This is a genomic window from Jiangella mangrovi (genome assembly GCF_014204975.1).
In the GTDB taxonomy this organism is placed as follows: Bacteria; Actinomycetota; Actinomycetes; order Jiangellales; family Jiangellaceae; genus Jiangella; species Jiangella mangrovi.
The window spans coordinates 6,728,192-6,785,402 of sequence record NZ_JACHMM010000001.1 but is presented as its reverse complement, the minus strand read 5'-3'; the positions used below and the strand labels follow the sequence as shown (position 1 = coordinate 6,785,402).

The 57,211-nt window shown below is 72.2% G+C and carries 51 protein-coding genes (2 of these 51 cut by a window edge); 36 read left to right on the top strand and 15 right to left on the bottom strand.

What is annotated here, in order from left to right; translation table 11 throughout:
- Both HD601_RS31335 and HD601_RS31330 read right to left on the bottom strand, forming a co-directional pair.
- On the bottom strand, positions 1-620 hold the 5' portion of the coding sequence (locus HD601_RS31335; protein ID WP_184828710.1) for a hypothetical protein. 40 nt of this gene lie to the left of the window's left edge; only the first 620 of its 660 coding nucleotides appear in the window; the start codon lies at positions 618-620; its stop codon lies beyond the left edge, outside the window.
- Complete coding sequence (locus tag HD601_RS31330) at positions 617-1,825, bottom strand: hypothetical protein (protein ID WP_184828708.1); 1,209 nt, start codon at positions 1,823-1,825, stop codon at positions 617-619. Before HD601_RS31330 ends, HD601_RS31335 begins: the two co-directional genes overlap by 4 nt.
- A gap of 149 nt (positions 1,826-1,974) precedes the next feature.
- On the opposite strand from HD601_RS31330, the gene HD601_RS31325 reads away from it, so the two are divergent.
- Together HD601_RS31325 and HD601_RS31320 are read left to right on the top strand one after the other, a co-directional pair.
- Positions 1,975-2,970 (top strand): ATP-binding cassette domain-containing protein, encoded by a 996-nt coding sequence (locus tag HD601_RS31325; protein WP_184828706.1) that lies wholly within the window; start codon positions 1,975-1,977, stop codon positions 2,968-2,970.
- The gene (locus tag HD601_RS31320; RefSeq protein ID WP_184828704.1) at positions 2,967-3,758 is read left to right on the top strand and encodes an ABC transporter permease; all 792 of its coding nucleotides are present in this window, start codon (positions 2,967-2,969) and stop codon (positions 3,756-3,758) included. The genes HD601_RS31325 and HD601_RS31320 overlap by 4 nt, the downstream gene beginning before the upstream one ends.
- Here HD601_RS31320 and HD601_RS31315 read toward each other — a convergent pair.
- Genes HD601_RS31315 through HD601_RS31295 form a run of 5 tightly spaced genes read right to left on the bottom strand, consistent with a single transcriptional unit; the run spans position 3,709 to position 11,739 of the window.
- Positions 3,709-6,978 carry a BTAD domain-containing putative transcriptional regulator gene (locus HD601_RS31315; RefSeq protein ID WP_184828702.1) on the bottom strand — a complete coding sequence of 1,090 codons (3,270 nt, stop codon included), beginning with the start codon at positions 6,976-6,978 and terminating at the stop codon, positions 3,709-3,711. The genes HD601_RS31320 and HD601_RS31315 overlap by 50 nt on opposite strands.
- Positions 6,979-7,016: 38 nt before the next feature.
- Positions 7,017-7,832 (bottom strand): serine hydrolase domain-containing protein, encoded by an 816-nt coding sequence (locus tag HD601_RS31310; protein ID WP_184828700.1) that lies wholly within the window; start codon positions 7,830-7,832, stop codon positions 7,017-7,019.
- 29 nt (positions 7,833-7,861) lie between these two features.
- Entirely contained in the window at positions 7,862-9,913 is a 2,052-nt protein-coding gene (locus tag HD601_RS31305) for a M3 family metallopeptidase (RefSeq protein ID WP_184828697.1), read from the bottom strand.
- A 9-nt stretch (positions 9,914-9,922) separates the two neighbouring features.
- Positions 9,923-11,059: a Gfo/Idh/MocA family protein gene (locus HD601_RS31300; protein ID WP_184828695.1), complete on the bottom strand. Its 1,137-nt coding sequence runs from the start codon at positions 11,057-11,059 to the stop codon at positions 9,923-9,925.
- Positions 11,044-11,739, bottom strand: a complete 696-nt coding sequence (locus HD601_RS31295; protein ID WP_184828693.1) for a ThuA domain-containing protein — start codon at positions 11,737-11,739, stop codon at positions 11,044-11,046. Before HD601_RS31295 ends, HD601_RS31300 begins: the two co-directional genes overlap by 16 nt.
- 135 nt (positions 11,740-11,874) lie before the next feature.
- Here HD601_RS31295 and HD601_RS31290 point away from each other — a divergent pair, with 135 nt between their 5' ends.
- The 13 genes from HD601_RS31290 (at position 11,875) to HD601_RS31230 (ending at position 28,825) form a co-directional block, all read left to right on the top strand.
- On the top strand, positions 11,875-13,095 hold the full coding sequence (locus HD601_RS31290) for a CoA transferase (RefSeq protein ID WP_184828691.1): 1,221 nt from the start codon (positions 11,875-11,877) through the stop codon (positions 13,093-13,095).
- The gene (locus HD601_RS31285; protein WP_184828689.1) at positions 13,092-14,204 is read left to right on the top strand and encodes an extracellular solute-binding protein; all 1,113 of its coding nucleotides are present in this window, start codon (positions 13,092-13,094) and stop codon (positions 14,202-14,204) included. Before HD601_RS31290 ends, HD601_RS31285 begins: the two co-directional genes overlap by 4 nt.
- The gene (locus HD601_RS31280) at positions 14,201-14,689 is read left to right on the top strand and encodes a MaoC/PaaZ C-terminal domain-containing protein (RefSeq protein ID WP_221441468.1); all 489 of its coding nucleotides are present in this window, start codon (positions 14,201-14,203) and stop codon (positions 14,687-14,689) included. Before HD601_RS31285 ends, HD601_RS31280 begins: the two co-directional genes overlap by 4 nt.
- 17 nt (positions 14,690-14,706) lie before the next feature.
- Positions 14,707-16,395: an ABC transporter substrate-binding protein gene (locus HD601_RS31275; protein WP_184828686.1), complete on the top strand. Its 1,689-nt coding sequence runs from the start codon at positions 14,707-14,709 to the stop codon at positions 16,393-16,395.
- 4 nt (positions 16,396-16,399) lie between these two features.
- A complete protein-coding gene (locus HD601_RS31270) occupies positions 16,400-17,443 on the top strand; it encodes a carbohydrate ABC transporter permease (protein ID WP_184828685.1) in 1,044 nt (347 codons plus the stop codon).
- Between the two features lie 69 nt (positions 17,444-17,512).
- Entirely contained in the window at positions 17,513-18,397 is an 885-nt protein-coding gene (locus HD601_RS31265) for a carbohydrate ABC transporter permease (protein WP_184828683.1), read from the top strand.
- A 17-nt stretch (positions 18,398-18,414) separates the two neighbouring features.
- Positions 18,415-20,703 carry a heparinase II/III domain-containing protein gene (locus HD601_RS31260; protein WP_184828681.1) on the top strand — a complete coding sequence of 763 codons (2,289 nt, stop codon included), beginning with the start codon at positions 18,415-18,417 and terminating at the stop codon, positions 20,701-20,703.
- Positions 20,703-21,275, top strand: a complete 573-nt coding sequence (locus HD601_RS31255; RefSeq protein WP_425503497.1) for a HEAT repeat domain-containing protein — start codon at positions 20,703-20,705, stop codon at positions 21,273-21,275. The genes HD601_RS31260 and HD601_RS31255 overlap by 1 nt, the downstream gene beginning before the upstream one ends.
- Positions 21,268-22,140 carry a carbon-nitrogen hydrolase family protein gene (locus HD601_RS31250; RefSeq protein ID WP_184828677.1) on the top strand — a complete coding sequence of 291 codons (873 nt, stop codon included), beginning with the start codon at positions 21,268-21,270 and terminating at the stop codon, positions 22,138-22,140. The genes HD601_RS31255 and HD601_RS31250 overlap by 8 nt, the downstream gene beginning before the upstream one ends.
- Positions 22,137-24,557, top strand: a complete 2,421-nt coding sequence (locus HD601_RS31245) for a GH116 family glycosyl-hydrolase (protein WP_184828675.1) — start codon at positions 22,137-22,139, stop codon at positions 24,555-24,557. The genes HD601_RS31250 and HD601_RS31245 overlap by 4 nt, the downstream gene beginning before the upstream one ends.
- A complete protein-coding gene (locus tag HD601_RS31240; RefSeq protein WP_184828673.1) occupies positions 24,550-25,551 on the top strand; it encodes a Gfo/Idh/MocA family oxidoreductase in 1,002 nt (333 codons plus the stop codon). Before HD601_RS31245 ends, HD601_RS31240 begins: the two co-directional genes overlap by 8 nt.
- A complete protein-coding gene (locus tag HD601_RS36150; RefSeq protein WP_221441467.1) occupies positions 25,548-26,492 on the top strand; it encodes a Gfo/Idh/MocA family protein in 945 nt (314 codons plus the stop codon). Before HD601_RS31240 ends, HD601_RS36150 begins: the two co-directional genes overlap by 4 nt.
- A complete protein-coding gene (locus tag HD601_RS31230; protein WP_184828668.1) occupies positions 26,489-28,825 on the top strand; it encodes a DUF5703 domain-containing protein in 2,337 nt (778 codons plus the stop codon). The genes HD601_RS36150 and HD601_RS31230 overlap by 4 nt, the downstream gene beginning before the upstream one ends.
- Before the next feature lie 305 nt (positions 28,826-29,130).
- On the opposite strand, the gene HD601_RS31225 is transcribed toward HD601_RS31230, so the two are convergent.
- Positions 29,131-30,216, bottom strand: a complete 1,086-nt coding sequence (locus tag HD601_RS31225) for a Gfo/Idh/MocA family oxidoreductase (protein ID WP_184828666.1) — start codon at positions 30,214-30,216, stop codon at positions 29,131-29,133.
- A complete protein-coding gene (locus tag HD601_RS31220; protein ID WP_184828664.1) occupies positions 30,213-31,034 on the bottom strand; it encodes an amidohydrolase family protein in 822 nt (273 codons plus the stop codon). The genes HD601_RS31225 and HD601_RS31220 overlap by 4 nt, the downstream gene beginning before the upstream one ends.
- Before the next feature lie 68 nt (positions 31,035-31,102).
- On the opposite strand from HD601_RS31220, the gene HD601_RS31215 reads away from it, so the two are divergent.
- The gene (locus HD601_RS31215; protein WP_184828662.1) at positions 31,103-32,125 is read left to right on the top strand and encodes a LacI family DNA-binding transcriptional regulator; all 1,023 of its coding nucleotides are present in this window, start codon (positions 31,103-31,105) and stop codon (positions 32,123-32,125) included.
- Positions 32,126-32,141: 16 nt separating this feature from the next.
- Here the strand turns inward: HD601_RS31215 and HD601_RS31210 are convergent, their stop codons facing one another.
- Positions 32,142-33,326, bottom strand: coding sequence for an enolase C-terminal domain-like protein (locus HD601_RS31210; RefSeq protein WP_184828660.1), 1,185 nt, complete (start codon positions 33,324-33,326; stop codon positions 32,142-32,144).
- Positions 33,327-33,484: 158 nt separating this feature from the next.
- Here HD601_RS31210 and HD601_RS31205 point away from each other — a divergent pair, with 158 nt between their 5' ends.
- The 5 genes from HD601_RS31205 to HD601_RS31185 all read left to right on the top strand — a co-directional run bounded on the left by HD601_RS31205 (position 33,485) and on the right by HD601_RS31185 (position 37,166).
- Positions 33,485-34,129 carry an RraA family protein gene (locus HD601_RS31205; RefSeq protein WP_184828658.1) on the top strand — a complete coding sequence of 215 codons (645 nt, stop codon included), beginning with the start codon at positions 33,485-33,487 and terminating at the stop codon, positions 34,127-34,129.
- On the top strand, positions 34,126-34,908 hold the full coding sequence (locus HD601_RS31200; protein WP_184828656.1) for an SDR family oxidoreductase: 783 nt from the start codon (positions 34,126-34,128) through the stop codon (positions 34,906-34,908). Before HD601_RS31205 ends, HD601_RS31200 begins: the two co-directional genes overlap by 4 nt.
- A 37-nt stretch (positions 34,909-34,945) precedes the next feature.
- A complete protein-coding gene (locus HD601_RS31195; RefSeq protein ID WP_184828654.1) occupies positions 34,946-35,872 on the top strand; it encodes an aldose epimerase family protein in 927 nt (308 codons plus the stop codon).
- Between the two features lie 10 nt (positions 35,873-35,882).
- The gene (locus tag HD601_RS31190; RefSeq protein WP_184828652.1) at positions 35,883-36,830 is read left to right on the top strand and encodes a DNA polymerase domain-containing protein; all 948 of its coding nucleotides are present in this window, start codon (positions 35,883-35,885) and stop codon (positions 36,828-36,830) included.
- Between the two features lie 132 nt (positions 36,831-36,962).
- On the top strand, positions 36,963-37,166 hold the full coding sequence (locus tag HD601_RS31185; RefSeq protein ID WP_184828650.1) for a cold-shock protein: 204 nt from the start codon (positions 36,963-36,965) through the stop codon (positions 37,164-37,166).
- Between the two features lie 27 nt (positions 37,167-37,193).
- Here HD601_RS31185 and tsrT read toward each other — a convergent pair whose 3' ends face one another.
- Entirely contained in the window at positions 37,194-38,852 is a 1,659-nt protein-coding gene (gene tsrT, locus HD601_RS31180) for a tryptophan 2-C-methyltransferase (RefSeq protein WP_184828648.1), read from the bottom strand.
- Positions 38,853-39,031: 179 nt separating this feature from the next.
- Here tsrT and HD601_RS31175 point away from each other — a divergent pair, with 179 nt between their 5' ends.
- Positions 39,032-39,340, top strand: coding sequence for a helix-turn-helix domain-containing protein (locus HD601_RS31175; protein ID WP_221441466.1), 309 nt, complete (start codon positions 39,032-39,034; stop codon positions 39,338-39,340).
- On the opposite strand, the gene HD601_RS31170 is transcribed toward HD601_RS31175, so the two are convergent.
- Complete coding sequence (locus HD601_RS31170; RefSeq protein WP_221441465.1) at positions 39,243-40,676, bottom strand: tryptophanase; 1,434 nt, start codon at positions 40,674-40,676, stop codon at positions 39,243-39,245. The two genes, HD601_RS31175 and HD601_RS31170, sit on opposite strands and share 98 nt — an antisense overlap.
- Positions 40,677-40,970: 294 nt before the next feature.
- On the opposite strand from HD601_RS31170, the gene HD601_RS31165 reads away from it, so the two are divergent.
- Both HD601_RS31165 and HD601_RS31160 read left to right on the top strand, forming a co-directional pair.
- On the top strand, positions 40,971-41,951 hold the full coding sequence (locus HD601_RS31165) for an AraC family transcriptional regulator (RefSeq protein ID WP_184828646.1): 981 nt from the start codon (positions 40,971-40,973) through the stop codon (positions 41,949-41,951).
- 31 nt (positions 41,952-41,982) lie between these two features.
- The gene (locus HD601_RS31160) at positions 41,983-42,621 is read left to right on the top strand and encodes a cupin domain-containing protein (protein WP_184828644.1); all 639 of its coding nucleotides are present in this window, start codon (positions 41,983-41,985) and stop codon (positions 42,619-42,621) included.
- Between the two features lie 21 nt (positions 42,622-42,642).
- On the opposite strand, the gene HD601_RS31155 is transcribed toward HD601_RS31160, so the two are convergent.
- Positions 42,643-44,097 (bottom strand): helix-turn-helix domain-containing protein, encoded by a 1,455-nt coding sequence (locus HD601_RS31155; RefSeq protein ID WP_184828642.1) that lies wholly within the window; start codon positions 44,095-44,097, stop codon positions 42,643-42,645.
- Between the two features lie 330 nt (positions 44,098-44,427).
- On the opposite strand from HD601_RS31155, the gene HD601_RS31150 reads away from it, so the two are divergent.
- Positions 44,428-45,489, top strand: coding sequence for a sugar phosphate nucleotidyltransferase (locus HD601_RS31150; protein ID WP_184828640.1), 1,062 nt, complete (start codon positions 44,428-44,430; stop codon positions 45,487-45,489).
- Between the two features lie 107 nt (positions 45,490-45,596).
- On the top strand, positions 45,597-45,851 hold the full coding sequence (locus HD601_RS35245) for a helix-turn-helix domain-containing protein (protein ID WP_184828638.1): 255 nt from the start codon (positions 45,597-45,599) through the stop codon (positions 45,849-45,851).
- On the opposite strand, the gene HD601_RS31140 is transcribed toward HD601_RS35245, so the two are convergent.
- Entirely contained in the window at positions 45,846-46,208 is a 363-nt protein-coding gene (locus HD601_RS31140; protein ID WP_184828636.1) for a helix-turn-helix domain-containing protein, read from the bottom strand. The two genes, HD601_RS35245 and HD601_RS31140, sit on opposite strands and share 6 nt — an antisense overlap.
- A 178-nt stretch (positions 46,209-46,386) precedes the next feature.
- On the opposite strand from HD601_RS31140, the gene HD601_RS31135 reads away from it, so the two are divergent.
- The 5 genes from HD601_RS31135 to HD601_RS31115 all read left to right on the top strand — a co-directional run bounded on the left by HD601_RS31135 (position 46,387) and on the right by HD601_RS31115 (position 49,874).
- On the top strand, positions 46,387-47,391 hold the full coding sequence (locus tag HD601_RS31135) for an ABC transporter ATP-binding protein (RefSeq protein ID WP_184828634.1): 1,005 nt from the start codon (positions 46,387-46,389) through the stop codon (positions 47,389-47,391).
- Complete coding sequence (locus HD601_RS31130; protein ID WP_184828632.1) at positions 47,388-48,203, top strand: ABC transporter ATP-binding protein; 816 nt, start codon at positions 47,388-47,390, stop codon at positions 48,201-48,203. The genes HD601_RS31135 and HD601_RS31130 overlap by 4 nt, the downstream gene beginning before the upstream one ends.
- 82 nt (positions 48,204-48,285) lie before the next feature.
- Positions 48,286-48,510 (top strand): DUF5988 family protein, encoded by a 225-nt coding sequence (locus HD601_RS31125; protein ID WP_184828630.1) that lies wholly within the window; start codon positions 48,286-48,288, stop codon positions 48,508-48,510.
- Complete coding sequence (locus HD601_RS31120) at positions 48,507-49,349, top strand: HpcH/HpaI aldolase/citrate lyase family protein (protein WP_184828628.1); 843 nt, start codon at positions 48,507-48,509, stop codon at positions 49,347-49,349. Before HD601_RS31125 ends, HD601_RS31120 begins: the two co-directional genes overlap by 4 nt.
- 9 nt (positions 49,350-49,358) lie before the next feature.
- Positions 49,359-49,874: a MaoC family dehydratase gene (locus HD601_RS31115; protein WP_184828626.1), complete on the top strand. Its 516-nt coding sequence runs from the start codon at positions 49,359-49,361 to the stop codon at positions 49,872-49,874.
- Here the strand turns inward: HD601_RS31115 and HD601_RS31110 are convergent.
- The gene (locus HD601_RS31110) at positions 49,864-50,775 is read right to left on the bottom strand and encodes a hydroxymethylglutaryl-CoA lyase (protein ID WP_184828624.1); all 912 of its coding nucleotides are present in this window, start codon (positions 50,773-50,775) and stop codon (positions 49,864-49,866) included. The two genes, HD601_RS31115 and HD601_RS31110, sit on opposite strands and share 11 nt — an antisense overlap.
- Before the next feature lie 199 nt (positions 50,776-50,974).
- Here HD601_RS31110 and HD601_RS31105 point away from each other — a divergent pair, with 199 nt between their 5' ends.
- The 5 genes in view from HD601_RS31105 to HD601_RS31085 are tightly spaced (at most 57 nt apart) and all read left to right on the top strand, a layout consistent with a single transcriptional unit that may run on beyond the window.
- Positions 50,975-52,381, top strand: a complete 1,407-nt coding sequence (locus HD601_RS31105; protein WP_184828622.1) for an MFS transporter — start codon at positions 50,975-50,977, stop codon at positions 52,379-52,381.
- Between the two features lie 57 nt (positions 52,382-52,438).
- On the top strand, positions 52,439-53,437 hold the full coding sequence (locus tag HD601_RS31100) for a beta-ketoacyl-ACP synthase 3 (protein WP_184828620.1): 999 nt from the start codon (positions 52,439-52,441) through the stop codon (positions 53,435-53,437).
- Positions 53,434-54,339 (top strand): 3-hydroxybutyryl-CoA dehydrogenase, encoded by a 906-nt coding sequence (locus HD601_RS31095; protein ID WP_184828618.1) that lies wholly within the window; start codon positions 53,434-53,436, stop codon positions 54,337-54,339. Before HD601_RS31100 ends, HD601_RS31095 begins: the two co-directional genes overlap by 4 nt.
- A complete protein-coding gene (locus tag HD601_RS31090; RefSeq protein ID WP_184828616.1) occupies positions 54,336-56,723 on the top strand; it encodes a hypothetical protein in 2,388 nt (795 codons plus the stop codon). The genes HD601_RS31095 and HD601_RS31090 overlap by 4 nt, the downstream gene beginning before the upstream one ends.
- Positions 56,723-57,211 carry the start of an acyl-CoA dehydrogenase family protein gene (locus tag HD601_RS31085; protein ID WP_184828614.1) on the top strand. 657 nt of this gene lie beyond the right edge of the window, so the window shows 489 of its 1,146 coding nt (coding positions 1-489); its start codon is at positions 56,723-56,725; its stop codon lies off the right edge, out of view. Before HD601_RS31090 ends, HD601_RS31085 begins: the two co-directional genes overlap by 1 nt.

Here is a 57,211-nt window from a genome sequence, read left to right as displayed (position 1 = left end):
GCCAGGCCGACCAGCCCGGCGCCGATGCCGCTCAACCCGCCGATGACCAGGCCGGCCGTGATCATGCCGCCCGTCCCGCCCCAGTAGTGGCTGCCGGTGTCCTCGCCCACGGTGTACTCCCGCCCGTCGTTCTCGTCGATCGCGGCGAGCAGCCGGTCCGTCTCGGCCGCGCTCGTCCACTCCGTCTCGTCGTCCAGCGCGCCGTAGAGGGAGAAGTACTCGCCCTCGATGCCGATGTCGGCGCTGTCGACGTCGACCCCCGGATCGACCTCGACGTACACGCCGGGGCGCTCGGTCTCGCCGCCGATCTGGCGCAGCACGTCGGAGGTCGAGCCGTAGCCCGCCTGATCGCTGGCGGGCCAGACCACGACGAACACCTGCGGGTCCGACGTGGCCGCGGCCTCGCCCAGCCGGTCCAGCTCCTCGGCCGAGAACACACCGGATGCGGCCGGGTCCACGTAGACGTGGCCGTCCGCGCCCAGGCCGGCCGCAGCGGCCGCGGCCCGCTCGGTGAGCGGCGGGTCCGGCGTGACGGCGGGGGAGGCCAGCCACCAGGCGAGGGCGCCGCCCGCCGCCGCGAGGACCAGCGTGATCAGCAGTCCCACCACTCGTGCCCTCATCGGCGTGCGCTCCGATCCTCGAGGACCTGCTCGGCGAGGTCGCTCACCAGGGCGCCGTATCCGGTCCGCGCCCAGACGGTGGACGTGTCGGCGTACGGCACCGGGCCGCGCACCCGCCGCCGGACGGCGAGCATCGGCCCGACCGAGCGGGCGCAGTCGCGGCAGGCCGGCGCGTCGATGGACGAGCCGTCGAGGCGGACGGTGTCGCGGGCCTCGCCGTGCAGCGGGTTCACGAAGCAGGGGTGGTACGGGGGCCGCTTCGGCGAGCCGGCCCGGTCCAGCTCACGCCCCGCGATCTCGGCCAGCACCACCGCGCCGACGGCGTCGAGCGGATCACCGGTCGCGAGCACGCGGTCGCCGGCCTCGATCGCCGTCGCCGCCGCCTCACCGAACGGGCCACTGACCTGCGCGGCCGGCAGCTCGGCGAGCCTCCGCCGGGCGTCGTCGAGCCGCCGCTGCGCCCTGGCGGCGATGTCGTCCGGCACCGCCGCGAACGCCGTCCGGCGCCGCTTCACGCCGCCCCGGCCGAGCGGCTTCGCCCGCGCGACCACCAGCGTGATGATCGTGCCCGCGACCAGGACGCCGAACACCGTCGCCAGCAGCGCCACCCAGCGCCCGGCCGTCGCGTCGGCGCGATCGTACCCGGAGTCCGGCAGGAACGCCCACGGCTGCGCGGCGTACTCGTCGACCACGTCGTCCGGCAGCTCGTCCAGGGGCGCTTCCGCCCAGCGCAGCGTCAGCACCGCCTCGAACAGCGCCGACACCCGCGGGTAGTCGCCGTGCGCGTTCGACTCGGCACGGTCCATGGCATAGGTGACCGGAGCCGTCCCGGCATCGGCCAGGTCCTCGTCGCCCCAGGCCTGGGTGTAGGAGATCTCGCCGCGGAACTCGACGTGGTAGAGCCCGTCGCCCAGCGCCGCCCGCATCAGCGCGGCCGCCGCCTCACTCGGGTACTCGGCGCCGGTGAGGTCGTCGGGCACGTCGGCCAGGACGACGTAGGCCGGCAGGTCGAGGTCCGCGGCGGCCGAGGTCAGCGCGTCGTGCGCGATGCCGGAGTCGCCCATGCCCATCGACGGCTGCACCAGGATCGGGTCGTCGCGCAGCTGCTCGATCAGCTGGTCGACGGTGTCCGCGGGCGGGTCAGCGGCGGGAGCCGGTGCCCCCAGCAGCAGCGCGGTCACGGCCAATGCGGGGAGGACGGGCACCGGGACAGCCTACTGACCTCGGCACACGCGCCTGTCAGCGGCCATGTCAGCCCATGTCAGCGCCGTGTCAGCGCGGCCTCACGGCGGTGTCAGGGCCGGGGCGGAGTGTTGTCGCATCAGCACCGGGACACACCGAAACGAGGCCCCCCATGACACTCGACCGACCGACGGCCATCGCCGCGACCGGCCTGCGCAAGTCGTACGGCGAGCAGACCGTTCTCGACGGCATCGACATCACCGTCCCCGAGGGCACGGTCTTCTCGCTGCTCGGCCCGAACGGCGCGGGCAAGACCACCACCGTCCAGATCCTCTCCACCCTCATCGAGGCCGACGGCGGCAGCATCCGGGTGGCGGGCCACGACCTGGCGACCGACGCCGACGGCGTCCGCGGTGCGATCGGCGTCACCGGCCAGTTCTCCGCCGTCGACAACCTGCTGACCGGCGAGGAGAACCTGCTCCTCATGGCCGACCTCAACCACCTGGACAAGGCGGAGGGCCGGCGGCGGACGGCGGAGCTGCTGGAGCGGTTCGACCTGGTCGAGGCCGCGAAGAAGAACCCGGCGACCTACTCCGGCGGCATGCGGCGCAAGCTCGACCTCGCGATGACGCTGGTCGGCGACCCCAAGGTGATCTTCCTCGACGAGCCGACGACGGGCCTGGACCCGCGCACCCGGCGGATCATGTGGGACGCCATCCGCGGACTCGTCGCCGAGGGTGTCACGATCTTCCTCACCACGCAGTACCTGGACGAGGCCGACGAGCTGGCCGACCGGATCGCGCTGCTCGACCACGGCAAGATCGTCGCCGAGGGCACGTCCGACGAGCTCAAGCGGCTCATCCCGGGCGGGCACATCCGGCTGCAGTTCACCGACCCCTCCGAGCTCGACCAGGCCGCCCGCACCTTCGCCGGCTCCAGCCGCGACGACGCCGCGCTGGCCCTGCAGATCCCCAGCGACGGCGACGTCCGCTCGCTGCGCGCCGTCCTCGACCACCTCGACGTCGCCTCCATCGAGGTCGCGTCGCTCACCGTCCACACGCCCGACCTCGACGACGTGTTCCTCGCGCTGACCGGCCGCCCGGCCGAGACCGCAGCTGACGCCGTCGACCCCACTGACGACTCGATGACCAAGGAGACCGTCCGATGAGCACCCTCGCCCTCGCCGCCCGCGACTCGCGCACCATGCTCCGCCGGAACATGCGCCGGTGGGCCCGCTATCCCGCGATGACCGTGCAGCTGATCGCCCTGCCCGTGATCATGCTGCTGCTGTTCTCCTACGTCTTCGGCGGGACGCTCGGCGCCGGGCTCGGCGGCGCGGCAGGCAGCCGGGCCGACTACATCGAGTACCTGGTCCCCGGTGTGCTGCTGATGACGGTGGCCGCCGCGATCCAGGGCACGGCGATCTCCGTGGCCATGGACATGCAGGAGGGCGTCATCGCCCGCTTCCGCACCATGGCGATCTCGCGCGGCGCGGTGCTGACCGGGCACGTGATCGGCAGCTTCCTGCAGACGCTGGTGGGCCTGGCCATCGTGCTCGGGGTGTCGCTGGCGATCGGGTTCCGCCCCGACGCCAACGCGATGGAGTGGCTCGCCGCCGTCGGCCTGATCGCGCTCTTCGCCGTCGCGCTGACCTGGCTCGCCGTCGCCCTCGGGCTGTCGGCCAAGAGCGTCGAGACCGCCAGCAACACGCCGACGCTGCTCGTGCTGCTGCCGTTCCTGGGCAGCGGGTTCGTACCGGCGGACTCGATGCCGGCCGGACTGAGCTGGTTCGCCGAGTACCAGCCGTTCAGCCCGGTGATCGAGACGGTTCGCGGGCTGCTGCTGGGCACCGGGATCGGCAACAACGCCGTCCTCGCGCTCGGCTGGACCGCGGTGATCGGCGTCCTCAGCTACCTCTGGGCGATGAAGCTCTTCCGCCGCCCGCCGGTGCGCTGATCGGGTGTCCCAGGACCGACGCGGCCAGCTCGTTCACCCACGAGCGGGCCGCGTCGCCGTCCAGGCCGCTGAGCTCGCGCCTCGTCGCCGCCAGCAACTCCGAGGCCGCCTCGTCGCCCAGTGCGGCGCGGGCGGCCTCTTCGGCGTGCCGGACCTCGGGAACGGACCGGTCCGGTCCGCCGGCGAGCGCCTCGACGGCGGCCAGCAGCCGGACGGCGTCGGCCGCGCGGTCCTCGTGCAGGGCGTGCTCGGCGATCCCGGACAACACCCGCGCGACCGACTCCTCGTCGGCGTCGTTGGTCTGCACGGCCCCGAGCGCCTCCGCCCGGGCTTCGGCCGCGACGTCCCACCGGCCCTCCGTGACGTCCAGGTGGGCCTGCGTGTCCAGCACCTGCGCCCGGAACACGGGATGCACGGGGACCCCGCGCAGCAGGTCCTGCGCGCGGGCCAGCTGCTGCCGCGCGGTCACGGTGTCGCCGGCCCAGGCGGCGAGGTTGGCGCGATTGAGCGCCATGATCGCCAGGCCGTCGGGCCAGGCGACCTGCTCGGCCTCGCGCTCGACCTGGTCGATGGCCGCCGCACTGCCGGCGTGGTCACCGACCAGCCAGCGCAGCTGGGCCAGCCGGCTGCGCATGATGACGATGTCGTCGACGGTGCCGATCTCGGTGAGGACGACGATGGCGTGCTCGTAGTGCTCGATCGCGCGGTCCAGCTCGCCACGCCGGGCGTACAGGTCCGCCAGCATGGTGAGCGCGTACGAGATGCCCCACCGCTCGCCGACATCGCTGAACTCCGCGAGGGCCTGGGCGACATCGGCCTCCCGCTCCGCCGATCCGAGCATCTGCGCCCGCGTCAGCCGCGCCTGCGCCCGGAACCACGGGTCGGGGTCGTTCAGCAGCGGCGTCAAGGCCTCACCGAGGGCCGTACGGGGATCGCCGCCGGGATCGAGGATCACGGCCAGCGGAGCCATGAACCGCAGGAACGGGCCGGGCTGCGCCACTCCGGCGGACAGCTCGCGGGCCTGCTGGATCCAGACGAGTGCGTCCTGGAGGTCGCCCACCCCGCTGGTGATCAGGAAGGCGACGGCGGCGCAGGCGGTCGCCCTCGCCTCGTCGTCGGTGTGGCCCGGCACGGCCAGCGCCTGGATCGCCAGCTCGATCCCCTCGGCCTTGTGCCCGCTGAGCCACCAGTACCAGCCGCAGGCCACCACGAGCCGGATCGCGCCGTCGGCGTCTTCGGCCGCGATCGCTCCGCGCAGCGCCGCCGTGATGTCGTCGTGCGCCGCGCGCAGCCGCCGCAGCCACACCAGCTGCTCCGCCCGGTGCAGGAACGGCTCGGCGGTCTCGGTCAGCTCGATGAGCCAGCGCAGATGCGCACCACGGACAGCCTCGAGCTCGTCCGCCTCGACCAGCCGCTCCAGGGCGTAGGCCTTGATGGTCTCGAGCATGCGGTACCGGGGCGCGTCGCCGTCGTCGTCGACCACGAGCAGCGACTTGTCGCTCAGCGAGATCAGCTCGTCCAGTACGTCGGACCCGTCGCCGCACACCTCGGCCGCAGCCTCCGCCGTCGCCCCGTGCGCGAACACCGCGAGGCGGCGCAGTACGACCCGCTCGGGCTCGGCCAGCAGTCCCCAGCTCCAGTCGACGACGGCGCGCAGTGTGTGGTGGCGGGGGAGCGCGGTGCGGCTGCCGCCGGTGAGCAGCCGGAACCGGTCGTCCAGCCGGGCGGCCAGCTGCTCCACCGTCATGGTGCGCAGGCGGGCGGCCGCCAGCTCGATGGCCAGCGGCATCCCGTCGAGGGCGCGGCAGATGCGGACGACGGCGGGCGCGTCGGCCTCGGTCAGGACGAAGCCGGGGCGGACGGCGCGGGCGCGGTCGACCAGCAGCCTGACGGCGCCGACCTCCAGCAGGGCCGCGACGTCGCCGTCGTGCTCGAAGGGCAGGGCCAGCGGCTCGACCGGCCAGACCGCCTCGCCCGTGATGCCGAGCGGCTCACGGCTGGTCGCGAGGATGCGCAGGTCGGGGCAGTCGCCGAGCAGCCGGTCCGCCAGCGTCGCCGCGGCGTCGATGACGTGCTCGCAGTTGTCCAGCACCAGCAGCGCGGTCCGGGTGCGCAGCGCCGCGACCAGCCGGGTGGTGGGGTCGTCGGCGCTGCCGCCGAAGGTCTGGTCGCGCAGGTCCAGCGCGCCGAGCACCGCCGCGGGCACGTCGGCCCCGGCGGAGACGGACGCCAGCTCGACCAGCCAGACCCCGTCGGGCATGCCCTCCACCAGCGCGCGCGACGCCTCGCCGGCCAGCCGGGTCTTGCCCGACCCGCCCGGCCCGGTCAGCGTCGTCAGCCGGTACTCGCCGACGAGGTCGCGGACCCGGGCGACGTCGGACTCGCGGCCGATGAAGCTGGTCAGGCCGGTGCGCAGGTTGGTCCGCGTGGGCCTCGTGTTCGCGACCGGCGGTTCGGGCGCCGGCGGTTCGGGTGCCGGCGGTCGGGCCGTCGGGGCCTGTTCGCCGCGCAGGATGCTGGTGTGCAGGTCGGAGAGCTCCGCCGACGGATCGGTGCCCAGCTCGTCGGCGAGCGCCTCGCGGGTGCGCTCGTAGGCCGCCAGCGCGTCGGCCGGGCGGCCGGCCGCGACCAGTGCCCGCATCAATTGCCCGACCAGGCGCTCACGCAGCGGGTGCTCGGCGACCAGAGTGGTCAGCTCGGTGGTGAGGCCGGCGCCGCGGCCCAGCCGCAGCGCGGCGTCGACCCGTTCCTCCGTCGCCGCCAGCCGCAGCTCCTCGAGTCTGGCCCGCGGCGCCTCGAAGAACTCCGACTCCGCGACGTCGAGCAGGGCCGGGCCGCGCCACAGGTCGAGCGCCTCGCGCAGCCGCTCCGCCGTCGTGGCGTCGTCCGGCGCGGACCGGGCGGCCGCGACCAGCCGCTCGAACCGCGCGACGTCGACGGTGTCGGGATCCAGGGCCAGCCGGTACCCGGCCGGGTGCAGCTCGACCGCGAGCCCCGGCAGCGCCCGGCGCAGCCGCGACACCAGCGCCTGCAGCGCGTTGACGGCTCCCGCCGGCGGATCGTCGCCCCAGATGCCGTCGACCAGCTGGCCCGCCGGGACCAGCCGGCCGGGTGAGAGGGCCAGGATGATCAGCAGCGTGCGCAACCGCGCGCCGGCGACGAAGACCGGAGCGCCGTCGTCGTCGAGGACCTCGAGCGGGCCCAGCATCCGGATGCGCACCGGAGGCATTCTGCCTCAGCGGCTCCCGTGCTCCTCGACTAGCCGCGCAGCTCGGCGACGACCGCGTCGCTGAACGGCGGCCAGGCCTCCGCCGCCCACGGGCCGAAGTCGCGGTCGGCGAGCGCCACGCACGCCGCTCCGAGGTCGGGGTCGGCCCAGAGGAACGTGCCGGCCTGGCCGAAGTGGCCGAACGTGCGTGGCGAGTTCGTGGTGCCGGTCCAGTGCGGCGACTTGCCGTCGCGCAGCTCGAAGCCGAGGCCCCAGTCGTTGGGGTCGCGCATGCCCCACCCCGGCAGCACGCCGGCCAGCCCCGGGAACTGCACCGTCGTGGCCTGCTCGAGGGTGGAGGGGTCGAGCAGGGTGGGCGCGAGCAGCTCCGCGGCGAACCGGGCGAGGTCGGCGACGGTGGACCGTGCCCCGGACGCCGGCGACCCCTCGAACACCGTCGCGGTCATGCCGAGCGGGCCCAGGACGCCGTCGCGCACGTAGTCGGCGAACGGGATGCCCGAGCGCTTCGCGACGTGGTCGGCGAGCTGCTCGAACCCGGCGTTGGAGTACAGCCGGCGCTTGCCCGGCGCCCACGCGACCTTGTGCTCGTCGAACGCCAGCCCGGACGTGTGCGCGAGCAAGTGCCGGACGGTGGACCCCTCGGGCCCGGCGGGCTCGTCGAGGCCGACCGCCCCCTCCTCGACGGCGAGGAGGGCTGCGTAGGCCGTGATCGGCTTGGTCACCGAGGCCAGCCGGAACACCCGGTCCTGGTCGCCGTGCGCGCCGGCCGTGCCGCCGTCCGCCCGCACGACCACCGCCGCCGCGTTGTCGACCGGCCACTGCTCGATGATCCGCACGCTCTGCATGTCCCCGACCCTATGCGCGGCGGGCCGCCCTACTGGGCGAGGCCGCGGCGGACGAGGAGCGGCTCGATCTGCGGGTCGCGGCCGCGGAAGTTGCGGAACGCCTCCATGGAGTCGATGCTGCCGCCACGCGACAGCAGCTCGCGGCGGAAGTGGTCGCCGTTGGCCCGCAGCAGGCCGCCGTTCTCCTTGAACCACTCCACCGTGTCGGCGTCGAGGACCTCGCTCCAGATGTAGGAGTAGTAGCCCGCGCTGTAGCCACCGGAGAAGATGTGCGCGAAGTACGAGGTCCGGTACCGGGGCGGCACGGCCTCCAGCGCCACCCCGGCCTGCGCCAGCGCAGCAGCCTCGAACGCCAGCGGGTCGTCCACCACCGTCCCGGGAGCGATCTCGTGCCAGGCGAGGTCCAGCAGCGTCGCGGCCAGGTACTCCGTCGTCGCGAAGCCCTCGCCCCAGATCTGCGAGTCGAGCAGCCGCTGCACGACCCCCGGGTCCAGGGGCTCGCCGGTCGAGTGGTGCACCGCATAGTTCTCGAGGACCGACGGCCAGACCGCCCACATCTCGTTGACCTGCGACGGGAACTCGACGAAGTCGCGGTAGACGCTGGTGCCGGAGAAGGTCGGGTGGGCGACGTTCGAGAACAGCCCGTGCAGGGCGTGCCCGAACTCGTGGAACATGGTGTTGACCTCGTCGAACGTCAGCAGCGCGGGCTCGCCGGCCGGCGGCTTGACGATGTTGAGGTTGTTGATGACGACGGGCTTGGTGCCCATGAGGAACGACTGCTCGACGAAGGAGTTCATCCAGGCGCCGCCGCGCTTGGAGTCGCGGGTGAAGAAGTCGCCGATGAACAGGCCGAGCCCGCTGCCGTCGTGGTCGAACACCTCGAAGACGCGGGCGTCGGGGTGGTACGCGACCAGATCCTCCCGCTCGGTGAACGAGAGCCCGTACAACTGCGAAGCCGCGTAGAAGACGCCGTCGCGCAGGACCCGCTCGAGCTCGAAGTACGGGCGCAGCTCGGCGGCGTCGATGGAGTACGTCGCGCGCCGCACCTTGTCGGAGTAGTGCGCCCAGTCCCACGCCTGCAGCTCGAACTCGTCGCCGATGGCCTCCTGCAGCCGGGCCGCCTCGGCGTGCGCGTTGGCGACGGCGGCCGGCGTCAGCTTGCCGAGCATGTCGTGGACGGCCGCCGGGGTCTTCGCGGTGCGGTCCTCGAGGACGTAGGTCGCGTGGTCGGGGTGGCCGAACAGCGCCGCCCGCTCGGCCCGCAGCGTCGCGATGCGTGCGGCCGTCTGCAGGGTGTCGTTGTCGTCGCAGTGGGCGCCGCGGCTGACCGACGCCCGGTGGATGCGCTCGCGCAGCCCGCGGTTGGTCAGCGACGTCAGCACGGGCTGGCCGCTCGGCAGCCCCAAGGTCAGCACATAGGAACCGTCGAGGCCGCGCTCGCGGGCGGTCGCGGCGGCGGCGGTGACGGCGTCAGCGGCCAGCCCGTCGAGCTCGGCGACGTCGTCGACCACGACGGCGGTCGCGTTGGTGTCGGTGAGCAGCTTGTTCTGGAACGCCGTCTGCAGCGCCGACAGCTCCTCGTTGACGGCACGCAGCCGGTCCTGCTGCTCGTCGGTCAGGCCGGCGCCGGCGCGGACGAAGTCGAGGTGATAGCGCTCGAGCAGCCGCCGCGACTCCGCGTCCAGCGAGTCGGCCTCGCCGCCCTCGACCAGCGCCGAGATGCGGGCGAACAGCCGCTTGTCCAGGTGGATGGCGTCGGAGTGCGCCGCCAGCTTCGGCGACACCTCACCCTGGATCTCCTGGACCTCCGCGTCGGCGTCGGACGAGGCCTGGTTGAAGAACACCGCGGACACCCGCTGCAGGATCTGCCCGGACCGCTCCAGCGCCGCGACGGTGTTCTCGAAGGTCGCGGGCTCCGCGTTGGTGGCGATGGCCTCGACCTCGGCCAGCTGGTCGGCCATGCCGCGCTCGAACGCCGGCAGGTAGTGCGCCGTCTCGATGAGCGCGAACGGCGGCAGCTGGTAGGGCAGGTCGCTGACGGCGAAGAACGGGTTCTGGGCTTCCGCACCGGGTGTCTGCATGAGGGCACGCTACCCGAGCAGCGGCGACGGTTCCCGGCCCGGCTCGTCGGCCAGCGGGACGGCTGCGGGCCGTGGTGTTTGTGCCTCGACGGCGACCGCTCCGCCGCCGTCGGCTGCTGATCGCAGCACCGACTCCATGACGTCGAGGACGTGCAGCGCCAGCGTCCCGCTGGCCCGCGCGTCGGCCGCCGTCGGCGCCGTCATCTGCTCCGCGACCCCGAGCCCGCGGCCGCCGATCCGGTAGCCCGCCGCCACCGGCAGCGTCTCCCAGTCGTCGCCGCCGAGCCGGCGCAGCAGGACGTCGCCGTCGAACCGGTTCGGGTCGGGCACGACGAGTGACCCTGCGGGCCCGTGCACCTCGATGGGCTCGGCCCTGGTCGCGACGGCGTCGAAGCTCATCGTGATGGTCGACAGTGCGCCGGACGCGTGCCTGAGCACGCCGGTGACGTGCGTGAGCACCTCGACCGGGATCTCCTCGCCGGCCCGGGGACCGCTGCCGATGGTCCGCGACGGCCGGGCCGTGCTGCCGGCGCCGAGCACCGCCACCACCGGCCCGAGGAGCGTGACCAGTGCCGTTACGTAGTACGGGCCCATGTCGAGCAGCGGTCCGCCGCCGGGGGTGTAGTAGAAGTCGGGGTTGGGGTGCCAGCGTTCGTGGCCGGGGCAGAGGAACGTCGCGGTGGCGGCGGTCGGGGTGCCGATCAGGCCGGTGTCGATGGCGTGGCGCGCCGTCTGCACGCCGGTGCCCAGGACGGTGTCGGGTGCGCCGCCGACCCGCACCCCGGCCGCGGCGGCCGCGGTCAGCACCCGCCGTGCGTCGGCCACCGTCGAGGCGAGCGGCTTCTCGTTGTAGACGGCCTTGCCCGCCTCGATCGCGGCGAGCGCGACCGGTGCGTGCCCGGCCGGGGGAGTGAGGTTGACGACGACGTCCACCTCGGGGTCCGCGAGCAGGTCGTCGACGGTGACCGCGCGCACCCCGTCGTGCCCGGAGTCCTCGGACAGTCCATCGACGACGGCGGCAGCTCGCGCCGCGTCGAGGTCGGCCACGGCCACCACCCGAACGGTGCTCAGCGCGGCCAGCGTCTCGAGGTACTGCCCCGAGATCGCCCCGGTCCCGACGATGCCAATACTCACCGACTCGCCCACAGCAGGCCCCTCTCCACGATGGTCCGCACGCTCTCATCGCGCAGGATGTCCGGCTGGTGGCCCGGGGTCGCGACGAACACCCGGCCCTGGCCCCAGTCGCGGGTCCAGACGGCTGGGCAGGTGAGTGGGCGGTGCCAGGGCTGGTCCGGGCGGGCCGGGTGCGTGGTGGTGGCGAGCACGTCGTTGTAGTCGTCGGCGAGCACCCAGTACTGCTCGGTTTCGAGCTCGAAGTCGGCGAGGCCGGCGACGATCGGGTGGTCGGCGCGCGACGGCACGATTTGGATGCGATGGCGCAGATAGTTGTTCTCGGGTCCGCCGCCCGGCACCCGGTCCGCTTCCGGCCGGCTCGGGTGGGTCGCGAACTGCCCGCCGACCAGGTGCAGGTAGTCCGAGCTGGACCGGAAGGAGTCGGCGATGCCGCCGTGCCAGCCGGCGAACCCGGTGCCGGCCCGCACCGCGCCCGTCAGCCCGGCCAGCTGCTCGCCCGTGATCTCGCCCATGGTCCAGCACTGCACCACCAGGTCCACCGCGCCCATGAGCGACGCGTCGGCATAAACCGACAGCGAGTCCGACACCCGGACCTCGAAGCCGGCCTCGCGCAGGAACGGGACGAACAGGTCCGTCGCCTCGACCGGGGCGTGCCCGTCCCAGCCGCCCCGGACCACCAGTGCGTTGTTCATCGAGCCCCTCTCTGTGTCGCGGCCTGCGATCCTCGCCGCACCCGCACATCACGGTCAAGTGACGGTGTCTTGACACCGGACAGCGCTTCCACCTTAATTGGTAAATCGTTTCTCCAATGACGGGGCAGGTGCTTTGTGACGGCTACCGAGACGACCGCCGACGGCGACGGCGGCGCCCCCGCCCGCCCGCTCGACGGCATCCTGGTGCTCGACTTCAGCCAGTTCCTGGCCGGTCCGGTCGCGGCGATGCGGCTGGCCGACCTCGGCGCCACCGTCATCAAGGTGGAGCGCCCCGCGGGCGGCGACATCGGCCGCCGGCTGGCCTTCGCCGGCATGTGGCGCGACGGCGACACGCTCACCTTCCACATCATGAACCGGGGCAAGCTCAGTTTCGCCGCGGACCTCAAGGACGCCGACGACCTCGCCGAGGTCCGCCGGCTGGTCGCCCAGGCCGACGTCCTGATACAGAACTTCCGGCCGGGCGTCATGGAGCGCATCGGCCTCGACTACGCCGCCGTCCGCGAGCTCAACCCCGGCATCGTCTACGGCAGCGTCAGCGGCTACGGCACCGACGGCCCGTGGCGCGACCGGCCCGGCCAGGACCTGCTGGCGCAGTCGATGTCCGGGCTGCCCTGGCTCAACGGCCACCACGACCAGGGCCCGGTGCCGGTCGGCATCTCCGTCGCCGACCTGCTCGCGTCGTGCCACCTGGCGCAGGGCGTGACGGCGCTGCTGCTGCGCCGCGAGCGCACCGGCCAGGGCGGGCTGGTCGAGACGTCGCTCATGGAGGCGATGCTCGACCTGCAGTTCGAGCTGATCAGCGCCCATCTGAACGACAACACCGTCGAGGTCAACCGGGGCGGTGAGTACGGCGCCAACGCGTTCCTCTCCGCGCCGTACGGCATCTATCCCTCGGCCGACGGCTACCTCGCCATCGCCATGAACCCGGTGCCGGAGCTCGGCGACGTCCTGGGCCTCGACCTCGGCCGGTTCGCCGACGAGGCCACCTGGTGGAGCGAGCGCGAGGAGATCGAGCGGCTGCTCGCCGCGCACCTGCGCACCCAGGACACCGGCCACTGGCTGGCGCTGCTCGACGCCGCCGACATGTGGGCCGCGCCGGTGCTGCCGCTGGCCGACCTGGTCCGCCACCCCGGCTTCGCTGCGCTGCGGATGACCCAGACGGTGCGCCGCGGCGACGATGTCGCGGTGCACACGACCCGCAGCCCGCTGCGGATCGACGGCCACACGCTGACGTCGCCGGCCGGCGCGCCGCGGCTGGGGGAGCACACCGAGCGGATCCGCGGCGACTACCTGCTGGAGTCCGCGAGGGTCGAGTCTGCGAGGGCCGAGGCATGACGCGGCTGCGCGGCATCACCTGGGACCACCCGCGCGGGCTGGCCTCGGTGCGCGGCGCGACGGCGACGTGGGTGACCGGGCGGGACGACGGTGTCGAGGTCACCTGGACGGCCCGCTCGCTCCAGGGCTTCGCCGACGAGCCGCTCGCCGACCTGGCCGCCCACTACGACCTGCTGGTGATCGACCACCCGCACATCCCGGAGGCGCACCGCGACGGCTACCTGCTGCCGCTCGACGGGACCGGTCGCGACGCCGAACTGGCCACCCTGGCCGCGCAGAGCGTCGGCCCGAGCCACGGCACGTACCGGCACGGCGGCCGGCAGTACGCACTCGCCGTCGACGCCGCCGCCCAGGTCGCCCTCCACCGGCCGGACCTGCTGCCCGAGCCGCCGGCCACGTGGGACGAGGTGCTCGAGCTGGCCGCGGCCGGCCGGGTGCTCTGGCCGTCGAAGCCGGTGGACGCGATCTCGAGCTTCCTCACCGTCACCGCGCAGCGCGGGAACCCCGCGGCCGACGACGGTGCCCCGATTCCCGACGACGCAGCCCTCGACGCCCTCGACCTGCTCACCCGGCTGGCCGAGCGGACACCGTCGTTCTGCCTGGACGAGAACCCGATCCAGACGGCGGAGCGGCTCAGCGGCGGCGACGACTGGTGGTACGCGCCGCTGGCGTTCGGCTACACCAACTACGCGCGGGCGGGCTTCCGCGCGCACCGGCTCCGGTACACCGACGTGCCGGGCATCACCGGGTCCTGCCTGGGCGGCGCCGGGATCGCCGTCTCCGCGTCGACGGGCCACCCCGGGCTCGCGACGGAGCTGGCGTTCTGGCTGGCCGGCGCTGAGGCACAGGCCGGCCCGTACTTCACGGCCGGCGGGCAGCCGGGCAACGCCGTCGCGTGGGACGACGACGCCTGCAACGACGCCACGCTCGGCTTCTTCCGCACCACCCGGGCCACGCTCGAGCAGGCGAGCGTCCGGCCCCGCCACCCCGGCTGGCTCGCGGTGCAGGACGCGGCCGGCCGGCTGGTCCACCGGTGCCTGCGCGGTGACCTCAGCCCGCGGGCGACGGTGGCGGCGCTGCGGGAGTGCCACGAGGGGGTCGCCGCGTGATCGGCCGTCCGAGCTACCCGAGCACGTTCTACGAGGACTACGTCGTCGGCACCACGCGCGAGTTCGGCGGGCGCACCATCACGGCGGACGACATCGCCGTGCACGCCGAGCAGACCGGCGACGTCTTCCCCCACCACATGGACGCCGAGTGGTGTGCGACGCAGCCGTTCAAGAGGCGGATCGCGCACGGCACGCTCGTCCTCTCCGTCGCCGTCGGGATGACCGCGACCGACGTCAACCCCGAGGCGATGACGTACGGCTACGACCGGATCCGGTTCATCCGCCCGGTCTTCATCGATGACACGATCTCGGTCCGCGCCGAGATCACCGCGAGGAGCGACCACCGACGGCACCCCGGCCGGTTCGGGCTGGTCGAGGAGGACGTGCGCGTGACGAACCAGGACGGCGAGGTCGTCCTGGCGCTCGTCCACCTCTATCTCGTGAACAAGCGCAGCGATCCGGCGAGGGCCGAGCAGGCCGGGTAGCCGGGCACCATCCCCAGATGTCCCTCGACGAGGAGGCGAACATGACAAGGAAGACCGCAGCCGCCGCCCTGGCCGCCGCGATGACCGGTCTGGCGGCGCTGTCGGCGTGCTCGGACGGCGAGCCGGAGCAGGAGCCCGAGATCACCCTCGAGCTGCTGACCTGGCACGGCCCGGACTCGACCACGAACTATCACGCCGGCTACCAGCAGATCATCGACGACTACACGGCCGAGCACCCCGAGATCGCCATCGAGATCCGGCACGAGGAGGACGCCTCGTACGGCAACATCCTCGAGACCGGGTTCGCCGGCGACACCGCGCCGGACCTCATCCAGATGAAGTCGGCGCAGCGCTCGACGTTCGCGGCCAACCTGCTGGACCTGCGCGACTACCTGGCCGAGCCGAGCCCGTACGCCGAGGGCGGTCCCTGGATCGACACCTTCACCGGCGGCGAGGCGGCGTTCCCCGTCGAGGACAACGGGACCAGCCCGAACGCGCTGCTGTTCGTCCCGAACGACGGCAATCCCGAGGTCAGCGCCGGGAAGATGTACATCTACAACAAGGCCCTCATCGAGGAGGCCGGCCTCGACCCGGACGCGCCGCCGGAGGACTGGAAGGACCTGTTCGAGTGGCTCGAGGCGCTCAGCGGCAACGACGACGTCGCGCCGATCGCCGGCTCGAACGACGTCGGCGGCAAGGTGTCGCAGGTCGGCTACGGCTTCGGCGCCGGCTACGCCGACCAGTTCTTCGCGCCGGAGTTCAACGACCCGGCGTTCAGCGACGAGCTCTACAACGACAAGCTCTACATCCTGACCTGCTACGCGGGCGGATCGCAGCTGCCGCTGACCAGCGCGCCGTACTATCCGGCGATGTTCAAGCTCATGGCGCAGCACGTCGGTTACTTCCAGGAGAGCTGGACGGAGAACACCCCGGAGACCGAGGTGCTCACGTTCGCCAGCGGCCGCGCCGCCATGATGAACACGACGTTCTGGGACTACGGCACGCTGGTCTCGTCGCTCGGTGAGGAGACATTCCCCGACGGCTTCGGCCTGTTCCCGGTGCCCTACTTCGGCACCGAGACGCTCGACTACGCCGTCGACCAGGACTGGATCACCCAGGAGGACGCCGACGCGGCCGAGCCGTACGTCGTCGACCGCCCGGCCAACGTCGGCGGCGCCGGCATCCACGAGTACGGCTTCAGCGTCAACGCGGCGCTGGCCGACGACCCGGAGCGGCTGGACGTGGCGATCGACTTCCTGCGGTTCCTGTCCAGCCAGGAGGAGCAGGCGAAGTACGTCGAGACGGCGGGCTCCATCTCGCCGGTCGAGGGCGTCGACCTCATCGACAGCATGTCCAGCTTCGTGCTCGAGGAGCCCGAGGGCGGCTTCGCGCGGCAGATCCTCGGTTACTCGGTGGTCGAGTGGGGCAAGGCCGGCTGGGACGTCGACGTCACCCGGTTCCTCAACGGCGAGATCGACTGGGACGAGATGGTGACCAGCGTCGCCGCGCCGGAGTGGGTGGCCGACATCCCGACGCTCGAGACGCTGCAGGGCGCCGTCGCGACGGCGGAGCAGGAGCTGGCCGCGGCGACGCCGGAGGACACCGAGGCGAAGGAGCACGCCCTCGGGCTGGCCCAGCTGCGGCTGCAGATCTACCAGCGCTACTACTACGAGGCCAGCGGCGACCTCGTGACGGCGGCCTCCTGACGACATGGTCGACCTGCGCGAGAACGTCACCGTTCCCGGGCTGACCGCCCCCGGGGACCGGGCCACGGCGCCCGGTCCCCGGGGAAAAGTCGGCTGGCGTCGCCGGCTGGTCTGCCTGGTCCTGGACGTCGACCCGTACTCCCGCCGCCACCAGGGCATCGAGTGGCGGCGGGTGTTCGGGCCGATGTCGCTGACCGGCCTGCTCTTCGTCGCCCCGGCGGTGCTCAGCAACATCATCTTCGACTGGGTGCCGATGCTCGACGGCATCGTGCGCTCGTTCTTCACGTGGTCGGCGCGCAACCCGGAGCCGGTGTTCGTCGGCCTGGACAACTTCACCCGGGTGCTGACCGACCCCGAGTTCCATTCGTCGCTGGGGAACATGGCGTTCTTCCTGGTGGCGTACCTGCTGCTGATGTTCCCGACGATCGTGTGCGCCGTCGTGCTGTTCCGGGTCAAGAACAGCCGCATCCAGTACGTCTACCGGGTGCTGCTGTGCATCCCGATGGTCGTGCCGTCGCTGGTGTTCACGTTGATGTGGATCTTCATCCTCGGCTACGACTTCGGCGCGGTGAACAACCTGCTGGCCGGGTGGGGGATCGACCGGGTCGCGTTCCTCGGCGACCCGGACCTGATCAAGTGGACGATCCTGCTCACCGGGCTGCCGTTCATCACCGCCAACAGCGTGCTGATCTACCTCGGCGGGCTCAACGGCATCAGCGAGTCGGTCTGGGACGCCGCCAAGCTCGACGGCGTCGGCCCGGTGCGCACGTTCTTCTCGCTGGAGTTCCCGCTGATCATCGGCCAGTTCAAGCTCAACCTCATGGGCGTCATCGGCGCCGCCGTCACCACCTACGCGACCATGCTCATCTTCTACAACGCGTCGGTGCACAGCGGCGTCATCACGCCGGGGCTGCTCATGTACTTCAAGGCGTTCCCGAACACGGGCGCGCCGGACTACGGCTACTCCTACGCGCTGGGCCTGATCCTCTTCCTGGTCGCGCTGGCGATGTCGCTGTTCACGCTCAAGTACCTGAAGTCGCGGGAGTAGCCGCCTCGCGCCGACCGCGAGGTCCAGGACGGTCCTGAGTCACGCAAGGGAAAGGAGATGGGTGTTGCGATGACGACGACCGACCTCGCCCGCCGGGCCGCGACGGACCCGGCGCCCGCGCCGGCGACGCGGCGGCCGCGGTTCACGTCGGCGGGCGTGACGAAGCACGTCTACATGATCACGATGATCGTGCTGATGCTGTTCCCGCTGTACCTGACCATCATCGGGTCGTTCAAGGAACTGAACCAGATCCTCGACGACTTCTTCCTGCCGACGCTGCCGCTGCACACCGAGAACTACGTCCGCGCGTTCGACTACATCTCGCCGTACTACGTCAACACGATCATCTACGCGGCGCTGAGCATCGTGCTGACGGTGGGCGCGGCGACGCTGGCCGGGTACGCGTTCAGCGCGCTGCGCTTCCCGTTCCGGCGCATCCTGTTCCTGCTGCTGTTCGCGAAGATGTTCCTGCCCGGCGTCATGAGCCTGGTGCCGTCGTTCGTGCTCGCCTCGAACCTCGGGCTGCTGAACACGCCGTTCGTCATCGCGCTGTTCTGCATGGGCACGTCGATGCCGTTCTGGGTGTTCGTCATGAAGGTCTTCGTCGACCAGCAGCCGCGCGAGCTGTTCGAGTCGATGCGCATGGACGGAGCGAGCGAGCTGCGCATCTTCGTCAGCCTGGTGCTGCCGCTGCTGCGGCCCATGGTCGCGCTGATGTCGCTGAACGTGCTGCTGTTCATCTGGAACGACTTCATCTGGCCGCTGGTGACGCTGACCGACGAGGACAAGCGCACCATCACCGTCGGCATCTTCAAGCTGTCGTCGGCGGCCGGCCTGGACTACGGGATGATGATCGCGGGGTATGCCCTGGCCGCGTTGCCGCTGCTCATCGCGTTCTTCATCGCCATGCGGGCGTTCATGAGCGGGCTCACCGCCGGCGCCATCAAGCTCTGAGGAAAGGGCCCCACTCCGTGCTGCCGACTCCGTTCCTGCTCGACGACGCCGACGGCCTGCGGGCGCGCCTGGCCGCGCTCGGCCCCGGCGACGGCCGCCGCTTCCAGCTCTGGGAACTGCTGCGCAACGCGGCCCGGACGGCGCCGGCCGACTACGGCTGGTTCGTGCCGTTCGTCGCGGTGATGACGCGCGAGCCGGACGACGTCGCCCGGGCCCGCGAGCTGATCTTCACCTACCTGCGCAAGCTGGAGCCGATGTCGTTCTGCTCCGGGCTGCAGTTCCACTTCTGGTGCTTCGCGTTCCCGCACGCCAAGGTGGCGCTGTACTTCCAGTGGCTGACGACCGTCGGCGCGTTCAGCGACGACGAGATCCGCGACATCTCCCGCGCGCTGGTGAAGTATCACTTCGTCAACTTCCACCACGGCCTGCGCACCAAGCCCGAGCCGGAGTGCGTCGACAACCAGGCGCTCTCGCTCTGCCTGTCGACGGCGATCGTCGGGCACCTGTTCGCGGACGGGTCGGCGATGGCGCGGCTCATGCTCCGCGACGCCATGCGCCGGCTGCCCGGGATGCTCGGCGACATGCCGACCAGCGGGTACAGCGGCGAGGGCAGCGCCTACATGGACTGCGTCAACGGGCCGGCCGTGCCACTGGCGACGGAGGTGCTGGAGCGGGTGGGCGGGTACCGCGACGTGCTGTTCGCGCCGGCGCCGCCGGGCGGGGCGCGGCCGGTGAACGTGCTGCGCATGGTGGCGCGCTCGTTCATGCCGGGCGGGCTGCTGCTGCCGTGGGACAACTACGGCTACCAGTTCGGCGTCCGCTCCACGCTGGCCTACGGCGCACGGCGCACCGGGGAGGCGCTGTTCCACCGGGTGCTCGACGAGGAGGTCATCTGGACCTACGACATCGGCATCGGCTGGGCCTACGACGACCTGGTGTGGACGCTGATCTGGTGGCCCGACGGGGTCCGCTCGGCTTCCGGCGACGACGGGTCCGGCGACGGGCGCCGCTGGTACCAGCCGGGCGTGGGCGCGGCATTGGTCAGCACCGACGGCGACCGCTACGCCCTGCAGCACTGGGACCCGTCGACGCCGGGCATGCCGACCCGCTCGCACGTCAACCCGAACGCCGTCCTGTTCACCGGCTACCGCACGCCGATCTCGGCCGACGGCTCGCCGGCTGAGGGCGCGGCGCACCGGTTCCAGTTCCCCGACACCTGGCGCGAGGTCGGCTTCCTCGCCATCGACACCGAGAGCCGCTACAACTACGGCGACGGCTGCGCGGGCGCGCACTCGGTGATCGTGCTGGACGGCCTCGAGAGCATGATGGCGCACGGCGAGTACGAGCAGACGGCGTCGACGGCGGCCGACCTCGCCGCGGGCTGGGTCGAGGCCGACGTCACGCCGATCTACCGCGAAAACGTGCCCGACGTCGCCGAGGTCCGCCGCCGCACGCGGCTGCACCGCGACCGCGTCTTCACCGTCGCCGACCGGGTCCGCGCGGGCGCGCCGCACACCGTCGCGTCGCGGTTCCTGTTCCGGCCGTCGGTCGCTCCGATCGACGGCGGGGTGCGCGTGTGCACGCCCGAGGGGGTGACGCTGCAGCTGGTCGAGGTGCTCGGCGACACCGAGGTCACCTTGGAGGAGGTGGCGCACCACCCGGCGAAGCCCGACGGTCGCTCGGTGCTGGTCGACTTCACGTCGCGGGGTGCCGACGTGCGCCGCCTGTTCGTCGCGCTGATCTCCCGGACGATCGAGGTCCGGCAGCCGGTGCCGTCGTTCGCCGTCGTCGCCGACCCGTCGTCGTCGCTGTCATTCGACGCCGCCGTCGCCGCCCTCGCCGTGTCGCCGCACCGGGTGCCGATGGGACTGCCGGCGTACCTCGAGGCGGAGCTGCCGCACGCGCAGCGCTGGTGGTACCGCGCGACGGTGCCCAAGGAGCCCGGACCGGCCTGGCTGCGGCTGCCGGTCGGCATGCACGAGCCGCGGCTGTTCGTCGACGGCGACGAGGTGGACCTGTCACCGTTCGCGACGTCGAGGGAGCTGATCGCCCCGCACGTGGCGCTGCCGCCGTCGCTCGAGGACGCGGAGAGCGTCGACGTCGTCCTGCGGGTCGATGTGCCGCGCGGGCACTACGACGGCCAGGGCGACGGCACCATCGCGATGACCGGCGGCGTCGCCGTCGGCTACCCGGCGGACGAGGAGCTGATCCGGTCGGTGACCCACGAGGACGGCGTCGTCACGCTGGTGACCAGCCACGACGAGTACCGGATCTCTGTTGATGATCTCGTGGGGGTGACGGCGTGATGGACACCTTCGAGCTGATGGAGCGGGCGTTCGCCGAGCCCGAGGTGCTGGCCGAGCTGGCCGGGCACGCCGACTGGCGGGTCCGCTACGCCGCCGCGGTCGGCATGGGCGAGACCGGCGACCCGCGCTGGCTGCCGGTGCTGCACGACCTGCTGGTCGCCGAGGCCGGTCGCGACCTCTACGGCCAGCCGCGCGTCCTCGGCTTCCCCGGCAGCTACGACGACACCCGCATGGCCGAGCAGCTGATCGAGGTCGAGCCGGTCTGGGAGCACGAGCACCCGCCCGAGGTCCTGGAGACCTGGAAGTGCCGCGGCCGGGTCCGCCAGGCCGCGGTGCTCGCCGTCCACGCGATCGGCCGTTCCCTGCCGGAGCTCAACGGGCTGCTGCGCGCCGTCCTCGACGACCCGGACGACGACTACTCGGTCAAGGCCGCGGCGGCGAAGGCGCTCTCCGTCGTCGGCGACGCGAGCAGCGTCGCGCACCTCGAGCGGGCGCTGGAGCTGGACGAATGGTGCCTGCACGTCGAGACCACGAAGGCGTTGAGCGCGTTGAGAGGTGCGGCCGATGCCTGAGCTGACCATCGCCATCGGGTCGACCTGCTCGCTGCCCGGCGACGTCGACGGCAACCTCGCGCAGATCGCCGGGTTCGCCCGGCGGGCCGCGGCGAACGGCGCCGACCTGCTGCTGACGCCGGAGCTGAGCGCCAGCGGCTACGGCGGCTACCCGGAGGTGCTGGCCACCGCCGAGCCCGCGGGCGACGGGCCCATCTTCGCCGCGCTGGCCGGCCTGGCCGCCGAGCACCGGCTGGTCGTGCTGGCCGGGTTCGTCGAACGCGACGGAGAGAAGCGGTACCTCGCCCATTACGCCGTCCGGCCCGACGCGACGTTCGTGGTGCAGCGCAAGCACCGGGTCACCCCGCTGGAGTCGCCGCTGGACCCGTCCGTCGAGCTCTACTACGACGACACCGAGGAGATCGGGCACGTCCCGGACGGCACCGCGAGGTTCGAGGTGTTCGAGGTCGGCGGGGTGCGCTGCGCCGTCGTCATCTGCGCCGACCTCGGCGTGCGCGGGCTCGACGACCTGCTGGCCGCGGCCGGGGTGCGGCTGCTCCTGCTGCCGGTGGCGGCCGGCGGGACCCGCGACGACAAGGTGACGGCCGCCGAGCTGCGCGCCCCCGCCGTCCTCGACCGCTACGTCGCACTGGCCCGCGAGCACGCGTTCCCCGAGGGCGCCGTCCGCGGCTGCGTCGAGCACGGCCGGGCGTTCGCCGCCGTCAACATGGGCGGCTTCGATGGCCGCGCGCTCTACCACGGCGGCAGCGGCAGCGTCGTGGACCCGTCCGGCAGCATCGAGGCCCAGGTGGCCGGCTGTCTCGTGCTCGACCGGCAGCGGCCCCGGTTCGCCGTCGGCACCGTCGACATCGTGGAGGCTCGATGACCAGGACGTACGGCGACGACTGCGCCGAGGCGGCGTTCCTGCTCGGTGGCATCGGCACCGGCAACGTCTCCGTCGGCGCCCGCGGGCAGCTGCGCGACTGGGAGATCTTCGGCACGGCCGGCAAGGGCAACTTCGTCCCGAACACGTTCTTCGCCCTCTGGACCCGCACGCCGGGCGCCGAGCCGCAGGCCAGGGTGCTGGAGTCGCGGCTGCACCCGCCGTTCGCGAAGGCGCGCGGGTTCGTCGACCACGAAGTCGCCGGGCTGCCCCGGTTCGACCGCGCCACCCTGCGCGGCGAGTACCCGTTCGTCACCGTCGACCTGCACGACGACGAGTTGCCGGTCGAGGTGTCGCTCGAGGCGTTCACGCCGTTCGTGCCGCTGAACGCCGACGACTCCGGGCTGCCGACGGCGCTGCTGCGCTACCGCGTCACGAACACCGGCGACGTGCCGGCCGAGGTGTCCGTCGCCGGCTCGCTCGGCAACGTGACCTCGATGATCGCGTACCACAAGCACACCTGGAACAACTACGACTGTGCGAGCGAGAACGTCAACGAGTACCGCGACGACGGCGTGGTCCGCGGCCTGTACTTCCGGCCGAAGGAGCTGTCCGGCGACAGCCTCTACTACGGCACCATGGCGCTGACGACGACGGCCGCCGATGTCACGCACAAGCGGAGCTGGCTGCGCGGCGGCTGGTGGGACGGGCTGCAGGACTTCTGGGACGACTTCCGCGCCGACGGGCGGCTGGAGCCGGAGCCGGACTACGTGCAGCGCGACGCCGACTTCCGCCACGACGACCAGACCGGCTCGCTGGCGCAGCACGCGACGCTGGCGCCGGGGGAGTCGCACACCTTCGAGTTCCAGCTGACCTGGCACTTCCCGAACCGGGTGCGGTCGTGGAGCAGGCGGATGTTCGACGAGGTGACGCGGTCATCGTCTGCCCTGCCCGCGGGGGAGTACCCCGTCGTGCGCAAGCGCTGCGCCCGGTTCGCCGACGCGTGGGCCGTCGCCCGCCACACGTTCGACGAGCTGGACCGCCTCGAGCGGCACTCGCGGGACTTCCACCGGGCGTTCTTCGGGTCGACGCTCCCGCCGTCCGTGCTGGATGCGGTGTCGGCGACGATCACCGTCCTGCGCAGCCCGACGTGCATCTGGCTCGAGGACGGCTCCTTCCTGGCCTGGGAGGGCTGCTTCGACGACGAGGGCTGCTGCGAGGGCACCTGCACCCACGTCTGGAACTACGCGCAGACCGTCGCGTTCCTCTTCCCGGAGCTGGAACGGGCCATGCGCCGCGCCGAGTACCTGGTCGAGACCGAGCCTGACGGCAAGATGAACTTCCGCAGCTACCGGCAGTGGGGCATGGACGGGCACGACCACCAGCCGGCCGCCGACGGCCAGCTCGGCACCCTCGTCCGGCTCTACCGCGAGTGGCGGTTCTCCGGCGACGACGAGTTCCTGCGCGAGGTCTGGCCGGCGGCGAAGTCGACGCTGGACTACGCGTTCGGGCACTGGGACGCCGACGGCGACGGCGTGCTCGACCACGACCTGTTCAACACCTACGACATCGCCTTCCAGGGCCCCAGCTCGATGATCAACTCGATCTGGTTCGCCGCGCTGCGGGCCGGTGAGGAGATCGCGCGGTACCTGGGCGACGACGAGTCCGCGGACCGGTACCGGCGCGCGTTCGAGGACGGCAGCAAGCGGATGGACGAGCTGCTCTGGGGCGGCGAATACTACGTGCAGCGGATCGACGACGTCGACTCCTACCGCTACCAGTACGGCGACGGCTGCCTGGCCGACCAGGTGCTCGGGCAGACGTGGGCGCACGTGGCGGGGCTCGGGTATGTGCTGCCGCGCGAGCACGTCGCGTCGGCGGTGCGCAGCGTCTTCTCGCACAACCTGCTGCGCAGCGCGCGACACCACCACAACACCCAGCGCACCTATCTGCTGAACGACGAGGCCGGCCTGCTGCTCTGCACGTGGCCCCGCGGCGGCCGGCCGAAGCTGCCGTTCCCGTACTCCGACGAGGTGTGGACCGGCATCGAGTACCAGGTCGCCACCCACCTCATCTACGAGGGTTTCGTCGACGAGGGCCTCACGCTGGTCGAGGCCGTGCGCGAGCGGCACGACGGCGTCAGGCGCAACCCGTGGAACGAGGTCGAGTGCGGCCACCACTACGCGCGGTCGCTGGCGTCGTACGGCGTGTTGCTGGCGCTGTCCGGGTTCGAGTACGACCTGCCGCGTGGGCGCATCTCGTTCGCGCCGCGGGTGCACACCGACGGCGAGTTCCGCTGCTTCTTCAGCACCGGCGGCGCGTGGGGCGTGTACCGGCGTACCGTCGGCCCCGACGGTGCGGTCTCCGAGGAGGTCGAGGTGCTCTACGGGTCGCTGGACGGGGTGGAGCTGCGTGGCTGACCGGCTGCGCGTCGCCGTCGTCGGGCTGAACTTCGGCCGCTGGCTGGTCGAGAACGAGCTGCTGACCGGCCCGGGCTCCCAGGCGTGCGAGCTGGTGGGCGTCTGCGACCTCGACGTCGCGAAGGCCCGCGCGCTGGCCGGGTCGTGGTCGGTCGCCGCCTACGCGGACTACGACGAGGTGCTGGCCGATCCGGGCGTCGACGCCGTCGTGCTCATGGTCGGGCCGGTCGGCAAGGGTGCGCTGGTGTCGCGGGTGGTCGCCGCGGGCAAGCCCGTCATGACGACGAAGCCGTTCGAGACGTCGTCGGCCCTGGCCCTGTCCGCCTTGCGGGAGGCGGCCGCGGCCGAGGTGCCGGTCTTCCTCAACTCGCCGACCGCGGTGCCCGAGCCGGACATGCGGACGCTGCTGGACTGGATCGGCCGACACGACCTCGGCCGGCCGGTGGCGTACCGCGCGTCCACCTGGTGCGCGTACCGCGAGCGGCCCGACGGCAGCTGGTACGACGACCCCGCGCTCTGCCCGGCGGCCCCGATCACCCGGCTGGGCGTGTACCTGCTCAACGACCTGGCCCGCTTCGTCGCGCCGGTCCGCGACGTCGCCGTGCAGCAGTCGCGGCTCTTCACCGGCCGCCCGACCAGCGACAACGCGCAGCTCGCGTTGGTGCACGACGACGGGACGCTGGGGACGGTGTTCGCGTCGTTCTGCGTCGGCGACGGGCAGCCGTACCTGCGGTCCATGGAGCTGAACTTCGAGCGGGGGACGCTGTACCGCAACGTGGGGATGGCGCCGGGCGACGACCGGCGGCTCGTGCGGCTCGGGGTGTCGGCGGTCGTCGACGGGGTCCGGGTGGTGGACGCCGCGGAGGTCGAGCAGAGCGACACCGGCTACCAGTGGGAGCTGTTCCGCCGCGCCTGCCGGGGCGAGGACGTCGGGCCGCTGATCGCGCCGGAGCAGGTGGCGTCGGCGATCGGCGTGCTGGAGCGGCTGACGTGACCGGCGACGGTGTCGGCGTCGGGCTGGTGGGTTCCGGCGGGCACCAGGTGACCGTCGCCGACGTCGAGGCCTGCGGCGGGCGGGTGCTGGCGGCGTCCGACGACGTCGAGACGGTGCTGGCCGACGACGCCGTCCGGCTGGTGTCGGTCTGCCAGACGCCGCGGTCCGCGCAGGTCGCCAGTGCGCTGCGGGCTCTCGAGGCCGGGCGGCACGTGCTGATCGAGCGGCCGTGCGCCGCGTCGGCCGGCGAGCTGGAGCGGCTCGAGCAGGCCGCCTGTCGCAGCGGGACGATCCTGTGCGAGCGCGCCACCACGCCGTTCGAACAGCCCTACCGGCTGGCCCGCGAGCTGGTGGCCGACGGTGTCGTCGGCGACGTCGTGCAGGTCCTGGTCTCGAAGTCCTACCCGTACGCCGACTGGCGGCCGCAGGACGAGTCCGTCCAGGGCGGGCTGGTGCTGCAGGCCGCCGTCTACGGGCTGGACTGCGTGCTGCACGTGGCCGGCGGCGAGATCGAGTCGCTGGAGCTGGTCGACACGACGCTCGGCAACCCGGGGACCGGCGCGCTGCGGATGGCGGCGAACGTGGTCGCGACCCTGCGTGGCGGCGGGGTGGCCGGCATCGCGGCCAACTACCTCAACCCGCCCGGCTCCGGCGCCTGGGGCCGCGACGACCTGGTGATCTTCGGGACGGCGGGGCGGCTGCACGCGGCGGGCGGGGTCGGTTCGGTGGAGGTCGTGCGGGCGGGCGGGGCGACGGTGCACGCGTGCGCGCCCGGGCCGTCGCTGCTGGCCGAGCTGCTGGCGGCGGTCGAGACCGGCGCGCCCATGACGGTGCCACCCGGCGACCTGCTCGGCGCGACCCGGTGCGCGCTGCTGGCACTGCGGCCGGGCTCGCGCTCGGCGCGTCGCGTGTCGTGGGCGAAGGGACGGTGGTGGCGGTGAGCGCGGTGCTCGCGTCCGGTGCGTACGACGTGGTGTGGGACTCGCCGTCGGCGGACTCCGGCGCGAGCATGCCGTGCGGTGGCCACGACGTCGGCCTCAACGTCTGGGTCGAGGACGGCCGGCTGTGGTTCTACATCGACCGCAGCGGCAGCTTCGACGAGAACAACCTCATGCTCAAGCTCGGCCGGGTCGTCGTCGACCTGGAGCCGAACCCGTTCTCGTCCGATGCCGGTGGGTTCGAGCAGCGGCTGGACCTGCACCGCGGCCGGATCGTGGTCTCCGGTCGCTCCACCGACGGGACGGCGGTGCGGATCCTCGTGTGGTGCGAGACCGGCGCCGCCGCCGTCCACGTCGATGTCGATGCGTCGGCCCCGGTGACCGCGCGGGTCGCCTACCAGAGCTGGCGGTTCGCCGACCGCGTCGTACCGGCCGAGCAGCGGGTGGCCTGCTACAGCGTGCGCGGGCGGCCGGGCGACATCGTCACGTACGCCGACGCCGTCGGGCACCGGGACGACGGCGTGCTCTTCGCGCACCGCAACCGCAACGACCTGACCTGCTTCCGGCAGGTGGTCGAGCTCGAGGGCCTCGGGCACCGGCTCGACGACCTGTGGGACCCGATGCGCGACCTCGTCTTCGGCGGGATGCTGCTGGGCGACGGCTTCGAGCCGGCCGGCGTGGGGGAGGGGGTGTACGCGGGCGTGCCGTACCGCGAGTGGCGGCTGGCCTCCACCCGCCCGAGCGCCACGCACGCCGTCGTCGTCGGGCTGCACAGTGACCGCACGCCGGACCTCGCCGGATGGGAACATTCCGCCGTCGAGCACGCGCGTCGCTCGCTGGCCGATGCCGCGGCCACGGAGCGGGAGGCGGAGGAGTTCTGGGCCGGGCTGTGGGCGCGCAGCGCCGTCGACGTCCGGCCCGCGTCGCCCGACCCCGCGGACCCGGACTGGCAGGTGGGACGCAACTACAACCTGTTCCGCTACCTGCTCGCCTGCAACGCGCGCGGTGAGCACCCGACCAAGTTCAACGGCGGCCTCTTCACCACCGACACCGTGTTCAGCGTGCCGGCCGTGGACTACGGGACGCCGACGCCGGACTTCCGGATCTGGGGCGGCGGCAGCGGAACCATGCAGAACCAGCGGCTGGTGTACTGGCCGCTGCTGCGCTCCGGCGACCTGGAGCTGATGCGGCCGCAGTTCGAGTTCTACCGGCGCGCGCTGGGCAACGCGACCCTGCGCACCCGCGAGTACTGGGGGCACGGCGGCGCGTCGTTCTGTGAGCAGCTGGAGAACTTCGGGCTGCCCATCGGCTACGAGTGGGGCTGGGACAGCGACGTCGACGAGTCCGGCGACTACCCGCGCCGGCCCTGGCACGACCCCACCGAGCTGGTGCGGCCGTGGGTGCGCCACCACTACTCCACGCAGCTCGAGATCTGCTTCATGATCATCAAGCGGCACCTGTACGGCGGCGAGCCGGTCGACGACTACCTGCCGCTCATCGACGCCTGCGTCACGTTCTTCGACGAGCACTACCGGATGCGCCACTACGACTCCACCGGCTCGGAGCTGTCCCTGTCCGGCGAGCTCGTCATCTTCCCGTCGACGGCGCTCGAGACCTACAAGGACGCCACCAACCCGACGGACGCGGTGGCCGGGCTGCGGGCGGTGCTCTCGTCGATGCTGGCTGCGCCGCTGCGCGGACTGCTCGACGACCCGACGGCGGCCAAGTACGAGCGGATCCTGGCCTCGCTGCCGCCGCAGGCATTCCGGGTCGTCGACGGCGTGACCGTGCTGGCGCCGGCGCAGTCGTTCTCCGACATCATGAACGTCGAGCTGCCGCAGCTGTACCCCGTCTTCCCGTACGAGTCCTACGGCCTCGGCCGCCCCGGCCTGCACGTCGCCGTCGACACCTACCACGCCCCCGCCGACATCGAGGGCCAGCGCGACCACGTCTCCTGGCACCAGGACGGCATCTTCGCCGCGCGGCTGGGGCTCGTGGACGAGGCGCTTCGGGTGGCGCGGCTCAAACTGGGCGACGGGCCGCTGCGGTTCCCCGCGTTCTGGGGCCCCGGCCACGACTGGGTGCCCGACCACAACTGGGGCGGCAGCGGCATGATCGGCCTGCAGGAGATGCTGCTGCAGACGGTGGACGACCAGCTGCTGGTGCTGCCCGCCTGGCCCGACGGCGTCGACGTCGACTTCCGCCTGCACGCCCCCGGAGCGACCGTGGTCGACGTCGGCTACCGCGACGGGGTCGTCGTCCGCTGCGACGTCACCCCTGAGTCGCGGGCGGCCGACGTCGTGCTCCTCAAACCCGCCCGCCTCCCTGTGCAATGAGCACCACTACGCCCACTCGCCGAGCGGTGCGTAGTGGTGCTCATTGCAAAGGCGGCCGGCGGGCGGATCTCGCCTTGGCACGACTGACCGCCGTTGGCACGGCTCGTCACCGTTGCGCCGTCCGTTTCGTCCCGATTCGCGGGATGGCCAGCCTTGCCAAGGTGCAGTTGCGCCATCGCCGGCGAACCGCTGAGGGCTCGGGCGTGTTGGTCATGGAGAAACGGGGGCTTTGAATCGTTTCGGTACCCGACTTTCTCCATGATCAACTCGGGTACGGGTACGGGTGCGGGCGTCAGGTGCGGGCGTTACGTCGGGCGCAGGTGCTGGGCCTCGCCGGTCTGCTGGGACCGGTAGAGGGCTTCCACGAGCTCGAGAGTGCCGACGTTGTCGCGGGCCGACGTGACCGGCTCGGGACCGCCGGCGGCGTGGGCGAGCAGCGCGAGCATCGGCCCGGCGAACGCGTCCGGGATCCAGCGCCGGGTCACCGGGTAGGGCACCCAGCCGTCGGTGCCGAGGACGTCGCTGTGCAGCTCCAGCGTGTCGGGGCGGCCGTGCGGGTAGTCGTACAGCAGCCCGAGCGTGCCGCGGATGACGCCGTCGCTCCCGTCCACCTGGAAGGTGGCCGACGGGGCCGCGCGGGTCGTGTTGTGGTCGGCGATCACCAGCGCGCGGACGCCCTCGGCGAACAGGTAGGCCGTCACGGTGCTGGTCTCGGCCACCGCGCGCTGGCCGGGCGCCCGGCCGGCGGCGCAGAAGACGGCATCCGGCTCGCCCAGGAACCAGCGGACGACGTCGTGGTAGTGGATCGAGTGGTACGAGACCTCCAGCCGCGGCGAGTCCAGCAGCCACGGCCAGGGCGACCAGTCGGTGTGGATGCGCACCTCGAACGTCACCGAGTGCACCCGGCCGACCCAGCCGCGCGCCACCATGGCGTGCGCCGCGGCGATGCCCTCGTCGTACCGGAGCTGCTGGTTCACCGTCAGCACCAGGCCCAACGAGGACGCCAGCGATACCAGCCGCCGCCCGGTCGCGGGGTCCGGCGCGAGCGGCTTCTGCGCCAGCACGTGCCGGCCGGACCGCAGCGCCCGCTCGACCAGCGGCGGCTGCGCGGGGCCCGGCACGGCGACGTCGACCACCTCGACGGCGTCGTCGGCGAGCAGCTCGTCCACGTCGGCGTAGACGCGGGGGACGCCGTGCCGGGCGGCCACCGTCCGGGCGCGGTCCGGGTCGAGGTCAGTGAGCCCGGCGACGTCGAGGCCGGCGGCCCGGTAGGCGGGCAGGTGGCCGACGTCGACGATGGCGCCCGCGCCCACGACGGCGATCGGCTTGGCCGACCCGGGGGCCAGGGCGGGCCGGACCTCGGCGGCGACGGCGGCGAGCTCGTGGATCACGAGGACAACCCGTAGAACCGCCGCGCCGTCCCCGCCCGCAGGTGCGCCGCGACGGCCGGGCCGTACCCGTCGACGACCTCGACGAGCGACGACCAGACGGGGTCGAACCCACCGGCCAGCTCCGCGATCGGCCAGTCGCTGCCGAGCATCAGGCGCTCCGGCCCGAACGCCTCGAGCGCGTGGTCGACCCAGGGGCGCAGGTCGGTGCCGGGCGCGGGGTACAGGCCGGACACCTTCGCGAACACGTTCGGGTTCGCCGCGGCGGCCGCCATCAGCTCGCGCCACGGTCCGGCGTCGCCCTCGAACGGCGGCTTCGCCAGGTGGTCGATGACGACGCGTAGCTCCGGCAGCCGCTCGCTCAGGACCAGCAGCACCTCGAGGTGCCGAGGGAGGACGGCGACCAGGTCGAACGGCACGTCCGCCCGCTCCAGTAGCCGCAGCCCGTCGACGACGGACGGCTGCAGCAGCCAGTCCGGGTCGGCGCGGTCGTGGATGAGGTTGCGGATGCCGGCGAACCCCGGCCGGACCGCCAGCTCGGCCAGCCGGTCCGCCGCCCGCGCCGGGTCCTCCAGCGGCACGTACCCGACGATGCCGAGGACCGCCGGGAACCCCGCCGCGACGGCGAACATCGCGTCGGTGTCCTCGTCGCTGTCGGCCGACTGCACCAGCACGGTCCCGTCGATGCCGTGCCGCTCGAGGTGCGGGGTCAGGTGCTCCGGCCCGTAGTGGCGGTGGATGACGGTGTCGCCCGGATCCATCCACGGGTAGGCCACGGCCGCCGGGTCCCAGAAGTGCTGGTGCGCGTCGATCAGAGCCATGAGGATCCCTGCTGTTCGGGGGCGTGTGAGCACGCGGAAACGTCCTGGTGGCGCGCTACCGTACAGGCATGGTCACGCTGAGCGACATAGCGCGCGAGGCCGGGGTCTCGGTGTCGGTCGCCTCGCGTGTGCTCAACCGCGACGCGACCCTGCGCATCCGCGAGACCACCCGCGAGCGCGTCGTAGAGGTGGCCCGCCGCCTCGACTACGCGCCCAACCACCGCGCCCGGTCGCTGCGCCTGGCCCGCACCGGCGCCATCGCGTTCGTCGTGCCCGAGGTCAACAACGCGATCTTCGCCGAGGTCGTGCGCGGCGTCGAGGACGGCGCCGACGAGCTCGGCCTCGACGTCCTCATGGGCAGCGGCACGCGGCTCGACCCCGGCACCGGGTTCCTCGAGCGGCTGGACTCCCAGCGCCGCGTCGACGGCTTCCTCATCCAGCCGCTCGACACCGCGGGTCCCGGCGACGTCTTCGCCGGCCGCAACGCCCCCGAGGTCTGGCTCAACACGTTCCGCCCCGACGGCTCGGTCTACCTCGACAACGCCGCCGGCGCGCGCGTCGCCGTCGAGCACCTGCTGGCGCTCGGGCACACCCGCATCGGCCTGGTCGGCGGGCGCGACGGCAGCTACACCGCCCGCGAGCGCAGGGCCGGCTACATCGAGACCCTCAAAGAGGCCGGGCAGGTGCCGCGGCCGGAGTGGGCGACGGCGTACGGCTACAGCGCCGCCGAGGGCCGGCGGGCCGGGCTCGACCTGCTGGGCGACGACGGCGGCAGCCCCGGCCCGGGCGGTGAGCGGCCGACGGCGCTGCTGGTGGCCAACGTCAACGCCGCCATCGGGGTCCTGGGGGCCGCCCGCGAGCTGGACGTGGCGGTGCCGGGCGATGTCTCCGTCGTGGCGCTGCACGACGTCTGGTTCGCCGAGTACTCCGAGCCCGGGCTCACCGTCGTGCGGCTGCCGCTCTACGAGATGGGCTACCACGGCATCCACGACCTGCATCGGCGGGTGAGCGGCGAGCCGGCCGGCGCGCGGCGCATCGTCGACCCCGCGCCCCGGCTGGTCGTGCGGGGGAGCACCGCCCCCGCCGCCTGAGCGCGAGCGCCCACCGTCAGTACATCCCCATGTAGCGCGGCTCGGACCGCTCGAACTCGCCGTGGAAGACGAGGTCGCCCTCGCGCTCGTTCAGCCGCTCGAGGTGGCGCAGCTTGTCCTCGTCGATCTCGACGCCGAGCCCGGGACCGTCGGGCACCCGGAAGCAGCCGTCCTCGTAGGGCAGCATCTCGGCCAGCACGTCGTCGGTCTGGTGGTGGTAGTGCGAGTCGATGGCGTACGGCAGCACCGGCAGCGCGGCCGCCAGCTGCAGGTAGAGCGCCGTCGAGATGCCCGCCTCGCCTCCGGAGTGGAAGCCGATGCCGACCTGGAACGTCAGACACGTGGCCGCGGCCCGCCAGACGTTCGTGATGCCGCCCCAGTCCTGCACGTCGAGCAGCTGCACGTCGATGGCGTGGTCGCGGATCGCCACCGGCAGCTCGTCGAGCTGCACCGAGCACATGTTGGTGGCGAACGGGATGCGCACGTCGCGGCGGGCCCGGCTCATGCCCTCGATGCCCCACACCGGGTCCTCGTAGAACTCCAGGTCGAGGTCCTCGAACTTCCGGCCCATGCGGATCGCGGTCTCGACCGACCAGAGGTTGTTCGGGTCGAAGCGCAGCTTGTGCTCGGGGAACGCCTCGCGCAGCGCCGCCGTCGTGCGGAACTCCTCCTCGGGCTCGTACACGCCGCCCTTCATCTTGATGGTGCGCACGCCGGTGCGCTCGACCAGCTCCTGGGTGTAGCCGACGATCTCCTCGGCGGTCCGTTCGCCGCCCACGCCGCCGGCGCCGGGGAGCCGGTAGAACACGTAGGCGATGGTGGGGATGCGCTCGCGCATGGTGCCTCCGAGCAGCTGCGAGACCGGCCGGTTCACGGCCTTGCCCATGATGTCGTAGCAGCAGGTCTCGAGGCCCTGGATCGCGTACTTGCCGGTGTTGCCGTGGTAGCGCGGCACGTACCAGAAGTGCTTGAGGATCTTCGCGGTGTCGAACGGGTCCTGGCCGACGTAGAACTCCTTGAGCTGCTCGAGCATGAGCAGCGTGGAGTCGCCGCCGCAGGTCTCGCCGATGCCCTCGATGCCCTCGTCGGTCTGCATGCGGATGACGATGCGCGTCCACGACCGGTTGATCCCGCCGGCCCAGAGCATGGGCGCTTCCAGCGGGATGTTCACCTTGTGGAACTGAACGCCGGTGATCTTCACGTCGCACCCCATCGGTCGGACGGCTCTCGTGGGCTGGAACGCTATTGACTCCGTGCCTGGCCGTCAAGACTGAAAAATCGATTGCTATCTGGACAAACGCCGGTTGCTCGTATTGGATCGAGACGACATCACGTCCCCACCACGAGCGGAGAACGGGCATGGACGAGGTCCTGCCGGAGTGGTCGTCGGCACTGGCCAGCGACGCCCTCGACGAGCTGGGCGCGCGCGGCCGGGTGCTCGACGCCGGGCTGCGCCCGCTGGTCCAGGGGACGGTGCTCGCCGGGCCGGTGCTGACGGTCCGGGTCGAGACCACCGAGACCGTCGCCGACCCCGACGACCCCTACCGCGGCGAGATCCGGGCGGTCGGCGCGCTGCGGCCGGGGCACGTCCCGCTGTACGTCGCGCCCGGCGACAACCGCGCGGCGCTGTGGGGCGAGCTGTTCTCGCACGCCGCGCTGGCCATGGGCGCCGCCGGGGCCATCGTCGACGGCTGCGTCCGCGACACCCGCCAGGTCCGTGCGCTCGGCTTCCCGGTGTTCGCCCGCGGCACGTCGCCGCTGGACACCCTTGCGCGGGCGAGCGTCTGCGAGGTCGGCGGCCTGGTGCATGTAGGCGATGTCGAGGTCACGAGCGGCGACTTCGTGGTGGCCGACGACGACGGTGTCGTCGTGATCCCCGCCGGGCTGCTCCCCGAGGTCCGCGCGGTCGTCGAGGCGCGCCGCCGGGACGAGGCCGGCGCCCGGGCCGACCTCGGCGCCGGACGCACGCTGGCCGCCGTCTGGCAGACGTGGGGCGCGCTGTGATCTCCGCGGTCGTCACCGGCGCCGCGAAGGGCCTCGGCGCCGCCGTCGCCGCCCGGCTGGCCGGCGCTGGCACGCACGTCGTCGCCGTCGACGTCGACGCGGACGGGCTGGACCGTCTGGCCGCCGCCCTGCCCGTCCCCATCGGCACCGTCGTCGGCGGCGTCGAGGACCCCGCGACGCACGAGCGGGCCGCCGGTCTCGCCGCGGCCACGGCGCCGCTGACCTGGTGGGTCAACAACGCCGGCATCGACGTCCAGGCCGCCGCGCACGAGGTGACGCCCGAGCAGCTGAGCGCCGCGCTCGGCGTCCTGCAGTTCGGCCCGATGTACGGCACCTGCACGGCGGTCCGGCACATGCTGCCGCTGCGCCGGGGCGTCATCGTCAACGTGTCGTCGATCCAGGCGTTCGCGCACTGGCCGCGCTACTTCGCCTACGGCGCGGCCAAGGCGGCCGTCGTCGCGATGTCGCGCAGCGTCGCCGTCGACTACGCGCCGTACGGCATTCGTTGCGTATCCGTCCTGCCCGGCTCGATCGACACGCCGATGCTGCGGTCCACGTTCCCGCCGGGCGCGGACGTCGCGGCCGAGCTGCGCCGCGAGGGCGAGGTGTCGCCCACCGGCCGGGTCGCCGAGCCGGACGAGGTCGCCGCCGTCGTCGCGTTCCTGCTCTCCGACGACGCGTCGTACGTCAGCGGCACCGAGGTCGTCGTCGACGGCGCCACCACCGCCCGCGGCCATCCCGCACCCGCGCTCCCACTGGACCCGGCCCGGCTACAGTGACCTCGCCGGCCGCGCGACGCCGGCGCGAGGAGAGCCTGTGGACACCACATCCGGCACGGCACGGCGAGCCACGCACGTGCTCGAGCTCGGCACCACCCGCGCGGTCGTCTCCGAGTACGCGGCCGCGCTGCGGTCGCTGACGGTCGGCGGCACCGAGCTGATCGAGCCGCACGTCACCGACGGCCCGCCGCCGCTGGCCGCCGGGGCCGTCCTCGTGCCCTGGCCCAACCGGGTCGACGGCGGACGCTGGATGCTGGGCGGCGTCGAGCAGCAGCTCGACATCACCGAGCCCGAGGCGGGGCACGCGGTGCACGGCCTGCTCCTGCGCACCCGGTACACCCGCGGCTCCTGCACCGCCGCGTCGGTCACGCTGGCCGCACCCGTCGCGCCGCAACCGGGCTACCCGTTCACCCTCGAGACCTCCGTCGAGTACGAGCTCACGCCCGACGGCGTCATCGTGCGGCACCGGCTGCGCAACGCCGGCGCCGACACCGCCCCCGTCGCCCTGGGCACGCACCCGTACCTGCGCATCGGCGACGTCCCGGCCCGCGACCTCACGCTCACCGTCCCGGCCGGGCGCGCGTTCCGCATCGACGACCGCTTCATCCCCACCGGCACCTACGACGTCACCGGCACCGACGACGACCTGCGCGGCGGCGTCCCGGTCGGCGACGCCCCCGGCCACGCCTGCTTCACCGACCTCGCCGTCAGCGGCGGCGTCATCACCAGCGCGCTGCGGGCGCCCGACGGCCGATCGGTCGAGCTCTGGCAGGAGCCGGCCTTCGGCTATGTGCAGATGTGGGTCACCGACTCCTTCCCGGGTCCCGGCGGCCCCGCCGACGCCGTCGCCGTCGAGCCCATGACCGCCCCGCCCAACGCGCTGCGCACCGGCGAGGCGCTGCGCTGGCTGCTGCCCGATGAGACCTGGACACTGACCTGGGGTCTGCGCCTCACCGGGGGATAGGTTGGTCGTCATGAGCGCCGACGAGGAACGCGACGGTGTCCCGCTGACCCACCTCGACCAGGCGCTGTCCGACGGCGACGACGCCACCAAGCGCGACCTCGTCGACTACCTCGACGCCGTGCACCAGCGGATCCTGCCCGGGCTCGAGGGCCGGCCGCTGTCGGTGATCCGGGTCCGGCCCGGCCAGCCCGGCTTCATGCAGAAGAACCTCCCCAAGTACGCGCCGTCGTGGATCCCGACCGTCAGCACCTGGGCGCAGGCCTCCAAGCGCGAGGTGGCGTACGCGCTGTGCAACGACCGCCGCACGCTGCTGTGGTTCGCCAACCAGCGCGCCGTCGAGTACCACCCGACGCTGGTCAAGGCCGACGCCTGGGACGTGCCGACGCACCTCATCATGGACATCGACCCGCCCGAGGGCGAGCCGTTCGCCGTCGCCGCGGCCGCCGCCCACCTGGTCCGCCGGGCGCTCGAGAACGACGGTCTGACCGGCGCGGTCAAGACCAGCGGCTCCAAGGGCGTGCACATCTTCGTGCCGCTGGAGCCGCAGTCGCCCGAGGACGTCGCCGCCGCCACGCGTGCGCTGGCCGCGCGGGCCGAGCGGCTGGACCCGGCGCTGGCCACCACCGCGTACATCAAGGAGGACCGCGAGGGGAAGGTGTTCCTCGACTCCACCCGGGCCGGCGGCGCCACCGTCGTCGCCGCGTACAGTCCGCGGCTGCGGCCGGGCCTGCCGGTGTCGTTCCCGGTGGGCTGGGACCGCCTCGACTCCGTCAGTCCGGGCGACTTCACCGTCCACACCGCTCCGGGCCTGCTCGGCGACGACGATCCCTGGGCGGCGGCCATGCCCGCGCCCCAGCGACTCCCCGCCGATCTCGTCGACGAGGGGCACACCATTCCCATCGCCCGGGTCGTCGCCATGCACGAAGGCAAGCGGCGCGCCCGGGCGCGGGAGAAATGACGGCTCATCGGCGCGTGCTAGGGTCTGCGACGGTTGAACAGCGGTGTCCGGACGTCGGCGACGACCACCGCGGCAACCCGGGACCGGCCGACGTGGCCGGGGCCGGCATTCCACGAAGAGGAGCAACACAGCATGCCCCAGGGCACCGTCAAGTGGTTCAACGGCGAGAAGGGCTTCGGCTTCATCGAGCAGGACGGTGGCGGCGCGGACGTCTTCGTCCACTACTCCGCCATCAACTCCAACGGCTTCCGTACGCTCGAGGACAACGCGCGGGTCGAGTTCGACATCACGCAGGGCCAGAAGGGCCCGCAGGCCGAGAACGTCCGCACCATCTGAGCGTCGAGACACCGTCCCGGCGTGTGATCACGCCGGGACGGTGTCGCCCATGATCTGCCCGCGCAGCGGCCAGTGGGACCAGAACGCGCCCTTGTAACCCAGCTCGGTGAGCTTGAGCAGGAACGGGTTGTCCGCGTAGTTGTTGTCCTCCGGTGTCAGGCCGGGGGCCGTTGGCAGCATCACCCGGGGCCGGTCGTGCTCCGGCACCCAGTCCCACAGCAGGGCCAGGCTGGTCAGCCAGCGGTCGCCCGGATGCGTGTTGAGGGCGCCGTCGGGCAGCGCTGGCGAGAAGTAGTACACCGGGCGGAAGCCGCCCATCGGGTCGAACATGAACTGCCGCTCGTACTCGACCCGGCTGTGGCACTGCTCCAGCGTGGACAGCAGGATCGGCGCCGTCGCCGTGTTCGACTGCACACCGGCGACGGAGCGGGTGCCGCCGCTGCGGGCGGCGAGGTCCTGGCCCAGCGGCGAGTACGGGAACGCCCGCAGGCCCAGCGTGAACCCGACGACGGTGGCGTCCAGTGCCATCAGCCCGTCCACGCAGTCCTTCATGGTCTGCTCGGTCTCGCCGGGCATGCCGAGCAGCGCCTCGACCATGGTCAGCATGCCGTACCGTCGTGCCAGGTCACAGAGCTTCTCGGTGTCGGCGTGGGTGTAGAAGCGGGTGCCGCGGCCGGTCACCTTCCAGCCGTCGAGCACGTCGTCGCGGACGTGGTCGGGCGCGACGTTGATGCCCGCGCAGCCGGCCTCGGCCAGCAGCGCGGCGTACTCCTCGTCGAACGGCGCCGGCTGGACGTAGATCCACAACCGCAGGTCGTGCAGCGGCGACGACCCGTCGGCCCGCTTGCGCCGGACGATCTCGCGCAGCACCGCCTTGCTGTGGGCGATGTTGAGGTTGAACTCGCTGTCGGTGGTGTGCAGGTCGTGCACGCCCTGGGAGGTCAGCAGCTCCATCTCGTCGACGACGGCGGCCTCGGCGCGACGGGCGAACCGGTTGCCCTTGGCGTCGGGCTCGACGCAGTGCGCGCAGGCGAACGTGCAGCCGTTCTTCGTGAGGATGTTGCCCAGCCCGCCGCGGCGGTAGTAGGCGAGGTTGTCGACCTTGTGCCGCGCCCCTGAGCGGCGCGTGTACGCCGTCGCCCGGTTCACCAGCTCGACCCGGCCGTCGGCCAGCAGCGAGGTGCGGTGCGGGATCTGCCGCACGTCGCCTTTGCCGAGGTTGATGATCAGCCCGGGCACCTTGGCCGGCGAGTCGTCCTTGGCCAGCATCGTCGCCAGCTCCGTCACCGTCGCCTCGCCGGGGCCCTTGACGCCGTAGTCGATGCCGAACCAGTCGACCAGGGCGAACGGCATGGACGAGAAGCCCACCCCGCCACCGACGATCGGCGCCGTCGTCCAGCGCTGGATCTCGCGCACAATGTCGCGGTGTTGGTCCAGGAAGACGCGCTGCTCCTGGGGATAGATCGTGTCGGTGTTCCGGAACGTCACGCCGACCAGCAGCGGGCGGCGCTCGCCGAAGAAGCCCGCCACCTCCGACCGCCACCGGTCGCGCACCAGTGTCAGGTCGAGCACGTCCACCTCGAAGCCGGCCGCCTCGAGCGACGTGGTGAGGATGTCCAGTGCATACGGCGTGATGGGCGGGTGCACCAGGTTCGGGTTCACCAATGTCACGAGCGGTCTACTCACCGCGCCTCCCCGGGGATGGAGTCGATCATCCAGCCTCGCAGCCGGGAGGGTCCTTGGGGAGGGGGCCGTTTTCCGGGGCGCCGGGACCGCCGTTGCTGGCCTGCGGCGATTCGCGAAGTGGACAGGAGTCTTCGCGTTCTGTCCTGGTAGTGGCCAGGCGTGTTGATCACGCTCGAAGGGTGAAGACGATCGTTCACCGGAACGGATCGGCAGCCTCCGAGGCGCCCATAGGGACCGTGATCCGCCGTGCCCGCAGCCGGCTCGGCTACAGCCAGTACGGCATCGCCGACGAGCTGGCGCGGGTCTCCGGCAACGGCTCGCTGACCCGCGACGAGGTGGCTCGCTGGGAGCGCGGCAAGCGGATCCCCGGCCCGTACTGGCGGCAGTGGATCAGCGCGGTGCTGGAGGTCCGTTCGTCCGAGCTCGAGGCGGCGGCTCGCCAGGCCCGGCGGGCCCGCGCGGCGAGGTCGGCGCGAGCACGGCCGTGAAGTGGCGTAGTGACCCGGTCTGCTCCACGACGCGGTAGCCGGGGATCTCCGCCGCCTTCGCCACCACGGTGGCCGCCGTCTCGGCGACGTACTCGAGATGGCTCTTCGTGTAGACCCGGCGGGGGAGGCAGAAGCGGACCAGCTCGCGCGGAGCGGGCAGGTCGTCGCCGCCGGCCGGGTCGGGCCGGCCGAACACCAGCGTCCCCAGCTCGGTCACCCGCACGGCCCCGGCCAGGTACAGCTCGTTGGCCAGCGCCGTCGCCGGGAACTGGTGCGCCGGCACGTGCGGCAGCAGCTGCGCGGCGTCGACGTAGACGGCGTGGCAGCCGGTGGGCTGCAGCACCGGCAGGCCGGCCTCGGCCAGCCGGTCGCCGAACCAGCGCGCGGTCTGCGCGCGGTAGCGCAGGTACGCAGGCTCCGTCACCTCACGCAGCCCCTGGGCCAGCGCGTCCAGGTCGCGTCCTGCCAGTCCGCCGTACGTCGGGAACCCCTCGACGGCGATCAGGTGGTCGCGGCAGCGGCGGGCGAGCTCGGGGTCGCGCAGCGCGATGAGGCCGCCGATGTTCGCGATGCCGTCCTTCTTCAGACTGGCCCAGCAGCCGTCGGCCAGGGCGAACACCTCGCGCGCGACGTCGCGCGGCGCCCGGCCGGCGTGCGCGGGGTCGCGCTCGGTGATGAGGTAGGCGTTCTCGGCGAACCGCGAGGCGTCCAGCAGCAGGGCCACACCGTGCGCGGTGCACAGCTCGCGCGCGGCGGCCACGTTGTCCAGCGACACCGGCTGCCCGCCCCCGGCGTTGTTCGTGACGGTGAGGACCACGCACCGCACGCCGGCGCCGTCGGGACCCTCGAGCAGCCGCCGCAGCGCCGGCACCGAGATGTCCCCGCCGAACGGGGCCGGCGCGGGCTCCTCGGACGGGAGGTCGACGGCGGTGGCGCCGGCCGCCTCGACGCTCGCCCGGGTCGTGTCGAAGTGGGTGTTGGCGACGGAGACGTCGCCGGGGCGCAGCAGCCGGCCGAGCAGGATGCGCTCGGCGGCGCGACCCTGGTGCACCGGGATGACCTGCTCGTAGCCGGTGAGCTCGCGCACCACGGCCTCGAACCGCTCGTACGACCGCGCGCCGGCGTAGGACTCGTCGCCGTCGAGCAGAGCCGCCCATTGCGCCGACGACATCGCACTCGTCCCGGAGTCGGTGAGCAGGTCGATGGTGATCGCGCGCGCCGGGACGCGGAACAGGTTGAAACCCGCGTCGCCGAGCGCCCGGCGGCGCTCTGCCGCGGTGGGGAACGGGATCGGCTCGACGGCCTTGATGCGGAACGGCTCCATGAACGCCGGCACCAGCGCACTCCCTCCGCTCGAACGGCAGGTGCGGTCCAGTGTGGGCGAGCCGGACGGCCCGCGGGCAGGGGCCAGTTCAGCTCGCGGGACGAGACTGTGACGCTGGCGGCGGTTTTGTGACACTCGCCAGGGGTGACGGGTCGTGACGCGAGTATTAGCCTCGGATTGATCTTGTAGTCGACTGACGTGCTAGGCAACGGTGCGGTGCCGTGGAATGCTGCTCTCCAAGCGCGGGGGTGAGGGTTGCTCATCGCTCCGATCCGAGGGGGAGCGTGTCCGCAGGGGAGAACCGCCATGACGACCATGCCGCTCGACCGATATCCGGTGTTCCGGTCACATGAGCTGGACCACGCCCGAGAGGTGGTCGGCCGCGTCTTCACGCCGCACCGCCTGGACCTGATCGGCCGGTCGACCGAGCTCGACGCCCGGATGAACACCCGGCGCATCGACCGCATCTCGGCCAACTACATCACCTACGGCGGCGACGTCGTCATCGAGCCCGGCGAGCTGGGCTCGTTCTTCGTCGTCCAGGTGCCGCTCACCGGGCACAGCCTGATCTTCTACGGCAACGAGGAGCTGCTGTCCACGCCGGACACCGCCTCGGTCATCTCGCCCACCGTCCCGCTGACCCAGCGCTGGTCGCCCGACTGCTCACAACTGATCCTGCGCCTGGAGCGGTCCGCGCTCGAGGCGCACCTGCGCGACATGATCGGGGCGTCGCTGCCCGGACCGGTCCAGTTCGAGCTGGGCATGGACGTCAGCGCCGGCCCCGGACGCAGCTGGCTCTCGGTCTTCCGGCTGCTGGTCGAAGAGCTGGACCGTCCCGGCCACAGCATTCTCAACCAGCAGGTCGTGGCATCGGAGTACGAGGACTGGCTCATGACGGGACTGCTGCTGTCGCAGCCGCACAACTACACCGCCATGCTCGACGACACCACCCGCTCGCCGGTGCCGCACCGTGCCGTCACCATCGCCCGCGAACTGATCGAGAGCCACCCGGAGTGGCGGCACACGGTGACGAGCCTGGCCAGGGAGGCGCAGGTCAGCGTCCGCGCGCTGCAGCTCGGGTTCCGCCAGCACCTCGGCACGACGCCGCGGGCCTACCTCACCCACGTGCGCATGCAGCGCGCCCACGAGGAGCTGCTCGCGGCCCAGCGCGACACCACCACCGTCAACGCGGTGGTCGAGCGCTGGGGCCTCGGCCATCCGGGCCGGTTCGCCCGGTCCTACTTCGCCAGGTACGGCGAACTGCCGTCGGAGACCCTGGCCCGGTGAACGGGCGCGGCGCCGCGACGCGGACACGGACATGACCACCACGGCGCCGCTCGATCGCTTCCCCGTCCTGCGATCCTCCGACGTCGACCACACCCGTGAAGTGATCTACCGGTTCGTCCACCGCCACCCGATCGAGCCGGTGCGCCCCGAGGACGGCCTCGACAGCTACCTCAACGGGCGCCGGCTGGACCGCGTCTCGGCCGGCTACCTGGCCTTCGGCGCCGAGACCCGGACACACCCCGGCGAGCTCGACTTCTTCGTGCTGCAGGTCGTGCTCTTCGGGACGTACACGGTGCGGATCGGCGATCGGGAGGTGACGGCGGAGCCGGGCGCGGCGGTGGTCCTCTCGCCGGGCGCTGACGTCAGCACCTGGTGGTCGGCCGACTGCGGCGTCCTGAGCTTCCGGGTGGGCGAGGCGGACTACCGCGAGCACGTGGCCGGTCTGCTCGAGCGCCCACCGGAGCGCGAGCTGCGGTTCGAGCCGGCGATGGACCTGTCCGAGGGGCGCGGCCGCGACCTCAACGTGGGCATCGTCCGTCCGCTGACGCAGCGGCTCAACCACGTGTTCGGGCTGGTCGGCAACCCCGTCCAGGTGCGGCGGCTCGAGGACACGCTGCTGACGGGGCTGCTGCGGGCCCAGCCCAACTCGTTCTCGGACGAGCTGGGCTGAGCCCGTGGTCCGTCTGCCCCGTCAGCCGAAGAGGTCGAGCTGCGGCGCGAGCGACCGCGCCTCCTGCACGAGCGACCGGACGGCGGGCAGCGCGGCCTCGACGTCGTGCTCGGCGACGCGGTTGTCCCGCCCGACCGGGTGCGCGAGGCTCAGCTGCCGCCGTCGCAACAGCTCGAGGTGCCCGAACCGGTCGCCGAACTGGGCGATGACGGCGCGGCTGACGACGTCGCCGTCGACACCGGCCGCGGGACGCAGGCCCTGCGCGGCGAGCAACCCGCAGCCCACGAGCTGCGCCGCCTGGCAGACCAGCACGTACGCCGACCCGGCGGAGGCCGCCACGACGTCCTCGGCCGCCGCCAGGTGGTGCGCCGCCAGGTCGAAGTAGGGCCGCCCGTCGGCGGCCGCGCCGCTGAACAGCTCCAGCCGGTTGCCTGCCAGCAGCTCCGCCACCAGGCTCGCGCCGTCGGTCCAGCCGCCGGCCGCGATCGGCGGCGTGTCGGAACTGGCGGGCGGCGCGACGTGGACGACGGCGCTGCCGCCGCGCTGCCGCGGGAGGCGGACCCGTTCGTGCGGCCGGGTCCGGCCGGTGGTCCGGCTCGCGAGGTGCCGGGCGCCCGGCAGGCCTCCGGCCGTTCCGATGCCAGCGGGAGCGGGGACGGGGACGGCGGTGCCGGTTCCGATCGGCCGGATGACGTTCGGGCGGCGCGACCCGTCGGGGCGGCCCACCACGGCGAACGCGACCCGGCGGTGCAGCCGGCGCTCGGCCCGGCGCGCCGCGGCCAGCAGGTCCGGCCGGCGCGGCGTGTTGTCCTGGTCTGGCGTGAGCCGCACCTGGATGACGTCCGGCTCGGGTCCGACGACACCGGTGAACCGCTCCGCCCACGTGCCGGTGAGGGCGATCCGGGCGACGCCCGCGACCCGGCCGAACTCCTCGCCGACGATCTGGGGGACGCCGTAGGTGCCGCGGATCAGCTCGGTGAGCGGGGCGAGGGTGGCGCGGTCGGTGGCCGCCCGCATGAGCCGGATGGCGCCGTCGTTGCGCCTGGTCAGGATGCCCGCGTCCTCGAGGAGCTTGGCCTCCTTCGACACCGACGCGAGCGAGCCGCCGGCGTGCTCGGCCAGTTCGGTCAGGCTGAACGCGCGGTCGGGGTTGAGTAGCGTGGCCGCGAGGATGCCGGCCTGCACCCGCGACCGGAACACCGGGAGCAGCGCCGGCGTGCCCTGGGGCCGGCGCGCGGTTCCCGACTCCGGCACCGGGGCGACCGCCGCCGCGAGGCCGAGGCGGTTCTGCCGCCGGGCCGTGTCCGCGCCCGCGTCGAGCCGCTCGACCGGGACCTCCAGGACCACGGCGAGCCACTGCCGCCACTCGCGTCGGGGGACCTGGCGGCCGCGCTCCCAGCGGGCGACGCGGTCGCGACCCATGGTGGGCTTGCCGGAGACCGCCGCCAGTTTGTCCGCGAGGGTGTACTGGCTCATGTGCAGGTTCAGGCGAGCCGACCGGATCACCTGCCCGATAGGGGGCTGGGGGGCTCCGTGAAATTCGGGGTTCATCTTCGCAAGCACCTCTTTCGAAAGCCCTGCTCCGGGGTTGCGTGGGGCTTCTGATCGGAGGCTACGGCGATTTTCGCCGCCTCGCCGGTGCACTTTGCGACGAAGGCTGTCCAGAATGCGAATAACGTCGGTTCACGGATTGACGTTGGTGTTTCACCTGGTCAGAGACGTGCGTATGACCGGAAACTCGCCCCCTGCCCGATCTCGGGTGTCGCCGTCACGCTGACCTCAGCAATGCGACCAGGAGTGTGCGACATGAGCCGACAAACGGTGCGACTAGACGACATGCTCGCCGAACACGGCGCGTCGATTCGCGAATGCCTGACCATCATCGACACCCACGACGTGGGGACGGTTTTCGTCGTGGACGATTCCGGGCGGCTGTCGGGCGCCGTGGGGGAGCGGCAGATCCGGCGGGCACTGGTCACCGGCGCGCAGCCCGACGACCCCGTCACGGACCTCGTCGGCACCCCGTCGGCGACCGCCCGGCCGGGGGAGGGCCGGGCCGAGGTGCTCGACGTCATGCGCGCCCTCGGCCTCGGCGAGGTCCCCATCGTCGACGGCGACGGCCGCGTCGTGGGCGTGCACGTCGAGACCGACGTCGTCGGCGCGGAGCCGCTGCCGAACTGGGCGGTCGTCATGGCCGGCGGGCGCGGCACCCGGCTCGCGCCGCTCACCGACTCCGTCCCCAAGCCGATGCTCCCCGTCGCCGGCCGGCCGATCCTCGAGCGCATCGTCCTGCACCTCGTCGGCGCCGGGATCCGCCGGGTGTTCCTGTCCGTGAACTACCTCGGCGACATCGTCGAGCAGTACTTCGGCGACGGGTCCGCCTACGGCTGCACTATCGACTACCTGCGCGAACGACCGGACCGGCCGCTGGGGACGGGCGGGGCGCTGGGTCTGCTGGACGAGATCGGGGAACGTCCGGCGGCCCCGGTCCTGCTCATGAACGGCGACCTCGTCACCGGCTTCTCGGTCACCGGCCTGCTCGCGGCGCACGCGGCCCACGGCGGCGTCGCCACCCTCGCGGCCACCGAGTACGAGCACCAGGTCCCCTTCGGCGTCCTCGAGTCCGACGACGGCCGGCTGCGGCGCATCGTCGAGAAGCCCCGTCCGTCCTGGGCGGTGAACGCCGGCATCTACGTCCTCTCGCCGGCCCTCCTCGGCCGCGTCCCCCGCGGCGAGCCGTTCCCGATCACCCGCTTGTTCGAGGACTGCCTCACCCGCGGTGAGCGGGTCGGCCTCTGGACCCTGCGCGACTCCTGGCAGGACATCGGCCGCCCCGCCGAGCTCGCCCAGGCCCGCGGCCAGTCCTGAGCCCTGCTGGGCCGGATGCCCACTGCTGTGGGCTGACCGGCGCCGCGGTCTCGCTCAGCCTCGTGCGGGTGGCGGCGCCCGGGACACGATCGGAGGACTGGCCGCAGGTGGCCAGGGCGCTCGGCGTCCGCGTGGGCTTCCTGCGGCTGGCGCGGGACCTGACGCAGGAGCAGCTCGCCCACCGGGCCGGCATCAGCCGCGGCTACCTGCAGAAGGTCGAGCACGCCCGGGTCTGCCCGACGCTCGACGTTCTGCTGCGGGTCGCGCGCGCCCTCGACACGACGGTGGCCGAGCTCCTGCCGTCGGGCATCTCCGGGTTGCGCGAAGCCGACTCCGTTGACAGTGCCGGGCGCTACTCATAGTGTGCTCGGTGAATCTCCCGTTGACTTCGTCCATGGCCGGTGCCGCACCGACTCGGGCAGCAGCCCGTCCGGAAGCAGATCGAGCAACTCGACGTCCAGTGCGCGAGAGATCGCCAGCAACGTGGCCACGCCGGGGTTGCCGACACCGGGTCGCCCGTCCTCGCCCTTGGTGTTGTTGCGGGCGTTCTCGATGTTCTGGACGTGGTTCCGGCTGATCCCGGCCTCGTGGGCCAGGCCCTCCTGGGTGAACCGGGGAGCGTCGCCCTGCTTCTTCCGGTCCTCCCGCAGTTGCCGCACACGCTGCCCGAGTTGCCTGGCCAGTGCCGGCCAGTCCTCGGGTGTCTCGCGGTGCGGCACGTGGACGAGCCTGGACGGAGTGGCGTCGAAGGTCAGCCAAATGTATTGGGCTTTGCCCAATCGAGTGGGTGGACATGGCGGCTGCTCAGCGAGGTTGCCGTCCGCGTACTGGCCCCCTACGCTTGTTTGAAACTGGTATTTCAGATTCTCGTATGCCGACGTTCAGACTGGATTCAGCATGACGGTGAGCACGAGGATTCAGCCGCATCACGTCGACGACGGTGGTGGCGCGTCGACCAGCACCCTGGCCATCTCGGACCTGACCGTGCGGTTCCCCCAACGCTATGGCGACGTCGCGGTGCTCGACGGCGTCGGCCTCAGTATCGGGCCGGGAGAGTCGCTGGCCATCGTGGGGGAGTCGGGCTGCGGCAAGTCGCTGCTGGGGCTGGCGGCCGCCAACATGCTGCCGCCGACCGCCGAGGTGGGCGGGCAGGTGCTGTTCCAGGGCCGCGACCTCTACCGGCTGCGCGGACGCGAGCGCCGCGCCGTCCGCGGCGCCGGCATCGGCATCGTCTACCAGGACGCGCTCACCAGCTTGAACCCCGGCATGAGCATCGGCGCCCAGCTGCGCCAGGTGTGCCGCCTCGGGTCCCCGTACACGCCGTCGGAGCTCCTCGACGCCGTCGGGCTGCCCGACGCGCGGATCCTCAAGGCGAAGCCGTACCAGCTCTCCGGCGGGCAGCGGCAGCGGGTGCTGATCGCCCTGGCGCTGGCCCGCGAGCCGAAGCTGCTCATCGCCGACGAGCCCACCACGGCACTCGACGTCACCGTCGAGGCCAAGATCATCGAGCTGCTCCAGCGGCTCCAGGCCGAGCTCGACTTCGCGCTGCTGTTCATCAGCCACGACCTCGCGATCGTCTCGCAGCTCTGCCACCGGGTCGCCGTCATGTACGGCGGCCAGCTCGTCGAGACCGGCCCGACGGACGAGATCCTGGCGAGCCCGCACCATCCGTACACCGCCGGCCTGCTCGCCGCCAGCAGCAGCCTCGACGAGGGTCACGCCACGCTGGCGACCATTCCCGGCTTCGTCCACCCGCCGACGGAGTTCCCCAGCGGCTGCCGCTTCCGCGACCGCTGCTCCCACGCGCAGGACGACTGCGCTGTCCGCCCCGTCCTCACCGACGGCCCCCGGCGGCTGGCCTGTCACCACCCGCTCACGCACCAGGTCGGGGGCGCCCGATGACCGCCGTCGACGTCGCCTGCAGTGTCGCGGACCGGGCCGAGGTACCCATCTTCGAGGCGCGCGACCTCGTGGTCGACTACCACTCGCGCGGTCAGGTGAACCGGGCCCTGAACCAGGTGTCGCTGAGCATCGCCGAGGGCGAGGCCGTCGGACTCATCGGCGAGTCCGGCTCCGGCAAGACCACCCTCGCCCGCACGCTGCTCGGGCTGATCCGCCCGGCACACGGCCAGGTGACGTTCCGCGGCCAGGACGTCTACGCGATGAAGAGCATCCCGCGCTACCGCATGCTCGGCCGCGACGCCTCACTGGTCTTCCAGGACCCCCGCAGCTCGCTCAACCCGCGGCTCACCGTTGGCGCCGTCGTGCGCGACCCGCTCACCGTCCAGCGCATCGGGACCCGCGCCGAGCGCGCCGCCCGGGTCGCCGAGCTCCTCGAGAGCGTCGGGCTGCCCGCACAGCTCGTCAGCCGGCCGGTACGTGCGCTCTCCGGCGGACAGCTGCAGCGCGTGGCCCTGGCCCGAGCGCTCGCCGTCGAGCCCGGCATCATCGTCGCCGACGAGCCCACCTCCGCCCTCGACGTGTCCGTCCAGGCGCAGATCCTCAACCTCATCCAGCAGGTTCGCGCCACCCGCCGGCTGGCCCTGCTCGTCGTCTCGCACGACATCCGGGTCATCCGCTACCTGACCGACCGCACCGCCGTCATGTACAACGGCGAGATCGTCGAGCTCGGCCCCACCGCCCGCATCCACGACGACCCGCAGCACGAGTACACCCGCACGCTGCTCGCCTCCGCTCCCAGCCTCCGCCGGTGACGGCGTGAACTCGTCCCCTGGCTGATCCCCGCCGCGCTCACGACCCTGGGTGAAGACGATCCCGCCCAGGTGAGGGGGCAGCGTGACACGCACGGATGACGACAACGTCCAGGTCGAGCTGGTGGGTTGCACCGGTCTCGGCTCGCACATCTCGGTCGACCGCGCGGCGGTCGCCGAGGGCCGGCTGAAGATCCAGTTCGGTGCGGGCTACGAGCACTTCGACCTCGACCACTTCGACGAGCCCGGCGGCGACGGCGACCCTGTCCCGGTGTTCGTCTGGACCGACCGCACCTGGATCGCGGAATGACTGCGGACTGGTCGCACCTGGCGCGGGCCCGGTCGCTGCTGTTCGTGCCCGGCGATCGCCCGGATCGGTTCGCCAAGGCGGCCGGTAGCGGCGCCGACGGCATCGTCCTCGACATCGAGGACGCAGTCGCCCCGCCCTCGAAGGCGACGGCGCGGGAGAACATCGGCCGCTGGCTCGCCAACGGCGGCGCCGGTGTCGTGCGGATCAACGACCCGAGCACCCAGTGGTACGACGACGACGTCGCCATGCTGGCTGCCCGGCCGTGCGCCGTCATGCTGGCGAAGGTCACGGCGCCCGGCCAGGTGTGGGAGCTGCTTGGCCGGCTCGCGCCCGGCTCCTGCGTGCTCCCGCTCATCGAGACCGCGGCGGCTGCCCTCGAGGCGCGCGCCATCTGCTCGGTGACCGGAGCGGTCCGGGCGGTCTTCGGCAACGCCGACCTCGGCCGCGAACTCGGCGTCGACCACGCCGACCTCGCGGCCATGGCGGCCGCCCGCTCGCTCGTCGTACTCGCCTCGGCGGCCGCTCAGCTGCCGCCGCCCATCGACGGCGTCACGACCGCATTGACCGACGAGAAGAAGGTCACGATCGACTCTGAGCACGCCGCGGGCCTCGGCTTCGGCGGCAAGCTCTGCCTGCATCCCCGGCAGGTGCCGGTCGTCAACGCCGCCTTCAGTCCCTCCGCCGAGGACGTCCGCTGGGCCCAGGACGTCCTCGCCGCCGCCGGCGACGGCTCAGTCGCCGCCCTGGACGGCTACGTCGTCGGCAAACCGATCGTCGATCGCGCACGCCGCGTGCTGGCTCAAGAGGCTCGTGCAGCCGCAAGTCACATCGATAACTGAAGGAGAACGATGGGAAACGTCCCCGGATGGCAGGGCAGGCGCTACGAGGATTTCGTCATCGGCGACGTCTATCGACACCCGCTCGGCCGGACCATCACCGAAACCGACAATGCCTGGTTCTCGCTGCTGACGATGAACACAAACATGCTCCACTACAACAGCGAGTACGCCGAGCGCTCGGAGTTCAAGCAGCTCTTGGTCTATTCGCCGCTCACCGTTGCGATCGCCACTGGTCAGAGCGTCACGGATGTCACGCAGAATGCCGTAGCGAACCTGGGCTGGGACGAGATCAGACTGCCGCATCCCGTCTTCGTCGGTGACACGTTGTGGAGCGAGTCACTGGTGCTGGAGAAGCGTGAGTCGAACAGCCGGCCCGATGCGGGCATCGTCAAGGTGAAGACGAGAACGATCAATCAGCATGGCGACGAGGTCTGTTCGTTCAAGCGGACCTTCTACATCTACAAGCGCGGTGGCGGTCCGTTCAACGACGTATACCCGGAGGCCAAGACCGAACTCAGGGAGTGAGCTGCGCGGTGGTTGCCACCCCACACGGGTCACCGGCTCGGGCGACGAGGCTGGGCAGCTCGTGTCCGACCCGGTCGGCGACCCATGCCGAGCACTGACGGAGCTTGTCGAGATCGATGCCCGTCGCGAAGCCCATGCCCTCGAGGAGGTAGACGAGGTCCTCGGTGGCGATGTTTCCTGTCGCGCCTGGCGCGAACGGACAGCCACCGAGGCCTCCGATCGAGGCGTCGAGAATCGAGGCGCCTGCTTCGACGGCGGCGAGGGCGTTGGCATAGCCGGTGTTGCGGGTGTTGTGGAAGTGGCACCCGACTGCGCTCGCGCCGACGGCGGCGCCGACCAGCTCGCGGACCTGGCGCGGCACCCCGACGCCGATGGAATCCGCGAAGATCACGGTGTCGGGCTGCGCTGAAGCCACGCGATCGGTGATCCGCAACACGTGGTCGCGGGACACCGGGCCCTCGAACGGGCAGCCGAAGGCGGCAGACAGCGTGATCGCTGACGCGATGCCATCGTCCCGAGAGCGCTCGACGATCCGGATCGCGGTGTCGATCGCGTCGGTGACTGTGGTCCGCTGGTTGCGCGCCGCGTAGGTGTCCGTCACGGGGAACGCGAACCTGACCTCGTCCACTCCTGCTTCGACCGCGCGCTGGTAGCCCTTCTCGTTCAAGACGAGCGCTGCCCAGAGCACGGCTGGATCGCGGCGGGTCCGGTTGAGCACCTCTTCTGCGCCTGCCATGGCCGGGACCAGGTCCTCGCGGACGAAGCTCACCGCCTCGATCCGGGGCAGACCGCTGGCTGCCAGGCGGTCGCAGAGCTCACCTCGGACCTCCGGGGAAAGGATCACGTCTTCGTTCTGCAGTCCATCGCGTGGCCCTACCTCGCAGATGTCAACAACCGCCATGTGCACCTCCAATAATGAAATGAGGATTTCATTCTAAGTCGTTGGGCATCCCGCCGATAGGGGTGGAAGAAGCATCCTGGTGAGCGACAGAGCCCTGTACTTACGGTACCTGCGTCAGCGGACGGGGCAGCGACCACACGCTGGGATCGGCCTACCCGCGACGCCTCCACGTCTCCGGCTGGACTGAAGAGGGCTCGGTATGCCCAAGGCAAGGGAAGCCCTTGCGTTGATCGGGATATGCGTCGCCGCGGGCACCGTGCTCGCCAACGCGACGACTGTCATCGTGGCACTTCCCGACATAGGGACCACCTGGAGCATGCAGACGACAGACCTCGCCTGGGTGCTGAATGCGTACAACGTGCCGTTCGGCGCGCTCCTACTCACAGGGGGCCGCCTCGCCGACCGACTCGGTCAGCGCCGCGTGCTGTTGATGGGGATCGGAGTCTTCGGAGCGTCATCGCTTCTGTGCGCCGTCGCCTGGTGGCCGGGGGTCCTGTACGCCGGTCGGGCTGCGCAAGGTGTTGCCGCCGGGCTGGTGGTTCCGACCGGCCTTGCAATGCTCGCAGTGATCTATGGCGAAGGCCCGCGGCGCGAGCACGCGATGGCGATCTGGGCCACCATAGGAGCCTGCTCGGGCAGCGTGGGTCTTCTCTCGGGCGGCCTCTTGACCGAGGTCCTGGCGTGGCGAGCGATCTTCGCCGCGAACGTGGTGCTCGCCGTCGTGTCAATTGCTCTCGCAAGGTTCGTCCGTCGCGATGATGTCGATCATTCGGAATCATTCGACGTCGCGGGAGCGGTGACCCTAACGATCGGACTGCTCGCGTTCGTGCTCGGGGTGTCGACCGTGCGAACTGACCGTGGCCAGGCAGCGGTGGCCCTTTCGGCAACAGTAGCCGGAGCGGTGCTGCTGCTCCTGTTCGTAGGCCTGCAGCGCCGCTCGGCCCACCCGCTCATACCGCTGGGCGCACTTCGTGTGCGCAACTTGGCGATCGCGAACACGGCCATGTTCATCGTCGTCGGCTGTCCGGCGGTGGCCATGTATCTCCTGACGCTGTACTACCAGGAGATACATGCGGCCTCCACGCTGGTGACAGCATTCCTGTTCCTGCCGGTCTCGGTGGCCGTGGTGATCGGTTCGATGACTGCGAGGTCCTTGTCGGGCCGGACGAGTACGAAGCGCATCCTCTGCGCAGCCTGTGTACTCGTCTTCGCCGGGTCAGTGCTCTTCACCCGGCTCGGCGAAGAGCAGTCCTACCTGACGGAGGCGCTCCCTGCACTGGTCCCCACGTTCGTTGGGATGGGAGGCGCCTTCGTCTGCCTGACGTCCCTGGCAACGCGAACCTCACACGAAAGCGACCTGGGATTCGCGTCGGGACTCATCAGTGCATCCCAGCAGATTGGCGCGGGGTTCTGGCTCGCCTTGCTCTCCGCGACCGCGCTCGGAACCTTCCGCGTTGGGTCGGGCGAGGCGACCGAGCTCCTCGGACGATTCGACCGCGTCTTCATGACCCTCGCAGTGATGGCGTTGACCGCCGCGGCGCTCGTGATCGCGTTCGTCCGATCCGAGCATGAGCGACCCCGCCTGAAGTCGTCCTCTGCTGATTGAGGGAGTGGCTGGACAGCCTGGAGTCGTCAGCGAAACGACTCGACGGCTGGAGGATGGGTGGCCGCGACACCACAGCCCGTGGGGATCCTCGGAACCGGGTCCTGCCTACCCGCTCGCGAGGTCCCGAACGCCGAGGTGGCGGCCCTGGCGGGCGTCACGCCGGAGTGGATCGAGAAGAAGACGCAGATCCGGACGCGCCGGTATGCGGCGCCGGAGCAGGCCACGTCGGATCTGGCGGCGGAGGCCGGGCGGAACGCCCTCGAAGACGCCGGCGTCGACGCCGCGCAGCTCGACTACCTGCTGGTCGCGACGTCGACGCCGGATTCGCCGCAGCCGCCGACGGCGGCCTTGGTGCAGGACCTGCTCGGCGCCCGCGGTGCGGCCTGCTTCGACCTCAACGCCGTGTGCAGCGGCTTCGTGTACGCGCTCGCGGTGGCCCGCGGGCTGCTCGCCGCCCACCCGGGTGCCCGCGCTCTGGTGATCGGCGCCGACGTGTACTCGCGGATCCTCGACGTCGGGGATCGGAGGACGGCGGTGCTGTTCGCCGATGGCGCCGGGGCGGCCGTCGTGGGCGGCGTGCCGGACGGTCGCGGGGTGCTGGGCGTCGGCCTGCACACGCGCGGCGACGCGCACCAGCTGATCAGAGTCCCTGCGGGCGGCAGCCGGCTGCCGGCGTCGAGCGCCACCGTCGCGGCCGGCCAGCACTGGTTCGCGATGGACGGCCACGCGGTGAGCGACTTCGTGCTCGACGAGGTCCCGCCCGCGATCGACGCGCTACTGACCGGCGCCGGGGTCGAGCGCGCCCTCGTCGACCACTTCGTGCCGCACCAGCCGAACGGCAACCTGCTGGACGACCTGGTGGCGAAGTCCGGCCTGGACGGCGCACGGACCCACCGCACGCTCGAGCGCTACGGCAACGTCGGCAGCGCCTGCATCCCGGTGGCGCTCGACGAGGCCAGCCGGGCCGGCCGGATCGCCGACGGCGACCTGGTGCTGCTGGCGGGCTTCGGCGGCGGCATGGCCATCGGCACCTGCCTGCTGCGGTGGTCGGCATGACGGCCTCGAGCACGGCCCCCATCACCGCAGCCCCCATCACCAGGGTCGGTGTCGTCGGGTGCGGCGTGATGGGCCGCGGGATCGCCGAGACCTGCTCCACCGCCGGGCTGGACGTCGTCGTCGCGGTGAGCCAGCCGGAGTCGGTCGAGCCGCGCCGGCGCAGCCTCGACGGCGCCTTCGCGCGGGCCGTCCAGCGCGGCACGCTGACGAGGGACGAGGCAGAGCAGGCCCGGCACCGCGTCGTGCTGACGGCGGACCTCAGCGAACTCGCCGACCGCGAGCTGGTGTTCGAGGCCGCTCCCGAGGACGAGGAGACGAAGACGCAGATCTTCGCGACCCTCGACAAGGTCGTCGAGAGCCCGGACGCCGTGCTGGCGTCGAACACGTCGTCGATCCCGGTGATGAAGCTCGGGTGCGTGACCCACCGGCCGGACCGGGTGCTGGGCGCGCACTTCTTCAACCCGGCGACGCGGATGCCGCTGGTCGAGGTGGTCGAGTCGCTGCTGACCGACCGCGGCTGCACCGAGCGGGTGGAGTCGTTCCTGACCGGCGTGCTGGACAAGCAGGTGGTGCGGGTCCGCGACCGGTCCGGGTTCATCGTCAACGCGCTGCTGTTCCCGTACCTGATGTCGTCGATCCGCATGCTGGAGTCCGGCTTCGCGTCCGCGGCCGACATCGACACGGCCATGGTGCTGGGCTGCAACCACCCGATGGGCCCGCTGGCGCTGGCCGACTTCGTGGGCCTGGACGTCGTCAGCGCCATCGGGGAGTCGCTGCACCACGAGTTCCGCGAGCCCCACTACTCGCCGCCGCCGCTGCTGCGGCGCATGGTCGACGCCGGCCTGCTGGGCCGGAAGACCGGCCGCGGCTTCCACGACTACGGCGAGAGGAGCGCGCGATGACGCAGGAGCTGTACGTCGCGATCGTCAGCAGCAGCCCGGCCTTCCACGCCACCGCCGCGGCGGCGCTGGGCCAGCTGGCCGGGCCGAGCCGCTGGTTCGCCGGTGCGCTGGACAAGGACGTCTTCCCGACGGCCTGGCCCGAGCCGGCTCAGGCGCTGGCGAGCCGGGCGAACGCCTACCTGGACGAGGCCCTGCCCGACGCCCGGGTGGAGCTGGTCGAGGTGGCCCGGCTCAGCCTGGTCGAGGACCGGCTGCGCCAGGTGCTACCCGCGCAGGCCACGGAACCGGGCGAGGGTCCGCGCCCCTGGACCGCCGCACCGACGGTGCTGCTGCTGGTCGACGCCACGACGGCGGTGCCGGGCGAGGAGGTCGGCGACCGGCTGGACACCGTCGTCGAGACGCTGGCGAAGCTGCGCCAGCACCTGGGCATCGGGGTCTCGCCGTACTCCGTCGTCGTCTATGACGAGCTGGACGAGGACCAGGTCTACTCGCGGACGGTGTGCACCTCGCGCCGGCTGCCCGACGACGACTGGGTGCTGGCCGCCGAGGTGCTGACGGCGTTCACCGACCTCGTCCAGGCGCGCCACGTCAACCGGCGTGCGCTGCTGCCGGACACCGAGCCGGCCGGGTCGCTGGCGCTGGCGCTCACCGACTTCCTCACCGAGCAGTCCGGCCCGCGCTGGGCGCTGCACTTCTTCACCGGCACCCTGCCGGCCAAGCTGATCCAGGACGCCACGACGATCGCCCAGCAGGCCGGCAACCCCGTCCTGCGCGGCCCCAACGAGCACAGCCTCGCGTGCGGCGCGCTGGCCCGCTGGCAGCTCGACCAGGCGCCGTTCCTGCTGGTCGCGACGGCCGGGATGGTCGACGAGCTCAAGGGCACCCTGGCCAACCTGCGCGACTCGCAGGCGCGCGGGTTCATCGTCTTCGGCGAGACGGCGCCGGGCGGCTGGCAGCCGTTCCAGGGCACCGTCCACGACGACGAGGACGCGCGGGCCGTGTTCGCCGCCCGCGGTCTGCCCTGCTTCTACCTGACCGAGCCGGAGCGGCTGGCCGAGGAGCTGGCCGCGGCGTTCCGGGCCTACCACCGACGCAGCGGACCGGTGGTCCTGCTGACCGCCCCGTCGGTCCTGCGGATGACCGGCCCGCTCGACGTCCCCAAGGTCACCGTCGCCGCCGCGCACCCGCAGGCCGACGAGGACACCGTCGACGCCGTCGCCCGCATCCTGAACGAGGAGCCGGGACCGGTCCTCTGGCAGTGCGGCAACCTGACCGAGGACGAGCGGGAGCTGGTCTACGACCTCGCCCACCGGGCCGGCGTCGCGCTGGTCGACTCGCTCGGCCGGCCGGGCACCGTCGCCCGCTACCACCAGGGGCGCGAGGTCGAGGAGTTCGTCGGCACCATGAGCATCTACGGGTGCTCGCCGCAGGTGTGGAGCCTGCTGCACCCCGGCGGGCGACGGCTGGGCCACGGCGACCACGCGCTGTTCTTCCTCAAGAGCCGCATCACCGACCTCGCGACGCCGTTCCCGGAGAAGACGCTCTACCAGGACTGCCGGATCGTGCAGGTCACTGACACGCCCGCGCACGTCGCCCCGTTCACCGACCTGCCCGTGGTCGAGCAGCTGTCGTCGTTCCTGCGCCGGCTCGCGCCCCGCGTCGCGCCGGGCGAGTGGGTGCTGCGCTCGCGGCGCGAGGCGATCGCCCGGGCGCGGCGGGCCACCGGCGACCCGCTCGCCGCGGTCCCGTCGGTGCCGATGAGCCACGAGCACTTCTTCACCGCGCTCGACGGCGTCCTCCGCGGCCTGATCACCGGCCACGGCTACGAGTACACCGGCTTCTACGACGTCGGCCGCGGCGGCATCTCGGCGATCCGCAATCTCGCCCGCACCGGCCCGGGGTTCTCCGGCTGGTACGGGCGCGCGCTCATGGGCGACGCGCTGCAGGCGATCCCGTCGATCGCGCTGACCCGGCCGGGCAACGTGCTGGGCTTCATCGGCGACGGCGCCGCGCGGCTGGTGCCGTCGTCGCTTCCGAGCCTGGCCCAGCAGCTGCGCCACGAGCATGGCCGCGTCGACGGCAACATCAGCATCTTCTTCCTGCTCAACGGCGGGTTCTCCATCATCCGGTCGAACCGCGAGCTGCAGCACGCGGCCACCGCGGACGCCCAGATGTCGTTGCTGACGCCGGTGGAGCCGCCGTGGCGGGAGACCTGGGCCGGCACGACGGTGACGCACGAGCGGCTGGTGACCGTCGATCCGGGCCACCTCGCCGACCGGCTGCTGACGCCGTCGTCGATCAACCTGTTCTCCGTCTACCTCGCCCACGACAACGAGGGCGACGACATCATGCCCACCTCACGGAAGAGCTGGCGGTTGCGCTGATGGACTTCACCATCCCCGACGACCTGCGTGACTTCGTCGACATCGTCCGCCGGTTCCGCGAGCGCGAGCTGATGCCGCTGGAACGCGACTTCCTGCTCGAGGGGCGGTTCCCCGCGGAGCTGCGGACGGAGCTGGAGCACCGGGCCCGGCGGCAGGGGCTGTGGGCGCTGGACGTTCCCGAGGAGCTCGGCGGCCAGGGCATCGGCACGCTGGGCGCCTGCCTGGTGGGGGAGGAGCTGTTCCAGCACCCCGCCATGTTCGAGTTCGGCGGCAGCCCCGAGCCGGTGCTGTACGCCTGCACCGAGGAGCAACGGCACCGCTACCTCTATCCGATCATCAAGGAGGACCTGCGCTGCTGTTACGCGTTCACCGAGCCGGGCGGCGGGTCCGACGTCGCGGCCGTCCGCACCCGCGCCGTGCGCGACGGTGACACCTGGCTGATCAACGGCACGAAGACGTTCATCTCCTACGCCGAGAGCGCCGACTTC

Excerpts from the sequence above, each read along its gene's own strand:
- HD601_RS31325 (WP_184828706.1), top strand. The coding sequence starts at position 1,975 with ATGACACTCGACCGACCGACGGCCATCGCCGCGACCGGCCTGCGCAAG.
- HD601_RS31320 (WP_184828704.1), top strand. The coding sequence starts at position 2,967 with ATGAGCACCCTCGCCCTCGCCGCCCGCGACTCGCGCACCATGCTCCGC.
- HD601_RS31310 (WP_184828700.1), bottom strand. The coding sequence starts at position 7,832 with ATGCAGAGCGTGCGGATCATCGAGCAGTGGCCGGTCGACAACGCGGCG.
- HD601_RS31305 (WP_184828697.1), bottom strand. The coding sequence starts at position 9,913 with ATGCAGACACCCGGTGCGGAAGCCCAGAACCCGTTCTTCGCCGTCAGC.
- HD601_RS31295 (WP_184828693.1), bottom strand. The coding sequence starts at position 11,739 with ATGAACAACGCACTGGTGGTCCGGGGCGGCTGGGACGGGCACGCCCCG.
- HD601_RS31285 (WP_184828689.1), top strand. The coding sequence starts at position 13,092 with ATGACGCGGCTGCGCGGCATCACCTGGGACCACCCGCGCGGGCTGGCC.
- HD601_RS31275 (WP_184828686.1), top strand. The coding sequence starts at position 14,707 with ATGTCCCTCGACGAGGAGGCGAACATGACAAGGAAGACCGCAGCCGCC.
- HD601_RS31270 (WP_184828685.1), top strand. The coding sequence starts at position 16,400 with ATGGTCGACCTGCGCGAGAACGTCACCGTTCCCGGGCTGACCGCCCCC.
- HD601_RS31265 (WP_184828683.1), top strand. The coding sequence starts at position 17,513 with ATGACGACGACCGACCTCGCCCGCCGGGCCGCGACGGACCCGGCGCCC.
- HD601_RS31255 (WP_425503497.1), top strand. The coding sequence starts at position 20,703 with ATGGACACCTTCGAGCTGATGGAGCGGGCGTTCGCCGAGCCCGAGGTG.
- HD601_RS31250 (WP_184828677.1), top strand. The coding sequence starts at position 21,268 with ATGCCTGAGCTGACCATCGCCATCGGGTCGACCTGCTCGCTGCCCGGC.
- HD601_RS31245 (WP_184828675.1), top strand. The coding sequence starts at position 22,137 with ATGACCAGGACGTACGGCGACGACTGCGCCGAGGCGGCGTTCCTGCTC.
- HD601_RS31220 (WP_184828664.1), bottom strand. The coding sequence starts at position 31,034 with ATGGCTCTGATCGACGCGCACCAGCACTTCTGGGACCCGGCGGCCGTG.
- HD601_RS31215 (WP_184828662.1), top strand. The coding sequence starts at position 31,103 with ATGGTCACGCTGAGCGACATAGCGCGCGAGGCCGGGGTCTCGGTGTCG.
- HD601_RS31205 (WP_184828658.1), top strand. The coding sequence starts at position 33,485 with ATGGACGAGGTCCTGCCGGAGTGGTCGTCGGCACTGGCCAGCGACGCC.
- HD601_RS31190 (WP_184828652.1), top strand. The coding sequence starts at position 35,883 with ATGAGCGCCGACGAGGAACGCGACGGTGTCCCGCTGACCCACCTCGAC.
- HD601_RS31185 (WP_184828650.1), top strand. The coding sequence starts at position 36,963 with ATGCCCCAGGGCACCGTCAAGTGGTTCAACGGCGAGAAGGGCTTCGGC.
- HD601_RS31165 (WP_184828646.1), top strand. The coding sequence starts at position 40,971 with ATGACGACCATGCCGCTCGACCGATATCCGGTGTTCCGGTCACATGAG.
- HD601_RS31160 (WP_184828644.1), top strand. The coding sequence starts at position 41,983 with ATGACCACCACGGCGCCGCTCGATCGCTTCCCCGTCCTGCGATCCTCC.
- HD601_RS31155 (WP_184828642.1), bottom strand. The coding sequence starts at position 44,097 with ATGAGCCAGTACACCCTCGCGGACAAACTGGCGGCGGTCTCCGGCAAG.
- HD601_RS31150 (WP_184828640.1), top strand. The coding sequence starts at position 44,428 with ATGAGCCGACAAACGGTGCGACTAGACGACATGCTCGCCGAACACGGC.
- HD601_RS31135 (WP_184828634.1), top strand. The coding sequence starts at position 46,387 with ATGACGGTGAGCACGAGGATTCAGCCGCATCACGTCGACGACGGTGGT.
- HD601_RS31130 (WP_184828632.1), top strand. The coding sequence starts at position 47,388 with ATGACCGCCGTCGACGTCGCCTGCAGTGTCGCGGACCGGGCCGAGGTA.
- HD601_RS31120 (WP_184828628.1), top strand. The coding sequence starts at position 48,507 with ATGACTGCGGACTGGTCGCACCTGGCGCGGGCCCGGTCGCTGCTGTTC.
- HD601_RS31115 (WP_184828626.1), top strand. The coding sequence starts at position 49,359 with ATGGGAAACGTCCCCGGATGGCAGGGCAGGCGCTACGAGGATTTCGTC.
- HD601_RS31110 (WP_184828624.1), bottom strand. The coding sequence starts at position 50,775 with ATGGCGGTTGTTGACATCTGCGAGGTAGGGCCACGCGATGGACTGCAG.
- HD601_RS31105 (WP_184828622.1), top strand. The coding sequence starts at position 50,975 with ATGCCCAAGGCAAGGGAAGCCCTTGCGTTGATCGGGATATGCGTCGCC.
- HD601_RS31095 (WP_184828618.1), top strand. The coding sequence starts at position 53,434 with ATGACGGCCTCGAGCACGGCCCCCATCACCGCAGCCCCCATCACCAGG.
- HD601_RS31090 (WP_184828616.1), top strand. The coding sequence starts at position 54,336 with ATGACGCAGGAGCTGTACGTCGCGATCGTCAGCAGCAGCCCGGCCTTC.